This is a genomic window from Stenotrophomonas sp. B2, from assembly GCF_014947095.1.
Lineage (GTDB): Bacteria > Pseudomonadota > Gammaproteobacteria > Xanthomonadales > Xanthomonadaceae > Stenotrophomonas > Stenotrophomonas maltophilia_P.
This window is the reverse complement of record NZ_JADCQA010000016.1, coordinates 56,798-105,679: the sequence shown is the minus strand read 5'-3', so window position 1 is coordinate 105,679 and position 48,882 is coordinate 56,798. Positions and strand designations below refer to the sequence as shown.

Sequence of the window (48,882 nt, the reverse complement as noted above, 5' to 3'; positions counted from 1 at the left end):
TCGGGGGGCGTGCGGGTGGGAAGGACGGGGGTGTCCGCGGCATGGATGCCGCGGCCAAGCCTACAAGGACGTATTCACGGCTTCCCCCGGCATTCCCATCCGCACGCCCCAATCCATGATCGGCTCTGGCGATCAGCCGCGAGGGGGCTCAGCCCGGTGGCCGGGACCTTAATACCCCGCCGCCTGCCCATCCTTCCGACTCTCCGACGCGCCGTAGTACACGCCCGTGTCCGGATCCCGCATGATCGCCTGATACCCGCCGTACGGACCGTCGGCGAACACGATGCGATGCCCCTTGCGCATCAGCGCGCGCACCGTTTCGTACGGGAAGCCCGTCTCCAGGTTCACCTCCCCCCCATCGGTCATCGCCGTGGCCTGACCGGTCGGCTCCGTGGAACCTTCATGCTGGATACGCGGCGCATCTCCGGCCTCCTGCAGGTTCATGCCGAAGTCCACCAGGTTCATCACGATCTGCGCGTGGCCCTGCGGCTGCATCGCACCGCCCATCACGCCGAAACTGGCATAGGGCTTTCCATCCTTGGTGATGAACGCCGGAATGATGGTCTGGAACGGGCGCTTGCCCGGTGCGTAGCCATTCGGATGGTTCTTCTGCAGCACGAACATCTCGCCGCGGTCCTGCAGGATGAAGCCGAGCCCTGGTGGCGCCATGCCGCTGCCCATCCCGCGGTAGTTCGACTGGATCAGCGACACCATCATGCCGTCAGCATCGGCCACGGTCATGTAGATCGTATCGCCCTCCTCCAGCTGCTTCGGCGTGCCCGGCTGCACTTCCTTCAACGCCTTGTCCATGGAAATCAGTGCACGCCGCTGCGCGGCATACTCCTTGGAAATCAGCTTCTGGACCGGTGCAGGCTGGAAGGCCATGTCGGCGTAGAAGCGCGCACGATCGGCGAAGGCCAGCTTCTTGGCCTCCACGAATAGATGCACGTGCTCGGGAGAGCCGAATGGAATCTTCGAGAAGTCGTAGCCTTCAAGTACGTTGAGAATCTGCAGCGCGGCGATGCCCTGGCTGTTCGGCGGCAACTCCCATACGTCGTAACCGCGATAGTTGCTGCTGACCGGCTCGACCCACTCGCCGTGGTGGTCGGCCATGTCCTGGTAGCTCAGGTAGCCACCATTGGCCTTGAAGTAATCGCCGATGGTGTGGGCGATCTCGCCCTTGTAGAAGGCATCCCGGCCGCCGTCGGCCACCTTCTGCAACGTATCGGCCAGGTTCGGGTTCTTCCACATCTCGCCCTTGCGCGGGGCATGCCCGTTGACCGTGAACTGTTCCTTGAAGCCGGGATACTGCGACAGCCGTGGCACGGAACGATCCCAGTAATAGGCGATCACCTCGGCCACCGGGTGGCCTTCGCGCGCGTAGCGGATGGCGGGCGCAAGATTGTCGGCCATGGGCTTGCGGCCAAAGCGGCCATGCAGGGCGAACCAGCCATCGACGGCACCCGGCACGGAGACCGGCAACGGCCCGGTCGCCGGGATCTCCTTCAGGCCGCGGCGCTGGAACTCGGCCAGGGTCAGCGACTTCGGCGAGCGGCCGGACCCGTTGTAGCCGTACAGCTTCTGTGTCTTCGGGTCCCAGACGATGGCGAACAGATCGCCACCGATGCCATTGCCGGTCGGCTCCATCAGGCCCAGCGCAGCATTGGCGGCGATGGCGGCATCGACCGCCGAGCCGCCGGATTTCATCACGTCCAGTGCGATCTGGGTGGCCAGTGGCTGCGAAGTGGCCGCCATGGCGTGAGGCGCGATGACTTCCGAGCGGGTGGCGAAGGTGTGGCCGGTGATGCGGTCGGCAGCGAGGGAAAGCGCGGGCATGGCCGCCAGGACGGCGGCAGCCAGCAGGGAACGGGCAAGGCGTCGGGACACAGTCGGGTTCCGATAGAAGGGTGGTAGCACCGATCATCGCCGCTGCGGCCTTCACGCGGTATCGGGCAGAGGTCATGGGGCGAGGCGGCCGCGGCGACCGCTGCCGGCACCGGGTCATGCCCGGCGGGCAGAACCCCCAAAATCCGCGCAAAAACCTTGGTGAAAGGAGTGAATTCGGGTTCACCGAAACACTTTCAGCGGCAACCATCCTTGCGCCACAAGCGATTCCGCTGGACGCAGCGGAAAGTGCCTGGAATCACCCCGACAAGGGTTGACATCGTCAAAACAGCTGTGTTTCTCTCGATCACATGCTGCAACACAACACACCACCGCGAACCCACATCGAAGCCGCCGACATCGGCGCCGCGTCGCTGCGTTCGATTCTTGTGCTCGTACTTATTACCCAACCAACAGGTGCGGGACGAGCCAGCGTGTAAGCAGATAGAACACACCGGAACTCGATCAAAAACCCGCACCCGCCCAGGTGCGGGTTTTTTCATTTCAAGACCTGGTTTCAGACGCAACCACCATGACCACCGCCTTCTGCAAAACCCGGACCTGCTGCACCACGATGCCTCGTGGCGGCCGTTCCTGTGCGATGCGCGGCCCCTCCTCCACCGCTTTCCCCTGACCGGCCGGTACGTCGCTTCGACGACCGGCCGTTCTTTTTTCTTCCCACCGCAAGGAACCTCCTCCATGAGCACCAACGACCTGCCCCAGACCAAGATCGCCGTCATCGGCTACGGCAGCCAGGGCCGCGCCCACGCACTGAACCTGCGCGAATCCGGCTTCGATGTGGTGGTAGGCCTGCGGCCGGGCGGCCCGACCGAAGCCAAGGCCCAGGCCGATGGCTTCACCGTCGTGGCTCCCGCCGATGCGGTGAAGGATGCCGACCTGGTCGCCGTGCTGACTCCGGACATGGTGCAGAAGAAGCTCTACAACGACGTGCTGGCGCCCAACATGAAGCAGGGCGCGTGCCTGCTGTTCGCCCACGGCCTCAATGTCCACTACGGCATGATCGAGCCGCGCGCCGACCTGGACGTGGTGCTGGTCGCACCGAAGGGCCCGGGCGCGCTGGTGCGTCGCGAGTACGAGATCGGCCGTGGCGTTCCGTGCATCTGGGCGGTCTACCAGGACACCAGCGGCCAGGCCGCGCAGCATGCGCAGGCCTATGCGACCGGTCTCGGTGGCGCCCGCGCCAATCTGATCCAGACCACCTTCAAGGAAGAAACCGAGACCGACCTGTTCGGTGAGCAGGCGGTGCTGTGCGGTGGCGCCTCGGCGCTGGTACAGGCCGGTTTCGAGACCCTGGTGGAAGCCGGCTACCAGCCCGAGATCGCCTATTACGAAGTGCTGCACGAACTGAAGCTGATCGTGGACCTGTTCTACGAAGGCGGCATCTCGCGCATGCTGGAATTCATCTCCGAAACCGCGCAGTACGGCGACTACGTCAGCGGTCCGCGGGTGATCGATGCCGGCACCAAGGAGCGCATGAAGGAAGTACTGAAGGACATCCAGGACGGCACCTTCACCAAGAACTGGGTGGCCGAGTACGAAGCGGGCCTGCCGAACTACAACCGGTTCAAGCAGGCCGACCTGGAGCATCCGATCGAGAAGGTAGGCAAGGAACTGCGCGCCAAGATGGTCTGGTTGCAAGGACAGGCCGCGTAACCACGCGGCCCTCCCCCACCCGCTTGCAAGGTCCCCCATGAACTCTTCCACACACCGCAGCGCGCCACCCAACGGGGCGCGCTGGCTGACCCAGGCACTGGAGGCCGAAGGCGTCCGCACGCTGTTCGGCTATCCCGGCGGCACCATCATGCCGTTCTACGACGCGCTGGTGGATTCGTCGTTGAAGCACATCCTGGTGCGGCACGAGCAGGGCGCGGCGCTGGCCGCCAACGGTTTCGCACGCGCCAGCGGCCAAGTGGGCGTCTGCGTGGCCACCTCCGGCCCCGGCGCATCGAACCTGGTCACCGGTATCGCCGATGCGATGCTGGACTCGGTGCCGATGGTCTGCATCACCGGCCAGGTCGGTACGCCCCTGCTGGGTACCGACGCCTTCCAGGAGCTGGATGTGTTCGGCCTGACCATGCCGATCGTCAAGCACAGCTGGCTGGTACGCAGCGTCGATGACCTGCCCCGCGTGGTCGCCGATGCCTTCCGCATTGCCCGCGAAGGACGTCCCGGCCCGGTGCTGATCGACCTGCCCAAGGACGTGCAGGTGGCCGATGCCAGTCACCTGCCGGTGCATGTGCCGAGCAGCGTCGAACCACCGCCGGCAGCCACCGACGACGCCATTGCCGCCGCCATCGCAGCGCTGGCGGCGGCGGAGAAGCCGGTGGTGTATGCCGGCGGTGGCATCGCACTGGGCGATGCAGTGCAGGACCTGCGCGATTTCGTCGAGGCCAGTGGCATTCCCACGGTGATGACCCTGCGTGGACTGGGTGCTCTGCCGGCGCACCATCCGCAGTCGCTGGGCATGCTGGGCATGCACGGCACCCGCGCTGCCAACATGGCGGTGCAGGAAAGCGATCTGCTGCTGGTGCTGGGCGCACGCTTCGATGATCGCGCCACCGGCAAGCTGGCGGAGTTCGCTCCGTTCGCGCGCGTGGTCCATATCGATGCCGATGCGTACGAGATCTCCAAGCTGCGCAGCGCCGACGTCGCCGTGCCCGGCAATGTCGGCCACGCCATCCGTGCCCTGCATGCGGCCTTCCCCTCCCCCAGGGCCCATCAGGACGCATGGCGCAGCCGCTGTGCGCAGCATCGCGACCGCTTCGCCGCCCGCTACGACGCGCCAGGGCAGCACATCTACGCACCGGCGCTGCTGAAGCGCCTGAGCGAACTGGCACCCGCCGACACGGTGATTGCCTGCGACGTCGGCCAGCACCAGATGTGGGTGGCCCAGCATTGTCGTTTCAATCATCCGCGCAACCATCTGACCAGCGGCGCGCTGGGCACGATGGGCTTCGGCCTGCCGGCGGCGATGGGCGCGCAGTTTGCCTGCCCGGAGCGCACCGTGGTGCTGGTGTCCGGCGATGGCAGCTTCATGATGAACGTGCAGGAGCTGGCGACCATCGCCCGGTGCCGCCTGCCGGTGAAGATCGTGCTGCTGGACAACAGCTCGCTGGGCATGGTTCGGCAGTGGCAGGAGCTGTTCTTCGCCGAGCGCTACAGCGAGATCGATCTGTCCGACAACCCGGATTTCGTCGCCCTGGCCCAGGTGTTCGGCATCGCCGCCAGCCGCATCGATTCGCGCGATGACGTCGAAGGCGGCCTGGCCGCGCTGCTGGCCGAGCCGGGCCCGGCGCTGCTGCACGTGGCCATCGACGCGCGCGCCAACGTGTGGCCGCTGGTGCCGCCGAACACCGCCAACAGCACCATGCTGGAAAGCAATCCAGCCCATGCCCGCCAGGAGACTCCCAATGCAATACCGGCTTGACCTGGTGCTGCAGCCGGCCGAAGGCGCGCTGCTGCGCGTGATCGGCATGGCCGAGCGCCGTGGCTTCGCGCCGCGTTCGATCAGCGGTGCTCCGGACGCCGCCGATGACGGACGCTGGCACCTGCAGCTGGTCGTGGACGGCCAGCGACCGGCGGAGACGCTGTGCCGGCAGATCGAAAAGATCTACGACTGCGTATCGGTTGAGCTGACGCCGGTAGACAGCAGCATCGAAGGAGTATCGCAATGAACACCCGTACCGTTGTGACCACGGTGCCGGTACGGAGGCGTCTTCTTCGCCGCCCGTACCCGCATGCGGTGGTCGCGCACACCGCGCCGGTGGCCCATGCCGGCCGCTGATACCAGCAAGGAAAGTGATGTCGGCGACGTAAGCGTCGCCGATGTCCTGGCCGCGCAGGCGCGCCTGCGCCGCTTCCTGCCGCCCACCCCACTGCATCATGCCGAACGCTTCGGCACCTGGCTGAAGCTGGAGAATCTGCAGCGGACCGGCTCCTACAAGGTGCGCGGAGCGTTGAACGCCCTGCTGGCCGGCCGCGAGCGCGGTGACAGCCGCCCGGTGATCTGCGCCTCGGCAGGCAATCACGCCCAGGGCGTTGCCTGGGCCGCCTACCGGCTGGATGTCCCCGCGATCACCGTGATGCCGCACGGTGCACCGGCAACCAAGATCGCCGGTGTCGCCCATTGGGGTGCCACCGTACGCCAGCACGGCAACAGTTATGACGAGGCCTGCGCCTTCGCCTTCGAACTGGCGCAGCGTCATGGCTATCGCTTCCTGTCCGCCTTTGACGACGCCGACGTGATCGCCGGCCAGGGGACGGTCGGCATCGAGCTGGCCGCGCACGCGCCGGACGTGGTGATCGTACCGATCGGCGGTGGCGGCCTGGCCGCCGGCGTCGCCCTGGCGCTCAAGTCGCAGGGCGTGCGCGTGATTGGTGCGCAGGTGGAAGGCGTGGACTCGATGGCCCGTGCGATCCACGGCGATGTCCGCGAGATCGCCCCGGTGGCATCGCTGGCCGATGGCGTGCGGGTGAAGATCCCCGGCTTCCTGACCCGTCGCCTGTGCAGTTCTCTGCTGGACGACGTGGTGATCGTGCGCGAGGCCGAACTGCGTGAAACGCTGGTGCGGCTGGCACTGGAAGAACACATCATCGCCGAAGGCGCGGGCGCGCTGGCACTGGCTGCCGGTCGACGCATCGCCGGGCGCCGCAAGTGCGCCGTGGTCTCCGGCGGCAACATCGATGCCGGCGTGCTGGCCGGCCTGCTGACCGACATCCGCCCACGCCCGCCGCGCAAGCCGCGCCGGCGTCGCGCCGAGACGCCCCGCCCGCCGGCACGGACCGGCGTCACGCCCACCACCGCTGCCCCCCCTTCCCCCCTGCACGCCGTTGCACCTGTTGTCGAGGAGATCTCCCTGTGACCACCATCGAACGAATTACCACCCCGCGCATCCGCATCTTCGACACCACCCTGCGTGACGGCGAGCAGTCCCCCGGCTGCAGCATGAGCCCACCGCAGAAGCTGGTGATGGCGCGTGCGCTGGACGAACTGGGCGTGGACATCATCGAGACCGGCTTCCCGGCCAGCTCGCAGTCCGACCGCGAAGCGATGGCCCTGATCGGCCGCGAACTGCGCCGTCCGGGCCTGAGCCTGGCCGTGCTGTCGCGCTGCCTGCAGACCGATATCGAGACCTCGGCACGTGCCCTGGAAGCCGCGGCCAACCCGCGCCTGCACGTGTTCCTGTCGACCAGCCCGCTGCACCGCGAGCACAAGCTGCGGATGACCCGCGAGCAGGTGCTGGAGTCGGTACGCAAGCATGTATCGCTGGCCCGTTCCTACATCGACGATGTCGAATTCTCGGCCGAAGATGCCACCCGCACCGAGCTGGACTACCTGATCGAGGTCTCGCGCGTGGCCATCGCCGCCGGCGCCACCACCATCAACCTACCCGACACCGTCGGCTTCACCACGCCGGAGGAAATCCGCGCGATGTTCCAGCAGGTCATTGCCGGCGTGGCCGACGTGCCCAATGCCGCCAACGTGATCTTCAGCGCGCACTGCCACAACGACCTGGGACTGGCTGTGGCCAACTCCCTGGCCGCCATCGAGGGCGGCGCCCGCCAGGTCGAGTGCACCGTCAACGGCATCGGTGAACGCGCCGGCAACTGCTCACTGGAAGAAATCGCGATGGCGCTGAAGGTGCGCCAGGCCTTCTACGAGCAGGACACCGCGATCAACACCCCGCGCATCGTCGGCACCTCGCAGCTGCTGCAGCGCCTGGTCGGCATGCCGGTGCAGCGCAACAAGGCCATCGTCGGCGCCAATGCCTTCGCCCATGAATCGGGCATCCACCAGCATGGCATGCTGCGCCATCGCGGCACCTACGAAATCATGCGCCCGGAAGACGTGGGCTGGGAGGATTCGCAGATGGTGCTGGGCCGCCACAGTGGCCGCGCCGCCGTCGAAGCGCGCCTGCGTGCACTGGGCTTCTGGCTGGACGAAGAAGAGCTGAAGCTGGTGTTCGAACAGTTCAAGGGCCTGTGCGAGCAGCAGCGGGTGGTCACCGATGCCGACCTGCAGACCTTGATGCAGGGCGGCGCCAATGCACAGGGCTATCGCCTGGCCTCGATGACCATCAGCGATGTCGGCAGTCGCGCCAATGCACTGGTCGAGCTGTCCGACCCGGACGGCAACCGCGTGGCCGAGACCGCGCAGGGCGATGGCCCGGTGGATGCGCTGTTCGGCGCGTTGTCGGCCGCCACCGGCGTGCAGCTGATGCTCGACAGCTATCACGTGCACAGCGTCGGCATCGGTGCCGATGCACGCGGCGAGGCCAACCTGAGCGTGCGCCACGACGGCATCGAATACGACGGCACCGGCACCAGCAAGGACATCATCGAAGCCTCTGCGCTGGCCTGGCTGGACGTTGCCAACCGGTTGCTGCGCCAACGCCAGGCTGCTGCCAGCAGCGTCAGCGAAACCGCCACCCCTGCCACCGCCTGAGAAACCTGACATGAGCGCCTTCGACACGACCACGTCCGCTACGGCGGGCCAGCAGTGGAACGCCCAGGACTATGCGATCGATGCCGGCTTCGTGCCGCTGCTCGGCGGCGCGGTGTCGCGCCTGCTCGACCCGCGCGCCGGTGAGCACATCCTCGATCTGGGCTGTGGCGATGGGGTGCTCAGCAGTGAACTGGCGTTGAGCGGTGCACGCATCCACGGCGTGGACGCGTCGCCGGAACTGGTGATCGCCGCGCGCGCGCGCGGCGTCGATGCGCAGGTGATGGACGGCCATGCCCTGTCCTTCGACAGCGCGTTCGACGCGGTGTTCAGCAACGCCGCGCTGCATTGGATGCGCCACCCCGACGCCGTGCTCGAAGGCGTGCGCCGTGCACTGCGTCCCGGCGGCCGCTTCGTGGCCGAGTTCGGTGGCCATGGCAACGTGGCGACCATCATCGCCGCGGTGCAGGCCGCACGTGCTGCGCATGGCCATGGCGCCAGCGGTTTCCAGTGGTATTTCCCGACCGCCGACGCCTATGCCGACCGCCTGCGCCAGCACGGCTTCCAGGTGCAGCTGATCGAATGCCTGCCGCGCCCCACCGCACTGCCGACCGGCGTGGCAGGATGGCTGCGGGTGTTCGCCGCACCGCTGCTGGACGACCTGCCGGTCGAGGCCCGTGCCACCGTTCGCGAGGCCGCCGCGGCCCTGCTGGCCGACCTGCCCCGCAACGCGGCGGGCCAGCCGCTGGCTGACTACGTGCGCCTGCGCGTACTCGCGCGCCGCCGTTGACTTGACCCTTTCCCGTTATTTCCCGATGTTCGTTCAATCGTACTTCTGCCAGGCAACCGCATGACCTCCGCACCCCGCACCCTGTACGACAAACTGTGGGACGCCCACGTGGTCGTTCCCGAATCCGACAGCGCCCCTGCGGTGCTGTACATCGACCTGCACCTGATCCACGAGGTGACCTCGCCGCAGGCGTTCACCGAGCTGCGCGAACGCGGTCTCCGCCCACGCCGGCCGGACCGCACCAAGGCGACGATGGATCATTCCACGCCGACCCTGCCGGCCACCGCCGACGGCCGGCTGCCGTACGCCAGCGCCGCCTCCGAGGCGCAGGTCGCCACGCTTGCGCGCAACTGCAGCGAGCACGGCATCGAACTGTTCGACATGAGCTCGGACAACCGGGGCATCGTCCATGTCATCGCGCCCGAGCAGGGTTTCACCCAGCCCGGCATGACCATCGTCTGCGGCGACAGCCATACCTCCACCCATGGTGCGTTCGGCTCGCTGGCCTTCGGCATCGGCACCAGCGAAGTGGGTCATGTGCTGGCAACACAGTGTCTGCTGCAGCGGAAGGCGAAGACGCTGGCAATCACGGTCGACGGCCCCCTGGCGCCGGGCGTCGGCGCGAAGGACGTGGTCCTGCACATCATCGGTGTGATCGGCGTCAACGGCGGCACAGGCCATGTGATCGAGTTCCGTGGCAGCACCATCGAAGCGATGGACATGGAGCAGCGCATGACCCTGTGCAACATGTCCATCGAGGCCGGCGCGCGCGCGGGCATGGTGGCACCGGACCAGGTCACCTTCGATTTCGTCGCCAACACGCCACGCGGCCCCAAGGGCGCCGATTTCGAGGCGGCCGTGGCCCGTTGGCAGGAACTGCGCAGCGATGAAGGCGCGCGCTTCGACAGCGAAGTCCACATCGATGCAGCCGACATCCGTCCGACCTTGACCTGGGGCACGCATCCCGGCACCGCCATCGCGGTCGATGTGCCGATTCCTGCGGCCAACGACGCCGCCGCGCAGAAGGGCCTGGACTACATGCACTTCCAGGCCGGCCAGGCACTGGCCGGCACGCCGGTCGATGTCGTGTTCGTCGGTTCGTGCACCAACGGCCGCCTCAGCGACATGCGCGAAGTGGCACAGGTGCTGCGCGGCCGCCGCGTCGCCGAGCGCGTGCGCATGCTGGTGGTACCGGGCTCGGAGATCGTCAAGCGCCAGGCCGAAGCGGAGGGCATCGATGAGATCGTGCGTGCAGCCGGTGCCGAATGGCGCGAGCCGGGCTGCTCGATGTGCATCGCCATGAATGGTGATCTGGTCGCCCCCGGCCAACTGGCAGTGAGTACCAGCAACCGCAATTTCGAGGGCCGCCAGGGGCCGGGCTCGCGCACACTGCTGGCCTCGCCGATGAGCGCCGCCTGGGCGGCGGTGAAGGGCCACGTGGCCGATACCCGCGAACTGTTCGCGCAGGAGGTGGCGTAATGGCCGGTTTCCGCACCTTGACCTCGTCCAGCGTCGTGCTGCGCCAGACCAACATCGACACCGACCAGATCATTCCGGCCCGGTTCCTGTCCACCACCGAGCGTGCCGGACTGGGCCGCAACGCGTTCAATGACTGGCGCTGGCAGTCCGACGGTTCGCCGGTGGCCGATTTCGCCTTCAACCAGCCGCACAACGCCGGCCGCAGCATCCTGCTGGCGGGCCGCAACTTCGGCTGTGGTTCCTCGCGCGAGCACGCACCGTGGGCGCTGACCGACCTGGGCCTGCGCGCCATCGTCAGCAGCGAGATCGCCGACATCTTCCGTGGCAACTCACTGAAGAACGGCCTGCTGCCGATCGTCCTGGACGAAGCCGACGTTCAGGCGCTGATGCAGCGCCCCGACGACGAACTGACCATCGACGTGGCGGCACGCGAGCTGCGTACGCCGGATGGCCGGGTCTACTCCTTCCCGCTGGATGGCTTCTCGCAGACCTGTCTGCTGGAAGGCGTCGATCAACTGGGTTATCTGCTGGGCCGCGTCCCTGACATCGAACGTTACGAGAGTGAGCATGCACGCTGAGATCGTTGTACTCCCCGGTGATGGCATCGGCCCGGAAGTGGCCGCCGCTGCGGTTGCGGTCCTGAAAGCCATCGGCGAACGCTTCAACCACACCTTCACGTTCAGCGAGCACGATATCGGTGGCATCGCCATCGATCGCCATGGCGAGCCCCTGCCCGCCGCCACCCTCGCCGCATGCCAGGCCGCGAATGCCGTGCTGCTGGGTGCAGTGGGTGGACCGAAGTGGTCCGACCCGAACGCCAAGGTGCGCCCCGAGCAGGGCCTGCTGGCGATCCGCAAGGCGCTGGGCCTGTACGCCAACCTGCGGCCGGTGCGTACCCATGATGCCGCCCTGGGGGCATCGCCGATCAAGGCCGAACTGCTCAAGGGCGTGGACTTCGTGGTGGTACGCGAACTGACCGGCGGCATCTACTTCGGCGACAAGACCCGCGATGCCGACAGCGCCAGCGACCTCTGCCGCTACACCGTGGCCGAAATCGAGCGCGTGCTGCGCAGCGCGTTCCGCCTGGCACAGCAGCGCCGAGGCAAGGTGACCTCGGTGGACAAGGCCAACGTGCTGGAGACGTCCCGCCTGTGGCGCGACGTCGCCGCCCGCATCGGCCGCGAGGAGTTCCCGGACGTCGCGCTGGAACACCAGCTGGTCGATTCGATGGCGATGCACCTGCTGGCCAAGCCACGCGAATACGACGTGATCGTGACCGAAAACATGTTCGGCGACATCCTCACCGACGAGGCCTCGATGCTGGCCGGTTCGCTGGGCCTGCTGCCGTCGGCATCACTGGGAGAACCGGGTGCGGTCGGCATCTACGAGCCGATCCACGGTTCGGCACCGGACATCGCCGGCAAGGGCATCGCCAACCCCTACGCGACGATCCTCAGCGCGGCCATGCTGCTGCGCCACTCGCTGGGCCTGGATGCCGAAGCGGCGGCGGTGGAGGCAGCCGTGCACGCGGTGCTGGATGATGGCGTGTTCACTGCTGATCTGGCTGCAAAGGGCCAGGCCGTGAGCACGGCGGCGGCGACCGACGCCGTGCTGGCGAAGCTGGCCTGACCCCTCCGGGTGCCGGGCGCACTGCCCGGCACCTTGCAGCGCGCACCCACCGCAGCGCGGACGATCCGGGCATCGCATGATGCGCCGTGCGGGTTGCCCCTACATGCGCCCGCCCCCTGCGCCACCGAAGACGGGATCTCCCAGCTCGGGCAGCGCCTCCCGGAAGTAGCATCCCTGCTCGGTCAGGCCATTACCGATATCTGCCAGCATCAGTCGCTTCTGCTCCAGCCAGCCATCTGCGGCCTGGCGCTGTGGTTGATCGATCGAGTACTCCGCATTGCCGTTGCGCACCCCGGTCTGCGCAGCACCGAGCCGGTTTGCGATCCGTGCAGCGCTGTCCTGGGCCAGTATCACGTGGAAGTTGCGATCCCGCCGATAGAGCCGCTGCACGCTCAAACCGCCGATGTCGACGGGGTGCGGCAGATCCCACCATTCCGTCCCCAGGCCGTCCTCGTCATGTCGCCACGCCAGTGGTTCCCAGCGACGATGGATCAGGACCGTCGCAAGCCAGTTGCGATCTTCAATGGTCCCCTCGCAGCTCATCAGCCGCGGCAGCAGCGCCAACGCAGCCCGTTCACGCTCCGCCGGTGCGCTCCCACTGAAGGCCTGCTCACTGACCCAATCCGGGCGCTGACGATGCATGTAATCGCAGCCGATGCTCAACAGGCCACTTCCACGCCGGTCCAGCACCAACCTCTGCTCTGCGGTGAGGCCATTGCCGTTGCTCGGAGTGCGTTGCTGGAGCCTGCGGTGCCATTCATCACGGTTGAATGCGGGCGGGATGGGCACCGCCTGCAACTGCTGTTCCGCAACGATTCTCTCACCTGCATCGCGTGGCAGAACGAGGCTCTTTCTCCACGTATCGAGCAGCAACGTCCTGGACCTGACTCCATGCACTTTGATCGGTTTCGGCAGTTCGATGAGCGTGCGTCCGTACTCATCACGAAGCACCCGCCACTTGCCGTACTTCCGCGGCAGTGGCGCGCGGTCCTGCCGCAGCACCTCGTCGATCAGAAGATGATGGCGGAGGGTTGTCCGTTCGTCAGCACGGCATTCGACAACGGCCGCCAGATCGGCCAGGGCCATCTTCCTTGAGTCCGTGCGCTCCAGTGTCCATCCGTCCGAGGGCGGCCGGGCCAACGCTGGCGCCCCAGCAACCAGCAGCATCCAGGTCAACACGACGGGACCAGCCAGGCGAATCCGTGAGGTCATCGGCAGCGGTATCGGCATGGATCACCTGACCGCTGTTGACGGGGACGTCGCGTCGACGCGCGTACCGCGCCTGGCGTTGAAGGAAGGGGACATTGACAAGCGCAGCACCTGCAGAACCGATTCATATTCATACCTGCGCACGATGCCTTGGCGCTCTGCCCCGATCCATGCAAGAAATTTCAAACACTCCGATCACAACGCCAGCCCGAGGCAGAACCTACGGATTCATTCACGGCACCGCCGGCAGGAGCGGTCACGATGCGGTACTGGCGAAGCTGGGCTGACCCGCCGGGCGGCACCTGTAGCGTCGAGCCATGCCCGATGGCTGTTGCATGAGCCGGGCATGGCCCGGCGCCACAGGTGCAGTGCGGTGGAGCCGCGCCCAGCGTGGCCCGGTTACTTGGTGGTGTAGCCACCGTTGACCAGCACCGTCTGCCCGGTCATCCACCAGCCGTCGGTAACCAGGAAACGGATCCACGGCACGATGTCGGCAATGTCGGTCAGACCGGTGCGGGTGAACGCGGACAGCGCCGCCGCGGTCTTGTGATACGCCTGCGCATCGGCACTCTCGGCAGGATAGAAGAACGGCGTGTCCATCGGCCCGGGACCGATCGCGGTCACCGAGATGCCCCGCTCGCCGAACTCCTTCGATGCCGCGCGGGTGAAGTGCTCCACCGGCGCCTTGGTACCTGCATAGCTGGAGTAGAACGGCGTGTAGGCGCCCAGCAGCGACGTCACCAGGGTGCAGATGCGGCCACCATCATTGACGTGACGGCCGGCCTCCTTGAGGAAGAAGAACGCCGCCTTGGCATTCACCGCGCTCATCTCGTCGTACTCCGCTTCGCTGATCTCCAGCAGCGGCTTCTTCAGGACCTTGCCGACGGTATTGATGGCGACATCGGGACGGCCGACGGCTGCGACAGCGTCGGCGAACAGGCGCTCCATGGCGGCAGCGGAGGTCAGGTCACCCTGCAGGGCCACGGCCTTGCTGCCCGCGGCCTGGACCGCCGCGACGGTCGCCTCGGCGTCGGCCTGGCTGGCATCGCTGTTGTAATGGATGACGATGGCCCCGGCGCCGTGGGCGGCGAAATCGCGGGCGAGCAGGCCACCGAGGTTCTTGGCACCGCCTGCGATCAGCACGGTCTTGCCCTTGAGGGAGTGGTCGGTCATGGCTTCGGTCTCGGAGTGGGGCTGTCCGGGATGGCAACCCTGCCCCGATGACGATATCGTGCGGAAAATGCGGATAAAGCCCGCAACATTGACTTAACTTTCCAGATCGAGCGAACAATGGATCGGATCGACCGCTTCCGCATCTTCAGCCGGGTGGTGGAGTGCGCCAGCTTCACCCGCGCCGCCGATCAGCTCGGACTGCCCCGTTCCACGGTATCGGCGGCGGTCGCCGAACTGGAGCAGCGGCTGGGTACGCGCCTGTTGCAACGCTCGACGCGACGCGTCTCCACCACCCACGATGGCGATGTGTTCCACGCCCGCTGCCTGCGCCTGATCGCCGAGGTCGAAGATGCCGAATCGCTGTTCCGCCAGGAGGACGCGCAGCCGGTCGGCCTGCTGAGGATCGACGTACCCAGCCGCATCGGCAGGCGCATCGTGGCACCGGCGCTGCCTGACTTCTTCGCCCGTTACCCACAGGTGGAGGTGGATCTGGGCATGACCGACCGCGCAGTGAACCTGATCGAGGAAGGCTGCGATGCGGTGTTGAGGGTCGGCCAGCTGGGCGATTCCAGCCTGGTTTCGCGCACGCTGGGCACGCTGGACTTCGTCAACGTGGCCGCGCCGTCCTACCTGCGCGCGTACGGCGTCCCGCAGCAACCGACGGACCTGCAGCAGCACCGGGCGGTGAACTACGCCTCGCCGACGACCGCGCGGGTGGAACCGTGGGAATGGCAGGACGGAACCCAGCTGCGCACGCTGCCCATGCAGGGTTGGGTGCGGGTGAACAGCGCCGAAGCCTCGATCGCCTGCTGCGTGGCCGGACTGGGACTGCTGCAGATTCCGCGCTATGACGTGCAGGACGAGCTGCAGTCCGGCACGTTGGTGGAAGTGATGCCACGGCACGTCGCACAACCGTTGCCGGTGACCCTGCTGCAGCCGCATCGGCAGCATCGGGCACAGCGCGTGCACGTATTCCTGGAGTGGCTGGTGCCACTGCTGCGGAGCGGCCTGCAACTGCAGTAGATCCACGCCATGCGTGGATGCTTCTGTAGAGTCGAGCCATGCTCGACTCATCCCATCATTGCTCGAAGAGCAGCCGAGCATGGCTCGGCTCTACAGAAAGCAGATCCCGCGAGCAGAGCCGTGCCAACCAGGGTTGGCACCTGCCAGAGGCGGCGGCCCTGGAACCCGGGGCATTACGCCCCGGATTCATCCGGCTTCACCCGGAACCACGCCGCATACAGCGCCGGCAGGAACACCAGGGTCAGCACGGTACCCACGATCAACCCGCCCATGATCGAGATCGCCATCGAGCCATAGAACGCGCTGCGCGACAGCGGAATCATCGCCAGCACCGCCGCCAGGGCGGTCAGCACGATCGGGCGGAAACGCCGTACCGTCGCGTCGATGATCGCATGCCAGCGATCATGCCCGGCATCGATGTCCTGCTGGATCTGGTCGATCAGGATCACCGAGTTGCGCATGATCATGCCGGCCAGCGCGATCGTGCCCAGCAGCGCCACGAACCCGAACGGTGCACGGAACAGCAGCAGGAACAAGGTCGCGCCGATGATGCCCAGCGGTGCCGTCACCAGCACCATCGCCGCACGCGAGAAGCTGCGCAGCTGCAGCATCAGCAGCGTTGCGACCACGATCAGGAACAGCGGCATGCCTGCCTTGATCGAGTCCTGGCCACGTGCCGAATCCTCCACCGTTCCGCCGGTTTCCAGCAGGTAACCGCTCGGCAGGGCAGCGCGGATGCCATCCAGCGTCGGCAGGATCTGCTGCACCACGTCCAGCGCCTGGCTGCCGTCGCTGATATCGGCACGCACGGTCACGGTCGGCAGGCGGTTGCGATGCCAGATGATGCCGTCCTCGAACACGTACTCCAGGCGCGCCACCTGCGAGAGCGTTACCGACGTGCCACTGGCGGTGGGAATGGCCAGGCTGCCCAGCATGCCCAGCTGCACGCGCTCGTTCTCCGGCCCCCGCAGCAGCATCTCGATCAGGCGATTGCCCTCGCGATAGGTGCTCACGCTCATGCCCGACAGCGAAGTGCCCAGCAGCTGGCTCACCTGCGCACTGCTCACGCCCAGCGCGCGCGCACGGTCCTGGTCCAGCACCAGCCGCACGACCTTGCTCGGCTCGCTCCAGTCCAGGTTCACGTTCATCACATGCGGGTTCTCCCGCACCTTGTCCTGTACCTGGCGTGCGATCGCCTGCACCTGCTCGATGTGCTCGCCGGAGATCCGCAGCTGCACCGGGTAGCCCACCGGCGGACCGTTCTCCAGCCGCGTCACGCGCATCTGCACATCCGGGAACTGCGGGATCACGTCCTTCAGCAGCCAATCGCGCGTGGCCTCGCGCGCCTTGGCGTCTTCGGTGAGCACCACGAACTGCGAGAAGTTGGTCGCCGGCAGCTGCTGGTCCAGCGGCAGGTAGAAGCGCGGCGAACCGGTACCCACATAGGCCACATAGTTGGCGATGCCCTCACGGCCCTTCAGCAGCTTTTCCAGCTTGCTGGCCTGCGCCTGCGTGGCCTGCAGCGACGCGCCTTCAGCCAGTTCGATATCCACCATCAGTTCCGGGCGGGTCGAATCCGGGAAGAACTGCTGCGGCACGAAGCGGAACATCAGCAGCGAGAACACGAACAGGGCCACCGTTGCTGCGATTACCCACCAGCGGTGGCGCAGGCACATGTCCAGGAAACGGCGGAAACGCGTGTAGAACGGCCGCTGGTACGGATCGTGGTCGTGTGCATGCTCCTTCGGTGCGATCCAGCGCAGCAGCGCCGGATGGCGATCGGCCCAGGCCAGGCGCTTCGCACGCCAGCGACCGGCCAGGCTGTCCGGCTTGGGCAGCTGCGGATTGAACAGATCCGGCAGCATCTTGTCACCCAGGTATGGAATGAACAGCACCGCCGCAATCCATGACACCACCAGTGCGATGGTCACCACCTGGAACAGCGAGCGGGTGTACTCACCGGTGCTTGACGCCGCCGTGGCGATCGGCAGGAAACCTGCCGCCGTGATCAGCGTACCGGTGAGCATCGGGAACGCCGTGGATTCCCAGGCGAAGCTGGCCGCGCGCAGGCGGTCGTAGCCCTGTTCCATCTTGGTGGCCATCATCTCCACCGCGATGATCGCATCGTCCACCAGCAGGCCCAGCGCCAGCACCAGCGCGCCCAGCGAGATCTTGTGCAGGCCGATATCGAAATAGTGCATGACGAAGAAGGTCATCGCCAGCACCAGCGGAATGGTCACGCCCACCACCAGGCCCGTGCGCAGGCCCAGCGAGAAGAAGCTCACCAGCAGCACGATCACCACCGCTTCGGTCAGCACCTGCACGAACTCACCCACCGACTCTTCCACCGCATGCGGCTGGTCGGAGACCTTGCGCAGGTGCATGCCCGCCGGCAGCGTCTTCTGCAGGCGCTCGAACTCGGCATCCAGCGTGGAGCCCAGCTTCAGGATGTCGCCACCGTCCTTCATCGCGACCGCAATGCCGATCGCATCCTCACCCATGAAGCGCATCTTCGGCGACGCCGGATCGGCGAAGCCGCGCTTGATCTCGGCGATATCGCCCAGGTGCACGGTGCGGTCGCCGGCCTGGATCGGGAAGCGCCGGATGTCATCGATGCTCTGGAACTGGCCGGTCACGCGCAGCTGCACGCGATCGGTCGGAGTCTCGAAGAAGCTGGTGGCGCTGATCGCGTTCTGGTCGGCCAGCGCCTGCTGCACCTGCTGCAGCGACACGCCCAGCGTGGCCAGCTTGGTGTTGGACAGCTCGATCCAGACCTTCTCATCCTGCAGGCCCTGCAGCTCGATCTTGCCCACGTCCGGCACCCGCTGCAGTTCCAGCTGGATGCGATCGGCGTAGTCACGCATCACGGCGTAGTCGAAGCCCTGCCCGGTCAGCGCGTAGATGTTGCCGAAGGTGTCGCCGAACTCATCGTTGAAGAACGGACCGACGATTTCGCGCGGCAGGTTCGGCTTGATGTCGCCCACGCGTTTGCGCACCTGGTACCACAGGTCCGGAATGGCCTTGGAGCGCAGGCTGTCCTTGGCCGCGAAGATCACCTGCGACTCGCCCGGGCGCGAATACGAGCGGATGAACTCGTACTGCCCGGTGTTGAGCAGCGCCTTCTCGATCGGCTCGGTCACCTGGCGCGAGACCTGCTCGGCGGTCGCGCCCGGCCACATCGTGCGTACCACCATCACCTTGAAGGTGAACGGCGGATCCTCGGACTGGCCCAGATGCTTGTACGACCAGGCGCCGATGAGGGCGAAGGCGAGCATGGCGAACAGCACCAGCGCGCGGTTGCCCAGCGCCCATTCGGATAGATTGAAACGGCGCACAGGCTTACTCCTTCGCCTTCGGTGCGGCAGCCGGCGCTGCGGGCTTCAGCACCGGGCGATTCTGCCGGTCCACCGCGACGACCTGCTGGCCGGATCGCAGCAGATGGCCGCCCGCAGCCACCACCCAGTCGTCGGCGTCCACGCCGGACAGCACCGGCACGGCGTCGATGCCATAGGCGCCCGTGCTGACGGTGACCGATTTCAACGTGCTGCTGGCCGGGTCCACCACCCACACACTGGTTGCGCCACCTGCACCGCGCTGGAGAGCGGCCATCGGCAGCTGCAGGGTGCCGTGGCGGCCGGCGCTGCTGAAGACGCGCGCGCTCTGCCCCAGCTCGACATCGGCCAGTGCATCGGCGGGCAGGCTGACCCGGGTTGCGTAGGTCCGCGCCTGCGGATCGGCGGCGGCGGCGATCTCGCGGATCGTGCCGGGCAGGCGCTGCCCCGGGCGGTTCCACAACTCCACTTCCACCGGCTGGCCTACCGCGTAGTCGCGGATGGTGGCTTCCGGCAGGTCGATCAGCACTTCGCGGCCACCGTCTGCGGCCAGGTTGAAGATGGTCTGGCCCGCGGCCACCACCTGCCCGGCTTCCGCCTCACGGCTGGCGATCACACCATCGGCCGGCGCACGCAGCTGGGCGTAGCCGGCCTGGTTGCGCAGCACGTCCAGGTTGGCCCGGGCCGCGTTGGCCTGGCCCTGCGCGGCCTTGAACGCGGCAGACTGCTGATCCAGCTGCGAGCGGCTGACCAGCTGCTGGTCGGCCAGCACCTGGTAGCGCTTGAGATCGTCGCGGGCGCGTACCAGATCGGCTTCGGCCGCGGCCAGCTGCGCCTGCGAGGCGCGCGCCTGCAGGGCGAAGTCGGCGACATCCAGCTCGGCCAGCACCTCCCCCTTCTTCACCCGTTGGCCGGCGTCCACATGGCGCTTGACCAGGTTGCCGCCGACGCGGAACGACAGCGGGCTCTCCTGGCGTGCCCGGACCGTACCGGGAAACGCCGCCGGCGCCTGCCCGACCTGCTCGCCGGGATGCACCACCAGCACCGGCACGGCCGCCGGTGGCGCCTGCTCCTGTCCCGAACAGGCTGCCAGCGCAGCCACCCACACGATACCGCCCATCCAGCGCACGATCTTCATCGGTCAACGTCCTGACAACACTGAGTTCAGCAGGGGAGCCGCAACGTCCGGCCCAATTTAGTAAACTGGCCGGTATAGTATAAATATCGAACCGCTTGGTCTAGTATTACCGCAATGAGTTCTTCCACTTCCCGCAAGCCGTCGGCCAAGCCTGCTGCCAAGGCCGCCGGACCCGGGCGTCCCAAGGATCTTGGCAAGCGCGCGGCGATCCTCGAGGCGGCCAAGACCCTGTTCATCGAACAGGGCTATACCGGTGTGAGCATGGACAGCATCGCTGCCCAGGCGGGCGTGTCGAAGCTGACGGTGTACAGCCATTTCGGCGACAAGGAGACCCTGTTCTCCGAGGCCGTGCAGTCCAAATGCATCGAGATGCTGCCGGATGCGCTGTTCGTGGCCGACGCCGAAGGGCCACTGCGAGACCAGCTGATCGGGATCGGCCTGGCCTTCTTCAAGCTGATCACCTCCGACGCGGCGATCTCGATCCAACGGGTGATGATGGCCCCGGAGACCGACGAACGCCTGCGTGAGCTGTTCTGGCAGGCCGGGCCCGAGCGCACCTGCGAGGCGCTGGCCGACTTCCTGCGCTCGCGCAGCGAGCGGGGCGAGCTGCAGATTCCCGACCATCACCTGGCCGGGCAGCAGTTCCTGACCCTGGTCAAGGGTGAAGTGCACATGCATATGATGTGCGGCATGCCACTGTCATCGGTGGAGATCGATCCTGTCACCCACGTGGCGGCCAGCGTCGACTTCTTCCTGCGCGCCTATGCGCCCGGAGGAGCCGGAACCGGCTGAAACGGCAAAGCTGAACGAACCGGTGGTCGCGATGACTTCCGGCACTGCGACCCCGGCCCCCCGGCAGCGGATGCTCTGGGCGCGCCGCCGGCCTCCGGCACCGGTAAAATGGCCGGCCCACTGCGCTGGATTTGAACCTCATGACGATTGATTACGCCCACGCCCGCGAACTGATGGTGGAACAGCAGATCCGTCCCTGGGACGTGCTGGACATCAAGGTGCTCGACGTCCTGGCCCGCCTGCCGCGCGAGGCCTTTGTCGCCGACGCGCACCGGGCACTGGCCTACGCCGATGTTGAACTGCCGATCGGCAATGGCCAGAAGATGATGAAGCCCGTCATCGAGGGCCGTACCCTGCAGGCGCTGGACCTGCAACCGGGTGACGAAGTGCTGGAGATCGGCACGGGCAGCGGCTTCCTGGCCGCCTGCATCGGCGCGCTGGCGCGCGACGTGCTGAGCCTGGAGATCGACCCGGAACTGGCGACCGCCGCGCGCGCGCGGCTGGATGCCTCCGGCCTTGGTACCAACGTCCGGGTGGAAGTGGCTGATGCGCTGGCGTGGCAGACCGAACGTCGCTTTGACGTGATCTGTGTCACTGGTGCCGTCAACGTGGTGCCGTCACAGTTCGCCTCGTGGCTGCGTCCGGGTGGTCGCCTGTTCGTGATCCAGGGCCGTTCGCCGGCGATGGAAGCGCTTCTGATCAAGGCCGATGGCAGCACCGAATCCCTGTTCGAGACCGATATCGATTACCTGCGCGGTGCCGCCCCGGCACCCCAGTTCCACCTCTGAGTCCAAGGAAGCCGCAATGATCCGCCGATCCCTCGCTGTTGCGCTGGCCACTGCCCTGCTGCCGTTGTCTGCCCATGCCGCTGACCTGTTGCAGGTCTACGAGATGGCGCGCAACGGCGATCCGCAGCTGTCGGCCGCCGAATCCACCCGGCTGTACGACAAGGAAGGCGCCGTGCAGGCGCGCGCTGCCCTGCTTCCGCAGATCAACGGCCAGGCCACGCTGAACCGCACACGCAGCGAAGCCAACGCCGATGCCAATACCGGCACGGTCAGCAGCAAGCGCCGCAACTACACGATCGACGGTTCGCAGACCCTGTTCAACTGGACGCAGATCAACAACCTGCGCTCGCAGCGCGAACTGAGCAAGGCGGCTGACTTCACCCTGGATTCGGCCAACGACAGCCTGATCGTCCGCACCTCGGCGGCCTACTTCAACGTGCTGGTGGCGATCGAATCGCTGAATGCCGCACAGACCAACGAAGCGGCCGCGAAGAAGCAGTTCGACTTCGCCGACAAGCGCCTGGAAGTGGGCCTGGCGCCGATCACCGACGTGCACGAAGCGCGCGCGCAGTATGACCAGGCGCGCGCCAACACCATCGTCGCGCAGAACACCCTGGCCGATAACTACCAGGCGCTGACCGAACTCACCGGCCAGCCGGTGCTGAACCTCAAGGGGCTGCCGGCCGACTTCCGTCCCGAAGTGCCGGCCAACCGCGGCAACATCGATGAACTGGTGCAGCAGGCGACCAGCCAGAACCCCTCGCTGAAGGCGCAGGAGCTGAAGGTCAGCGCGGCCGAGGCCGGCGTGCAGGCCGCCCGTGGCGCCCACTACCCGACGCTGTCGCTGGGCGGCAGCTGGGGCAAGACCGCGACCTGGGGCGACAGCACCGGTTCGGGTTCGCTGTCCCCGGATGCGCGCACCAACAGCATCGGCCTGACCCTCAGCGTGCCGATCTTCGCCGGCGGCGCCACCCAGTCCGGCGTGCGCCAGGCGCTGGCCCAGCGTGACATCGCCCAGGATGGCTACGAACAGCAGAAGCGCGCGCTGGATCGCAACACCCGCAATGCCTACCAGACCCTGGTGCAGGGCATCAGCGAGGTGGAAGCACGCCGCCTGGCCGTCGTCTCGGCACAGAGCGCGTACGACGCCTCGCAGGTCGGCCTGGAAGTGGGTACCCGCACGGTGCTGGACGTGATCCAGAACCAGCGCATCCTGTTCTCGGCACAGCTGGACTACGCGCAGGCCCGCTACACCTTCCTGCAGAACCGCCTGCTGCTGAGCCAGTCGCTGGGCGCGTTGGACGTGGCCGAACTGCAGGACATCAATCGCCTGCTGACCCAGGACGCGGGCAATCCCGCCACGACCACGCAGTAAGTCGTCACCCGCGTTGACGGAAAGCCACCCGGCCGGGTGGCTTTTCTGTTTGTGCCGCGGCGATGAGATCTAGCGCAGGAGCGGCAGCAGGCACAACGCCGCTGCCGCCATGCCCAGCACGGCGTCGGCAGGCGAGCGCGTCACCTCGCTGCGCCGCTGGAGTCCCCCCAGGCACAACGCGGCCACCACCAGCAGTCCCACCGGCCCCGGCATCGTCGGCAAGACGCCGGCCGGCAGCCACAGCGCCAGCAGGGTCGCCAACAGGATGATCGCCACGGTCGCCACGCACGCCGCCGGTGGGTCGCCCTCGTTTCCAAGCGGCCACAGCGGCAGCGCCAGCCGCGTCGCCAGCATCAGCAGCACCAGTTGCAGCGCCGCCAACCCTGCATAGCCTGCCAGCGGCAGCCACGGCAACATCCAGGACAACTGGGGATGGCTTCGCAGCGCAACCGTCAAGGGCCGGCTGCTGGCCAGCGCTGGATAGTCGACCAGGCCCGCCTGCAGTGCGGCCAGTGCGATCAGCATCAGCGTCGCCGCGACGAGCACCATGAGCATCGTCATTGGGCGTCGCGCCAGCCCGCCAACAGGCAACCCGGGAACGCCCAGTGCCAGGCCGGCGCTGGCAAAGATGCCCAGCAGCGGCACAGCCGCAGCGAGCACGCCTCCCAGGCCGAAGCGATACGGTGCAGTGGCGGGGGGAACCCATGGGATCCAGTGCGCGTAGTGCACATACCGGGCCGCCAGCGCCAGCAGCAGCACGCCGATGCCGATCTTCACGGTCAACAGCCCGCACACCAGCAGCACCGTCCGCGCCGGTCGCATCAGCGCGGTGGCTCCCAACAGCAGCAGGCCTGCAGCGGCCGTCACCTGCACCGGCAGCGTACCGGCGCTGGATGCGCCCGCCGCCGCCAGTGCCGCATGCAGATGGCCAGCCCCGGACTGCGCCGCACCCGCCAGCGTCGCCGTGCACTCCAGCAACAACGCCAGGCACAGTACGCGGGCAATCGACCGCCCCCAGCCGGCCACCAGCAGGCCATGCAGGCCATGCAGGCCATCGGCCATATCCGCTTGCGTCACCACCCTGTACAGGCGTGCCAGCACCAGCGCCGCACCGAGGGCTGCGAGCAGCAGACTGAGAACGACGGCCGGCCCCGCCTGCGCCGCCGTGTACTGACCGACCCGTGCGATGACACTGCCACCGAGCAGCAACGTCATCAGGATCACGCCCAGATGATCCATTCCAAGCCGATGGCCATCGCTGCCGCTCATCTCAAGCTCCCTTGATGCCGTCCAAGCACGGTCGACATCAGGCTGGCAGCCTGTGTTGGCAATCGATAGTCAATTTGCATCTGCATGCCGCGAGGTGTGATCCGAGGCACGTTGCGGCGTCGGCAATCGGTCCTGCGGCGACAGAACGATGGCCGTCAAGCAGGCTTAATCCAGTTGATCGCGACAGTACGGCGGCGAGCGCGCCGCGTGCGGCTCAGCCGCGGGGCGGTGGCAGGTGCGGGGCCACCAGCGCCAGCGTCCGCTGCAGCGCGCCGCGCCCATTGCTGACCAGCGTGCATCCAGCGTGCGCCATGTCCTCGCGGGCCTGCGGATCCTCCAGCAGGTGCTGCAGCAGACCGCCGACCGCCTGCACGTCTTCGCCGATCAACAGCGCACCGGCCTCGCGCATGCGCCGCGAGATCTCCGAGAAATTGTGCAGGTGCGGACCGGTCACCGCGGCAGTGCCCATCGCCGCCGGCTCCAGCAGGTTGTGGCCACCGATCGGCTGCAGGCTGCCGCCGACGAAGGCGACCTGCGCACAGCCATAGAACGGCATCAGTTCACCGAGGGTGTCGATGATGAAGGCGTCGGTATCGGCGGACGGCCACTGCTGCGCACGGCGGGTCGCCACGTTCCAGCCCTGCTCGCGCGCCAGCGCCTCCACCTTCGGGAAGCGCTCGGGATGCCGGGGTGCCCACAGCAGCAGCAGGTCCGGATGGTGCTGGCGCAGGCGCCGGTGCAGTTCGATCACCGCCTGCTCTTCGCCATCATGGGTACTGGCCGCGATCCAGACCGGTCGCGTGTCCGGCACCCGTGCGTGGAACTGTTCGATGAAGGCCTGCACGTCCGGCGTGGCGATGTCGAATTTGAGGTTGCCCAGTGCCTGCACCTGGTCAGGCGCCGCCCCCAGCTGCACGAAGCGCTCTGCGTCGTCCTGCGACTGGGCTGCCACGCACGTCACCGTGCGCAGCGCGCGGCGGATCAGCGCGGCCAGCAGCCGGTAGCCACGCAGCGAACGGGCCGACAGGCGGGCATTGAGGATGTAGACCGGAATGTCGCGGTCACGGCAGCCGAACAGCATGTTCGGCCACAGCTCGGTTTCCAGGATCAGCGCCAGGCTGGGCTGGAAGTGGCCGAGGAAACGGTTGACGCTGCCGGGCACGTCATACGGCAGGTAGACGTGGTCCAGCGCATCGCCCCACAGCGCGCGCACGCGCTCGGAGCCGGTGGGGGTGATGGTGGTGATGACCCAGCGGATATCCGGGCGCTGCTGGCGCAGGGCGTTGACCAGCGGCGCGGCGGCGTTGACCTCGCCCACCGAGACCGCATGCAGCCAGACCCGTGGCTGGCCGCTGGGCTGGGGATAGGAGGCGTAGCGCTCGTCCCAGCGGCGGAAATACTCACGGACCCGGAAGCCGCGCCAGACCAGGTGGTACACGGTGATCGGCAGCAGGATGTAGAGCACGACCGAATACAGGCCGCGCAGGATCCATTCGACAGGGTCTTTGCGCATGCGGCAAGGATACGGGACACCCCCGGGAAAGACACGCAGCCGGATTGCTAGAATGGCGCCATGTCCGATGCCTCCACTGCCGTCCGCCCGTCACTGCGCGATCCCCGCAACTGGCCGATGTTCGCCGCCATGTACGGCGCTTTCGCCATCGCCCGCCTGCCGTGGATGCTGCAGCGCGCCCTCGGTCGCGGGGTGGGATCGATCGCCTGGCGCCTGGCCGGCAGCCGTCGCCGTGCAGCCGAGGTCAATCTCGCGCTGTGTTTCCCGGAAAAGGACGATGCCTGGCGCCAGCGGTTGGTTCGCGACAGCTTCGATGCCCTGGGCGTGGGCGTGTTCGAGTGCATCCGTGCCTGGTGGGGCAGCATCGACAGCATCCGCCCGCAGGTGCAGATCGAAGGGCTGGAGCACCTGCGGCAGATGCAGGCCGAGGGTCGCGGCGTGCTGCTGGTGTCCGGGCACTTCATGACCCTGGAAATGTGCGGCCGCCTGCTGTGCGACTACGTCGACCTGTCCGGCATGTACCGCAAACACAAGAATCCGGTGTACGAGTGGGCGGTGAAGTTCGGCCGCCTGCGCTATGCCAAGGCGATGTTCGCCAACGAGGACATCCGCGCCACCGTGCGCCACCTGAAGAAGGGCGGCTTCCTCTGGTATGCCCCCGACCAGGACATGCGTGGCAAGGACACCGTGTTCGTTCCGTTCTTCGGCCACACCGCCGCCACCATCACCGCCACCCACCAGCTGGCGCGGATGACCGGTTGCGCGGTCATTCCGTACTTCCACCGCCGCGAAGGCGGGAAGTACTTCCTGAAGATCGGCGCGCCGCTGGAGAACTTCCCGAGCGAGGATGTGGAAGCCGATACCGCGCGCGTCAACCAGGCGATCGAAGAGATGGTGCGCGAAGCCCCTGACCAGTACCTGTGGATCCATCGCCGCTTCAAGCGCCAGCCCGGCGGGCGCAGCGACTTCTACAAATAACCGTGGAACAGAATGGCGACCCGAGACAGCACAGGAACTTTATCAGCGCTGCCCGGGATAGCCAGACGACCGATGGAGTCGCACGTCATCCACAATCACCTTGATCAGTGAAAGAAGGATCGTGAAGGACGACGCCGAGAAGATCATGTTTACGACATTGCCCTGATCCAGGGCTGCCTTGAACACGATGATGGAGAGTATGGCGATATAGAGTGCTGCAGCAGTCGCCACATAAGCGATCTTCATCTCAAGACTCCTGTTCTGTGCCCCCCGCCCAACTGCTGGGAGGGGTGAAGATTGGCATTAGACGCCTGCACTCGGTACTACAACAAGGGCAGCAACTTCAGGGGTCGTCGCAGCGACGTTTGCACCTTGAACTGAAACAGTCAAACGGTCATGGATCTGCGATCAGCCGACGCGTGGTGAGTCATCCGTGTCACGCGCCAGCAGGCTGCCGGCGAACAGCGCCGCCAGCAGCACGGTCAGCCCACCCCAGAACGCAGAGTAGAACGCCAGGTGGGTGTTGAGCGGGAACACGGTGACCGCCAGCGCCAGCATCGCCGGCCGCGCCCGCTCGCGGGCCGCGGTCGGTGCGAAGCGCCACGCCCGCCAGGCCTGTGCCACGGCGGCCAGCCACAACAGCAGGCCCAGGACGCCGGTCTCGGCCAGGATCTCCAGCACGATCTGGTGCGCGTGCAGGGCCGGTTCCGCGCCCCACACCGCGGTTCCCTCCCCTGCGACGCAGGCGGGATACGCATCGCGGAAGCCACGCGCGCCGACACCGTTGATCGGATGTGCTTCGATCATGCACGCCGCTGCGCTCCAGATCCGCGCACGCCCGGACAACGCCTGGTCGACGCCCGTCTCGTCCCCCTCCCAGGCCATCGTCGTGCGCAGCACGCGCTCACGCAGCTGCGGCACACTGGCAACCAGGACCCCGGCCCCCAGGACCCCGACCATCCCCAACAGCGCCAGCCGCTTCCAGCCGAACTGGCGCATGCCGCTGTAGGCCAGCACGAGCGCGAAGGTGATCCACGAGGCGCGTGAGCCGGCCAGCAGCAACACACTGCCGAGGGCCGCAGCGGCCAGCAGCCAGCCGGCAGCACCGAAGCGGCGCGCCAGCGGCAGCAGCAGGAACGGCGACAGGCTGGCCAGCACCTGGCCGAATTTCAGGTTGCACGGGCCCAATACGCCACTGAGCCGGTCGGCCAACGCCGCTTCATCGGCCGGGCACAGCGCACGCCCGCTGATTGCCAGTTTGAGCTGCTCCAGCGACCAGAACCATGGGCTGGTGCCGGCCACCGCCTGTACCAGCGCATCCAGCGTCCAGGCGCCGGTGATCACCGCCAGTCCACCCAGGGTGAGTCTGCGCCGCTCCGGCGTGGCCACTGCGATCGCTACCAGCCACATGAAGGGCAGGTAGCGCAGGCCTGCTGCCGCCTTGGTCCACGAGGCCGACGGGTCGATCGCATCGAATGCGGAAAATGCCTGCGGCAACCAGTAGCCGAGGAACAGGATCGAGGTCAGCGCCCAGGCCGCCGGGCTCAGCAGATGCGGCCGGCGCTGCAGGCGGCGGATGACCATGCGCACCGCGGCATAGATTGCACCCAGGCCCAGGACGGTCTCGGCGATGCCTGGCAGCGGCCACAACGCCACGTAGGCAAGCACCCACCAGGGCGCCCAGCGCCCGGCGCGTTCATCGCGCAGGACCGCTGCGGTGTCAGCCTGCGAGGTCGGCATAGAGACGGAGGGTATCGCGCTGCATGGCCTGCAGGGTAAACGGGATACGGCCCGGCAACGATGGCGGCTGCGCCAGAAGGGCCAGCGCACGTTCACCCAGTGCCTGCGCATCTCCCACCGTCACCGCACCGGTGGGCTGGAGCTGCTGCAGCAGTTCGCCCACCCCACCGTGGTTCCAGCCGAGCACCGGTCGGCCCACCGACAGTGCTTCCACCACGGTACGGCCGAAGGCTTCGGGCTTGTCGGACAGCTGCAGCACCAGATCGCTGGCGGCATAGGCCTGGGCAATGCGGGCGGTCGGCGTGCTGATGTGGACCGCGTCTGCGATGCCGAGCGTGGCGGCCTGGCGGCGCAGGTCGGCCACATAGGCTTCGCGCCCCGGCTCGTCGGTGCCCAGCATCCACAGCTGCGCCGGCACGCCGGCAGCGCGGACGTCGGCCAGCAGCTGCAGCGCGTGCGTGTGCCCCTTCAGGCGCGTGCCACGGCCCGGCAGCAGCAGCAGCGGCCCGTCCACCCCGGCCAGCCACGGGTAGTCCGCCACCAGCGAAAGGCGCGGCCGGCGATCACCGCGCGCCACCCGCGGGAACTGACTGACATCGACACCACGCGGGATCACCCGCAGGTGGTCCTCCGGCACGGTCGGATAGTGGCGCTGCACGTATTCGCGCACGCTGTTGGAGACACAGATCACGCGCTCGCCGCTGGTCATCACCGCGCTGTAGCGGCTGGGCGAGTTCAGCCCGTGCACGGTGGTTACCCAGTGCGGCCGCTGCGCCTGCGGCATCGCCCGGATCGCATACAGCCCCAGCCACGCGGGCAGGCGCGAGCGGGCGTGCACGATATCGGCGCCGACCTCGGCGAACAGGCGACGCAGGGTCGGCAGATGACGCAGGGTCAGCAGCGACTTGCGGCCGATATCGAGGGTGAGATGCTCGGCACCGCTGGCCAGCAGCGGTTCAACGAGGCGGCCACCGGCAGACACCACCAGCGCGCGATGGCCGGCTGCCACCAGTGCCGACGCGATTTCCAGGGTCGAGCGCTCGACGCCGCCGGAGTGCAGCGCCGGCAGCAACTGCACCACGGTCAGTCGACGCATCGGTGAAGGCCGTTCAGTCAGCCAGTACGAACACGGAACCGCAGTACGGGCACTGCGCTTCACCGTTGGGTTCGTCTTCGATCGCCAGGTAGACCCGCGGATGCGAGTTCCACAGCGCCATCTCCGGGGTCGGGCAGCTCAGCGGCAGGTCGCTGCGGTGCACGGTGTAGCGCTTCTCGGCGTTGGCGGGCGCGGTGGCGGTATGGCTCATGGCGGATGTCGATGAACGGATTGCGAGGCCTGCGATTCTAGCACCTGGGGCGGCGACCCGGCCGCCCCTGTCCTTTCCTGGCCCCCGCCCCCTGACAGCCGGGACCTGCCAGCGCCCGGCCTACTGGAAGTCCAGCGACAGCTCCAGGAAGGCCGAGCGGCCATAGGCGTTGTAGATGCCCTGATCGTAGTACGGCCAGTTGCCGTTGCTGCGGTCGATCGGCGGCATCTCGTCGGTCAGGTTGTTGACCGTCAGCAGCAGGCTGGCCAGGTCATTGATGCGGTAGCCGACCGTGGCGTTCCAGGTGGTCCACGGCCCGATGTTGCGCTGCTCGCCACGGCTGTCCCAGGTGGGCGCGTTGCGCACGCCGAACGCACTGGCGCTGAACGGCCCGCGCTTCCAGTTCACGCCCAGCGTGGCCCGGTACTGCAGTTCATTGGAATTGCCGCAGCACAACTGGTCGTAGACCGGATCGCCTTCCTTGTCCTGGGTGGTGTGCTTGAGCGGGCGGTAGTAGCCCGCGTTGACCGTGAAATCTCCCACCGAGGAGGTACCCCAGCGATAGTCCAGCGCTGCCTGCACACCGGTCTGGCGTTGGCTGGCGATGTTGATCGGGTAGGAGAACACCTTGTCCACACCGTTGGGGTTGAGCGGATCGGTGGCCGGCTTGCGCTGCACCTGGCCCAGGACCTGCTGGCAGGTGGGCGAGGTGATGTCGAAGCGGGTCTGCCCGTTCTCCGATACGCCCAGCCGGCAGTTGGCCTCGGTGTCGAGGATGCTGTCGGTACCGAGGATGCGTACTTCGTTCTCGATCACCACCGAGTTGTAGTCCACCGACAACGTCAGCGCGTTGTCCAGTGTCGACCACACCGCACCATAGGTGAACGTGCGTGCAGTGATGTCCTTCAGATCGCGGTTGCCGGTACTGGAAGACAACACCGCCAATCCGGACTGCTCGCAGTCATCGAAGTTGTCGGAGGTGTAACCGGCCTGGCGGCACTGGTAGAGGTCGGTGTTGGTGGTATAGCCGCTGCTCTCGCGGGAGAACAGATAGAACATGTCCGGCGAACGGAACGCAGTGGCGTAGCTGCCACGCAGCAGCAGCGATTCGATCGGCCGGTATTCCAGGCCAAGCTTCCAGGTGGCCTTGCCGTTGCCGCCACCGCCCTGCAGGGCGTACTTGTCGTAGCGGCCGGACAGATTGGCGCTGAAGGTATCGATGATCGGCACCTGCAGTTCCGCACCCAGCGCGTACAGATCCCGCTGGCCCTGCGCCGAGGTGCCGGCGGTCTGCCCGCGGAACAGCACACCGGCATCGGGATCGGCCGACTGGTTGAAGAACTTCTCGCGCTGGCCCTGGGCGATCAGCGCGAAACCGACGTCGCCGGCCGGCAGGGTGAACAGCGAACGATGGGTCAGCAGTGCCGTCACTGCTGTGCGCGACGCGCTGGATGCAGCACGGTTGAGGCCGCTGAAGCTGTCGTACTGGTCGCGGGTGATCGGCTGGTACAGGCGCGACAGGTCCGGGGCGTAGACCTCGTAGCCATCCTGCATGCCCAGCATCGGCCCCAGGTAGTAATCGTCCACGCCGTTCCGGGCGAGGAAGTCGGTGGATTTGCGGGTGACATCGGTGCTGGAACGGTTGACGTAGACGTCGTAGTCGAAGCTGCCCAGCACGCCACGCACGCCGGCGGTGACGTTCAGCGATCGCGTGTAGACGCGCTGGTCCTTGGCATCCAGGCCGACTTCCTCGGGCGCGTAGATGCGCTGCCACTGCTCGTACTGGCCGCTGGTGCGGTTGTAGAAGGTCTTGTTCCAGAACGGGCTGCCACCGCTGTAGGTCGGCCGGCTGAAGCCGAACAGGATGTCCGAGTACAACTCGGTATCCGGGCTGAGGTGATAGCGCAGGAAGGTGGTCGCGTTGACGTCCTGGCTGGCGTTGTACAGCGACGCGGTGCCGACGTTGTCGGGGGTGCCGCAGTAGTAGCCACCGCCGGAAATGTCGCGGTGCGCGTACACGGTGCTGCCACCGAACAGATTCGACAGCGGCGCGCAGGTGGCCGCGCCCGGGTCGATGTAGGCGTTGGGCCCCTGGCGCATGCGCAGGAAGCTGCGCGATGGATCCTGCGGCCCGGTCGGGCTGTCGTTGACGCTGTCGATGCGGCTGCGGTCGAAGGCGTAGATCGCCTTCTGGTTGGTGTATTCCAGCCCGTAGCTGATATCGAGGTTGCCGAAGGTCTGTCCACTGCTGGCGCTGAAGCGCTGGCTGGAACCACCGCCCTGGCTGTAACCACCGACGCGGTAGCGCAGATGGGTGCCTTCCACGCGGTCTTTCAGCACGATGTTGACTACGCCGGCCACGGCCGAGGAGCCATACACCGAGGACTGGCCACCGGTGAGCACATCGATGCGTTCGACCATGCCCAGCGGGATGTTGGCAATGTCGGCGATGCTGGTGTTGCCGTTGTAGGCCAGCGGATAGCTGTTGATCGGCCGCCCGTTGATGAGGGTAAGGGTGTAGCTGGGGTCCAGACCGAACAGGCTGATGGTCTTGGCGCCCGGAGTGTAGAAGCCGGTTCCCTGGGAATCCTGCACCGACCCATTGGAGACCGGCAGCGAGCGCAGCGCATCGAACACCGTGGTGAAACCCTGCGCCTGGATCTGCTCGGCGGTGATGGTCGTCACCGGTGAGGGGCCTTCCACCTGCGCGCGCGGAATGAGCGACCCGGTCACCGTGACCGCATCCAGGTCGCGCGTACGCGGCGGATCGGCGCCCTCCCCTGCGTTGGAGGACTGGGCCTGCACGGCCAGCGGCGACAGCAGCAGCGAAGACATCAACAACGACAGCAACCTCGGTTTCATCAAGCGCTCTCCAGAGACGGATGACGGTCCTGCCGGTGGGGGACGGACGGGAAGGTCGTGGATGGACGGTGGTGACGGGCAGCAGCAGCAAGCGCAGGCCGCCCGCCCGGATCAGGGCATGCAGGGTGTTCCGGGACAGATGGACGGGTTGGGATCGGGACGGGAAGGACGCCGCCTTCCCCGGGCCTGGACCCCGGCCACTTTTAAATCGATCCAATCCCCTCTGTCAATAATTTGAAATGAAACGTTTTTCCCGGATTTGGATCGAACTAATTGCACTTGTCAGGGGGCAACGCACTGAGGCAGGATCGGGACCACTCCGACGACCCGATCGCATGGCCCGCCCCCACCGGACCGGCATCGCTCCTTTCCACCGCCCCTGGGCGGCGGGCGCGATGCTGGCCGTGGTACGTGCCGATGCGGGTCCTGCCTGCCGCCTGCCCTTCCGGGAGACCCTGCATGACCCTGTCCGATCCGCGCCGCGCCCTGCTTCCGCTCGCCCTGGCCCTGGCCTGCGCCACGCCCGCCCTGCCCGCAGTGGCACAGGGCCTGCAGACCTCGTTCGAGGCAGGTGAGCCCGCACCGGCCAAGGCCGGCGGCGCGCTGCAGGTGCAGATCGGCACCGGTCCGGCGGCGCCGTATGCAGCCAAGCGCAACGCCGGCTACAGCGGCCTGCGCGCGCTGCACTACCAGGCCGACGGCGGCGCGGCGCGGCGCGACCTGTTCAGCACGGACCTGACCATCGACGCCGACACCACCCTGTCCTGGCTGGTGCTGCCGGAGATCGTCGACAAGGACACGGTGGCCTCCACCTACGTCTCGCTGGACCTGCGCCTGGACGATGGCAGCCGCGTATCGGCCAGCTCCGCGCGTGATCAGCACGGCATCGCCGTGGGCGCGCGTGCGCAGGGCGATTCGAAAACGCTGTACCCGCAGCAGTGGGCGCGCAAGGCCGTACGCCTGGGCGATGTGCCTGCGCTGCGCGGCCGCCGGGTGGTCGCCATCGAGCTGGAAGTGGCCAGCGCCGACGGTGCGCCGGTGTCCGGCTGGATCGATGACGTGCGCCTGGATGCACAGCCGCGGCAGGTGCCGCAGCGGGTCTCGGACTGGGTGCTGACCACCCGCGGTACGCAGGCCAACGGCACGTTCTCGCGCGGCAACAATTTCCCGGCCACGGCGGTGCCGCACGGCTTCAACTTCTGGACCCCGGTGACCGATGCCGGTGCACTGAACTGGCTGTACCGCTGGAACGAGCAGAACGATGCGAACAACCGCCCGCAGCTGCAGGCGCTCGCGCTGAGTCACCAGCCCAGTCCCTGGATGGGCGACCGCCAGACCTTCCAGGTGATGCCGTCGGCCAGCCGCGGTGTGCCCGAGGCCGACCGCAGCAAGCGGGCGCTGTCCTTCGACCGCGCGCACGAGAACGCGCGCCCCTACCGCTACGACGTGCGCTTCGACAACGGCATCGCCGCCTCCATCGCGCCGACCGACCACGCCGCGGTCTTCCGCTTCGATTTCCCTGCGGAAGGTGATGCCAACCTGCTGTTCGACAATGTGGATGCACGCGGCGGGCTGACCCTGGATGCGGCCACCCAGACACTGTCCGGCTACACCGACACGCGCAGCGGCCTGTCCAACGGTGCCGGCCGCATGTTCGTGGTGGCCCGCTTCGACCGGCCCTGGCGCAGCAGCGGACGCATCGACAGCGGCCGCCCGACCGGCTACATCAAGTTCGATGCCGGCAGCGATCGCCGCGTCACCATGCGCATTGCCACCTCGCTGATCTCGCTCGAACAGGCGCGGCACAACCTTGCTCTGGAGATTTCCGCCACGGATACGCTGGAAAGCGTGGCCGGCCGCGCCCAGGATGCCTGGGATGCGCGCCTGGCCCGCTTCGATATCGGCGATGCCACGGACGACCAGAAAACCACGCTGTACTCCAGCCTCTACCGGTTGTACCTGTATCCCAACTCCGGCCACGAAAACGTCGGCAGCGCTGCCGCCCCCGAGTGGCGTTACGCCAACCAGGCCAGCGCCAGCGAGAACAACACCGATGGCAGTGACAGTCGCACCTTCAGTGGCGTGCGCGATGGCCGGGTGTTCGTCAACAATGGCTTCTGGGATACGTTCCGCACGACGTGGCCGGCGTACGCACTGTTCACGCCGGAGGACGCCGGCCAGCTCGTACAGGGTTTCATCGAGCAGTACCGCGCGGGCGGCTGGATCGCCCGCTGGTCATCGCCGGGCTACGCGGACCTGATGGTCGGCACCAGTTCCGACGTGGCCTTCGCCGACGCATGGCTGAAGGGCGTCGGCGGTTTCGATCCCGCCGAGGCCTATGCCGCGGCGCTGAAGAACGCCACCGTGGTACCGCCCGATCGCCATGTAGGGCGCAAGGGCATGGATCGCTCGACGTTCCGCGGCTATGCCAGTGCCGACGTGCATGAAGGCATGTCATGGACGATGGAAGGCGCGCTGAACGACTTCGGCATCGCCAACATGGCCGAGGCACTGGCCAAGCGCGCGACCACCGCCGCGCAGCGCGAGCGCTACAGCACCGAAGCCGACTACTTCCGCTACCGCGCTGCCGGCTACGCGACCCTGTTCGACCCTGCCGCCGGCTTCTTCCAGGGCCGCAAGGCCGACGGCAGCTGGCGCGTGGACGCCAAGGACTACGATCCGCGCGTGTGGGGCCACGACTACACCGAATCCAACGGCTGGACGTTCGCCTTCACCGCCGCGCACGATGGCGAGGGCCTGGCCGCGCTGTACGGTGGCCGCGACAGGCTGGCCGCCAAGCTCGATGCCTTCTTTGCCACGCCGGAGACCGCCGATGCAGCGTTTGCAGGCTCCTACGGCGGCATCATCCATGAGATGACCGAAGCGCGCGACGTGCGCATGGGCATGTACGCGCACAGCAACCAGCCGGCGCACCATATCCCGTGGATGTATCTGTACGCCGGGCAGCCCTGGAAGACCCAGCAGCACGTGCGCGAGATCCTGTCGCGGCTGTACGTGGGCAGCGAGATCGGCCAAGGCTATCCGGGCGATGAGGACAATGGCGAGACCTCCGCATGGTACGTGCTGGCTTCGCTGGGCCTGTATCCACTGCGGATGGGCGCGCCGGAATACGTGATCGGCTCCCCGGCATTCAGGCACGCCCGGGTGGAACTGCAGGGTGGCGCGGTGCTGACCGTCAACGCGCCGCAGAACTCCGCGGAGAATGTCTACGTCCAGTCGCTGAAGATCAACGGCACGCCATGGACCCGGACCTGGGTACCGCACGAGGTGATCGCCAAGGGCGCGACGCTGGACTTCGAGATGGGCCCGCAGCCTTCGCGCTGGGGCACAGGCGCCGACGACGTGCCCCGTTCGCTGACCGCACCGGGCCAGCGACCGCAGATGCTGCACGATCTGCTGGGCAGCGGCACGCGCGCTGCGCTGGCCGATGGCCGCGCCGTGCCCGCGCTGTTGGACGACGATGCGACCACGGCCGTTCCGCTGGGCGCGGGTGCCACCCTCATGCTGAGCGCCGTGGGTGATGGCGCGCCGACGATGTATACGCTGACCAGCGGCGAAGGGCCGATCCGGGGGGCCGGATGGACGCTGGAAGCCCGTAACGGCGATGGCCGCTGGACCACGCTGGACCAGCGGCGTGGCGAAGACTTCAGTGCTGCGCGGCAGACCCGTCCGTTCCGCATCGCCTCGCCCTCACGCTATGCCGAGTACCGCCTGCGCGTAACTGCGCCGGGACGCCTGCAGCTGGCTGAGATCGAACTGTTGTCCCCCTCCACTGTACGGTGACCCCATGCGCATTCGCCTGCTGCCCCTTGCACTTGCTGCATTCACCCTGCCCGGCATTGCGCTGGCCCAGCCGTCGCAGAGCCGGGCCTTCGATGGCCAGTTCACCCGCGAAGGCATCACGTTGCACTACCAGGATGCGACCGGTGCGCTGGCCGCACCGGCACGCCAGCGCATCGTCGATACGTTCTATTCCGCCTACCTGCGCGAACGGGCGGACTTCCACCCGGCGGCACCGGCCGAGGTGCACATCGTGATCGATCCGGCCTACGACGGCGTCGCCTACGTCGGCGAGAAGGACAAGGCGAGCACCATCACCATCAACCCGGGCTGGCTGGTGAAGCACCCCGATGACATCGACCTGGTGACCCACGAGGCGATGCACATCGTGCAGGGCTACCCGAGCTACGGCGACACGCGGGTACCGGGCTGGCTGGTGGAAGGCATCGCCGACTACGCCCGCGACCGCTACGGCACGGACAATGCCGCAGCGGGCTGGGCGCTGCCGGACAAAGTGGGCAAGGGCCAGAGCGTGGAAAGCGGCTACCGGGTAACCGGGGCCTTCCTGAAATGGGCCGAAGCTGGACACCCCGGCCTGGTGCTGGCGCTGGACAAGGCCCTGCGCAACGGCCAGTACACCCTGGCGCTGTGGCGGCAGCACACCGGCAAGGGCCTGCCGGCGCTATGGGCCGAGTACGCCAAGCCGCGTTCGGATGCCCCGCCGCCGGCACCGGCACGAGGCGGCAAGCGCTGAGCGGTTGCGCCGGGCCATGCCCGGCGGAATGCCTGATTTGCCGCGCTGCGCGCTCGCCGGGCATGGCCCGGCGCTACCGATCGCGGTGACGAAGGATTACGCCTTCTTTTCCGCTTCCAGCTGCTTGCGGATCTGCGCATCGACCGCAGCGATGGCGGTCATGTTCAGGATGCGGCGCGAGGTCGCGCTGGTGGTCAGGATGTGCACCGGCTTGTTCACGCCCATCAGGATCGGGCCGATCGCCACGCCATCGGTGAACACACGCACCAGGTTGTAGGCGATGTTGGCCGCTTCCAGGTTGGGCAGCACGAACAGGTTGGCGCGACCCTGCAGGGTGGAACCCGGCAGCAGTTTCTGGCGCAGCGCCTCGTCCCAGGCGGTATCGCCCTGCATCTCGCCGTCCACGTTCAGGCGCGGATTGCGCTTGAGCAGCAGCTCGCGGACCTGGCGCATCTTCAGCGCGTCCTTGGAATCGTGGCTGCCGAAATTGGAGTGCGACAGCAGCGCCACCTTCGGTTCGATGCCGAACAGCTTCATGCGGTACGCGGCCTGCAGGGTCGCCTCGCAGATCTGCTCGGCGCTGGGATCTTCCTGCACGTGCGTGTCGACGAAAAAGAACACGCCCTGCTGGTTGATGACGCCGGTCATCGCCGAGGTCGAGGTGACCTTCGGCTCCAGCGGCAGCACGCTGCGGACATAACCCAGCTTCTTGTGGAAACGGCCGACGATGCCGGTCAGCATTGCATCGGCTTCGCCACGCGCGACCATCACCGCGGCAATCAGGGTCGGCCGCGAACGCATCAGGTTCTTCGCCGCCGCCACGGTGACGCCGCGACGACCGGTCAGCCCGTGGTAGTACTGCCAGTATTCGTTGAAGCGCGGATCGTCATTGATGTTGGTGATCTCGAAGTGCTCGCCGGCCTTCAGGCGCAGGCCCAGGCGCTCGATGCGCGCTTCGATCACGTCCGGCCGGCCGATCAGGATCGGATGTGCGAGCCCTTCATCGACCACGTTCTGCACCGCCTGCAGCACCACTTCCTCTTCGCCTTCGGCGTAGACCACGCGCTGCTTGTCGGTGCGTGCACGGTCGTACACCGGCTTCATCATCAGGCTGGTGCGGTAGACGAACTGCGCCAGCTTGTCACGGTAGGCGCCCATGTCGGCGATCGGCCGGGCGGCCACCCCCGAGTCCATCGCGGCCTGGGCCACGGCAGCGGACAGCTCCACCAGCAGGCGGCGGTCGAACGGGCGCGGGATCAGGTACTCGCGGCCGAAGCTCGGGGTTTCACCGCCGTAGGCCGAGCCCATGTCGGTCGCGGCGCGGCGTGCCAGTGCGGCGATGGCGCGCACGCAGGCGATCTTCATTTCCTCGTTGATCGCGGTGGCGCCCACGTCCAGCGCACCGCGGAACAGGTACGGGAAGCACAGCACGTTGTTGACCTGGTTCGGGTAATCCGAACGGCCGGTGCCGATGATCGCGTCCGGACGCGCCGCACGCGCCACTTCCGGCATGATTTCCGGGGTCGGATTGGCCAGTGCGAAGATCACCGGGTCCGGCGCCATGGTCTTGACCATTTCGGCGGTGAGGATGCCGGGCGCCGACAGGCCCAGGAAGATATCCGCGCCGTCGACGATCTCGGCCAGGGTGCGCTTGTCGGTGTCGCGTGCGTAACGCTGCTTTTCCGGGTCCAGATCGGTACGACCGGTGTGGATCACGCCCTCGCGGTCGAACGCCAGGATGTTCTCCGGCTTCAGGCCCAGCTGCACCAGCATGTTGACGCAGGAAACGCCCGCCGCGCCCATGCCCGTGGTCGCCAGCTTCACCTCCTCGATCTTCTTGCCGGTGATCGCCATGGCGTTCAGCACCGCCGCGCCGACGATGATCGCCGTACCGTGCTGGTCGTCATGGAACACCGGGATCTTCATGCGCTCGCGCAGCTTGCGCTCGACCACGAAGCATTCCGGCGCCTTGATGTCTTCCAGGTTGATGCCGCCGAAGGTCGGCTCCAGCGAGGCGATGATGTCGACCAGCTTGTCCGGATCGGTTTCGTCCACTTCGATGTCGAACACATCGATGCCGGCGAACTTCTGGAACAGCACGCCCTTGCCTTCCATCACCGGCTTGCCGGCCAGTGCGCCGATGTTGCCCAGGCCCAGCACCGCGGTGCCGTTGGAGATCACGGCCACCAGGTTACCGCGGGCGGTCAGCTCGCTGGCCTGCTGCGGGTCGGCCTTGATTGCTTCACAGGCGTACGCCACGCCCGGCGAGTACGCCAGCGACAGGTCGCGCTGGGTCAGCATCGGCTTGGTCGCGGAGACCTTGATCTTGCCCGGCGGGGACATCCGGTGGTAATCGAGGGCGGCCTGTTTGAAATCTTCGTTGGACATCGACGTTGGATACATGAATGGGCAAGAGGGACAGGGGATCATACCCCCGTTGGGGCGCCCGGACCTGTCGCTATCCTGTCGCAGGCATGCTGCGACCGCACAATTCCCTGGCGTATGCGACAACCTGGAGCCACCAGCTTCGGCGCTGCCCATGACAGCCATGGGACGCCTTGAAACGCCGCGGGGCCGCACCACTCACGTGACCGGCCCCGCGGTACCACACACCTGGATCAGCCCTTGGCGGGCAGTGCCTCCGGCACGGCATCGACCGGCGGCGGCAGTTCGCTTTCGCGACCATCCAGCGCCAGCTTCAGGCGGTCACGGTCCAGTGCGCCTTCCCAGCGCGAGACCACCACCGTGGCCACGGCATTGCCGATGAAGTTGGTCAGCGAGCGGCATTCGCTCATGAAGCGGTCCACGCCGAGGATCAGCGCCATGCCGGCCACGGGCACTTCCGGCACCACGGCCAGGGTGGCCGCCAGGGTGATGAAGCCGGCACCGGTGACGCCGGCCGCGCCCTTGGAGCTGAGCATGGCGACCAGCAGCAGCGCGATCTGGTGGCCCAGGGTCAGTTCGGTGTTGGTGGCCTGGGCGATGAACAGCGCCGCCAGGGTCATGTAGATGTTGGTGCCGTCCAGGTTGAACGAGTAGCCGGTGGGAACCACCAGGCCCACCACCGACTTGCTGCAGCCGGCGCGCTCCATCTTCTCCATCAGCGACGGCAGCGCCGACTCGGACGAAGAGGTACCCAGCACCAGCAGCAGTTCGGCCTTCAGGTAGCGGGCCAGCTTGAACACCGAGAACCCGCACAGGCGGCAGACCACGCCCAGGATCACCGCCACGAACAGGAAGGCGGTGATGTAGAACGAGCCGACCAGCCAGGCCAGGTTGATCAACGACCCCACGCCGTACTTGCCGATGGTGAAGGCGATCGCGCCGAAGGCGCCGATCGGAGCAGCCTTCATCAGCATGTGCACCAGTTTGAACACCGGGGCCACCAGCGCTTCGAGGAAGTTCTGGATCGGCTTGCCCTTCTCGCCGACCGACGCCAGCGCGATGCCGAACAGCACGGCCACGAACAGCACCTGCAGGATGTTGCCGTCCACGAAGGCGCTGATCAGCGTCTTCGGGATGACATCCATCAGGAAGCCGACCAGGGTCAGGTCATGCGACTTCTCGACGTAGCTGTGCACCGCGGTCTGGTCCAGCTCGGCCGGGTTGATGTTCATGCCCGCGCCAGGCTGCACCACGTGGGCCACGATCATGCCCACGACCAGCGCCAGCGTGGAGAAGAACAGGAAGTAGGCCATGGCCTTGGCGAACACGCGGCCGACCGTGCGCAGATGGGTCATGCCGGCAATGCCGGTGACGATGGTCAGGAAGATCACCGGCGCGATGATCATCTTCACCAGGTTGATGAAGGCATCGCCGAGCGGCTTCATCTTCTCGCCGATCAGGGGTTCGTAGTGGCCGAGGATGGCGCCCAGGACGATCGCCACGATCACCTGGAAGTACAGCTGGCGGTAGATCGGCAACGGCTTTGCAGGCGCCGGGGCAGCGGTCGGGATGTGCATGGCGGACTCCGGGGAAGGGCGTTTTCAGGCACGTACGGCCCCGGAACTGCATGGGAGCCGATACCGTGGAAGCTGGTCACCGCCCCCCTCGCTCCACGCGCAGGGTGGCGACCAATGGACGCCTTTGTACGCGCCGGGCACGCCAACGCAGATAACCTATTGGTACTAGCCCCCCGGTTCAGGTGGCCGGGATGCCTACACTGGCCCGGCATCGCACCGCGCCGGGAGGCCGGTGGCGCGGGCTGAACGGCCCGCGGCGTCCCTGCCCAAGTTCCGGCCCCGGCGGCCGTTGTTGTCCTGACCCTACGCAATCCGAGAGAGCCGCACCCAACATGCGCCCCATTCCCACCCTGCTGGCCCTGTCGCTGGCCGCCCTGCCCGCCTTCGCGTCCGCTGCCGATTTCGACAACTGGCCGACCAAGTACGCGTTCGGCGACGGCACCGAGCTGGCGGCCACCGCCAACATCGCCTACGACTACAACGATTTCTCCTCCGGCAGTGGCCTGGACGATGACGACGCCGTGCGCCGCAAGGAATTCGGCGCCACGCTGAAGAAGAAGGGCGTGTACGACGCGATGGTGTACTACGACTTCCAGGCCGACACCTGGCTGGACGTGTTCCTGCGCCTGGAGAGCAAGGCCTTCGTGGGCCGCGACATCGGCCGCTTCCGCTTCGGCTACATGAAGACGCCGGTCGGCCTGGATGCCAACACCTCCTCGCGCGCCGGTAGCTTCCTGGAGACCGCGCTGCCGGTGCAGGCGTTCTACGCCGGCCGCCGCACCGGTGTGGAATGGGTGCTGGAGCGCCCGCAGTACCTGCTGCAGGCCGGTGCCTACGGCGGCAAGGACCTGCAGGGCGACAACCCCGGCACCACGCAGGCGGTTCGTGCGGTGTGGACGCCGGTGAAGGCGCCTGGCGATGTGATCCACCTGGGCCTGGCCTACTCGCAGGAAAACCCGCGCGGCTACCGCGATGGCCGTGACGTCCATCACGAGGCCAGCGCACGGTTGCGCGCGCGCCCGGAAGCCGGCCTGACCGACATCCGCTACGTGGATTCCGGCGCGCTGGTGACCGCCGACCAGATCCGCCGCACCGGCCTGGAAGGCATCTGGATCCGTGGCCCCTTCTCGCTGCAGGCCGAAGCGCTGCAGGCCACTGTCACCCGCAACGACGGCAAGCCCGACTACACCGGCCACGGCCAGTACGCGATGGCCAGCTGGGTGCTGACCGGCGAGTCCCGTCCGTACAACGCCGGCGCCGTGGCCAACATCAAGCCCGCCCACGACTACGGCGCGGTCGAGCTGGTGGCACGCTACAGCCGCCTGGATCTGGACGACGGCAGCATCCTGGGGGGCCGTCAGCACGACCTGACCCTGGGCGCCAACTGGTACCTGACCAGCCATTTCAAGTTCCAGGCCAACTACGTCAAGGTCGATGCCAGCCGCCGCGGTGTGCACAGCACCCCGGAGATCTTCGAACTGCGCGCACAGATGCACTTCTGATCCGCACCACGGTACGGAATCCGGCGGGCATGTACGTCATGCCCGCCCTCACTGCGTAGACTGCCGCCATGTACTGGCTCGGCCGCCACCGGATGCTGCTGCTGACCCTCCTCGCGATGGCCGGAGGCACCGTGCTGTGCGCGATCGCGGCGGGCCACTACGCGTGGCGCAGCGCCCTGGCGGCCGAGAGCACGCAGGTCCAGCGCCAGCTGCAGCTGTACGGCCAGGGCCTGCAGCAGCGTATCGACCGCTTCGGCACCCTGCCGCAGGTGATGGCACTGGACCCGGACCTGCTGCGCGTACTGCGCACGCCGCCCTCGCCCGCCGAGCGCCAGCAGCTGAACCTGAAACTGCAGCGCGCCAACCAGGTCACCCGAACCTCCACCCTGACCCTGGTCGGCCGCGATGGCGTCGCGGTCGCGGCCAGCAACTGGGACCAGCCGACCACCAACGTCGGCGAGGACTACAGCTACCGGCCCTACTACCAGCAGGCCCTGGCCCACGGCCGCGGCCGCTTCTACGGTATCGGCATGACCACCGGCGTGCCCGGCTATTTCATGTCCGAGGCGATCGTCGACGACCGCGGCCAGCGCATCGGCGTGATCGTGATCAAGATCGAGCTGTCGGCGCTGGAACAGGAGTGGCTGAACAGCCCCGACGTGGTGCTGGCCAGCGACAACCATGACGTAGTGTTCCTGTCCAACCGCGATGCCTGGCGCTACCGCCTGCTGCGGCCGCTGGGCGCGGACGAGCGCCGCGAGATGCTTGATGCCCGCCAGTATGCCGACCGCTCGTTGCAGCCCCTGCGGGTGCGTACCGAGGATGTGCTGGCCGATGGTGGCCGCATGGTGCGCCTGCTCGACCCGGTGCTGCCGCAGGCGATGCTGTGGCAGAGCCTGGCGCTGCCCGACGAACACTGGAACCTGCATCTGCTGCACGATGCCAGTGCCGCCACCAGCGCCGGACGCGGTGCCGCCCTGGCCGGCGCCGCTGCGTGGCTGGCGCTGGGGTTCCTGCTGCTGTTCGTGCAGCAGCGCCGGCGCCTGGCCCGGCACCGCCAGCGCAGCCGCAGCGAACTGGAAACCCTGCTCAAGCAGCATGCACAGGAACTGCGCACCGCCCAGGACGGATTGCTGCAGGCTGCCACCGATGCCGACAGCGGCCTGAGCCGCAGCCTGGAGCACCTGCCGCAGGGCGTGGTGATCATTGATCGCGAACAGCGCCTGGTCGCCTGGAATTCGCGCTATCTGGAACTGTTCCGCTTCCCGCCGGGGCTGGTCCGTGTCGGCCGGCCCATCGAAGAGCTGTTCCGCTACAACGCACGCCGCGGCCTGCTCGGGCCGGGGCCGATCGACGAGGCCATCGAGCGTCGTCTGAACCACCTGCGCAGTGGCCGCCCGCACATGCGCGAGAGCGAAAAGGACGATGGCACCGTTCTGGAGATCCGTGGCAATCCGCTGCCTGATGGCGGCTTCGTCACCAGCTACGCCGACATCACCAGCTACAAGAACGCTGCACGCGAACTGCGGTCACTGGCCGATGCGCTGGAACACCGCGTGGCCGAGCGCACCCATGACCTCGACGAGGCCCGCCGCGAAGCCGAACAGGCCAACCGCTACAAGACCCGTTTCGTCGCATCAGCGGTGCACGACCTGCTGCAACCGTTGAACGCCGCGCGCATGTTCGTCTCCGTGCTGCGCGGCAAGCTGACCGACCCGGCGCAGCAGCAGACCACCGACCACATCGATGCCGCACTGGCCGCGCAGGATGCCATCCTCAACAGCCTGCTCGACATCGCGCGACTGGAGTCAGGCAGCCTGCCCACGCGCGTGCATGCGTTCCGGCTGGGCCCGCTGCTGCAGACGCTGGCACGCGAGTTCGGCATCGCCGCGCAGACACGCGGGCTGGTCGTGGACTGGGTGGATACCCGCGCGGTGGTGGTCAGCGACGAAGCACTGCTGCGCCGCATCCTGCAGAATTTCCTGTCCAACGCACTGCGCTACAGCGAGCGTGGCCGGGTGCTGCTCGGCTGCCGCCGGCGCGGAGACCAGTTGTGGATTGAAGTGCATGACCAGGGCCCCGGCATTCCTGATGCGCTGCAGGGTGAAATCTTCGAGGAATTCCGCCGCCTGCACGATGGTCACCAGCGCGGCGCCGGCCTGGGCCTGGCGATCGTCGACCGTATCGGCCGCCTGCTCGGCCATCCGATCCGCCTGCGCTCGCAGCTGGGGCGAGGCAGCGTGTTCGCAGTGGGCGTACCTCTTGGCGATGCCAGCGCGATTCCCGCTGTTGCGCAGGCACCGGCGCTGGCACAGGAACCGGCGGCGGACAATCCGCTGCGCGGCCGCCGCGTGTGGGTGATCGATGATGATCCGCATGTCTGCGCAGCCAGCCGTGCCCTGCTGGAGCGCTGGGGATGCGAGGTGGTCCTGGCCGATGGCCCCCAGGCCGCGCTGCAGCTGGCCGGCGTGGAATCCGTGCCGGAACTGGTGCTGCTGGACGTTCGCATGGGCGACCATCACGGGCCGGTGCTGTACGAAGTGCTGGCCGAGCACTGGCAAGCACGGCCGCCGGTGGTGCTGGTGACCGCCGAGCGCGACGCAGGACTGCGCGAAATGGCGGCCGAACGAGGCTGGGGCATGATGGCCAAGCCGGTGAAGCCGCCGGCGCTGCGGGCGCTGATGAGCCAGTTGCTGATCCGCCATCGCGGGTGATTCCAGCCAACGGCGCAGCCCCTCGCGGGTGACACGTAACGCAGTTCATGGTTGAGGTCGGACACGCTCCTTGTTCGTCCACCCACGGCGAAGAAAAGGAATATCAAAAGCGGGTCGCGACGCCGCGCGTGCTCGTGTAGAGCCGAGCCCATGCTTGGCTCCACAGAAGGCGGCCGGACAGGCTGCTTCTGCTTTTGATCTTTCCCCTTTTCCGTGGGTGGCAGGCCACCGAAATCTGTCAGAGATCGGCCGGGTTGGGTTCGCGGGGGCGTCCGCCGCATGGATGCGGCAGCCAAGCCTCCAGGGACGGATTCACGGCGCTCCCGCATCACCTTCCGGCTCAAGCGCCTTCACCAGCACCGCGGCCTGCGTGCGGCTGTGGCATTCGAGCTTCTTCAGGATCGCGGTGACATGCACCTTCACCGTGTTTTCGGCCAACCCCAGCGTGTAGGCAATCTGCTTGTTGAGCAGGCCATCGGCCAGGCACAGCAGCACCCGGAACTGCTGCGGTGTCAGCTGCGCCAGGCGGCTGGCCAGCAGTGCATCGGCCTCAGAACGCTCGGCCGCCATCGCCGGGAACCACAAGCCACCCTCCAGCACCGCCGTCACCGCCTCGCCAATGGTCTCGGCGGGCGCCGACTTCGGGATGAAACCAGCTGCGCCGAACTGCTGCGCGCGCCGGATCACCCGTGGATGATCGTTGGACGACAGGATCACCACCGGAATGTCCGGATGCGAGCCACGCACGTGCAGCAGCGCGGAGAAACCGTGGGCACCGGGCATGGTCAGGTCGAGCAGCACCAGGTCCACGTCAGGATGCGCATCCAGCGCCTCGGCGAGCGCTTCGGCACTGGCCACCTCGCGCACCTGGGCAAGCGGCAGGCTCTGCCGCAATGACTGCACCACCGCCGAACGCAGCAACGGGTGGTCATCGGCGATCAGGATGGTGTATTCGCTCATGCGGCCATTGTACGGGCAGCGCACTGCATCCGCCCGGCATGGCCCGGCGCTACCAGGGCATCAGCGCCCCGCCGGCTCCACGCTGCTGCGCCAGGCATCGAGGAACTGGCGCCGCTTGAGCGCGTCCAGGTAGACCAGCAGTCCCGGCCCGAGCTGGATCGGGCGCCGGCTGCGACCGGGCGCATCATCGCGCCGGGCATCGCTGCGCACGATCGGCATCAGCCGCGCCTCGCGCGACAGCACCTGCTGGCCACGCGGCGACAGCAGGTAATCGAGGAAACGCCGCGCCTCCTCCGGATGCGGACCGGTGCGCGGGATCACGGCCGTGCGCAGCACCACCAGCGTGTAGTCCTCCGGCTCAATGATGGCCAGTGGCGCGCCGGCATCGATGCGCGCCTGCGCGTACGAGCCGAGCACGTTGTAGACCAGCGACAGCTGGCCGCTGGCGACCTTGTCCAGCAGTACCCCGGTGCGCTCCTCGCGAACCACCTCGTTGTCGCCGAGCGCCCCGAGCAGCGCACCGGCAATGCTGCCACGCTGCGCATCCTGCGTGGCCAGCAGGTAACCCACGCTGCTGCGTTCGATGTCGTAGGTGCCCACCCGTCCGCGCAGGGGCGCGCCTTCCGCACGCAGCAGGTCCAGCAGCTGCCGGCGTGTATGCGGCACCTTGGCAGCAGGCAATGTGCGCGTGTTGTGGACCATCACCACCGGCTCGTAGCTGATCCCGAATGCCTCGCCCCGCCACTGTGCCCAGGCCGGCAGCGCCGCGGTCTGCGCCGAGCGGTGTGGCAGGGCATGACCGTCATTGACCAGCTTGGTCTGCAGGTCCATGCCGCTGGAGATCAGCAGATCCGGCGACGCCGGGCTGGCGCGGTCCTGCAGGTAACGCGCGTACAGATCCTGGGTGATGATGTCCTCGTACACCACTTCGGTGCCGGGATGCAGCCGCTGGTAGTCGGCGATCACCACCGCGAACACCTCGATGTCGGTGGTGCCGTGGATGCGCAGCTGGGCAGTGGCGGTCTCACGTGCGGGGAAACGGCGCACATCGCCGGGTGCAGCCTGCGCAGGCAGAGCCAGCAGCAGCGCGATGACGGCGGCAAACAGGCGGATCATGGGTTGCTCCGGGGCAGGCGGATGGTGGCGATCAGCCCCCCCTGCGGGCGGTTGCTGAGGTCGATATGGCCTGCATGGCTGTCGATCACGCGTTTGACGATGGCCAGCCCCAGGCCGGCGCCACCGGATGGCACGCCTTCGCCACGGGCGAATCGCTCGAACACCCGTTCGGCGTCGGCCGCGGCGATGCCCGGGCCGTGGTCGGCAATGGTCAGCACCGCCTGGCCGCCCTCGACCGTCAGTGCGATCTGCAGCGGACCATCGCCGCCATACTTCAACGCATTGTCGACCAGGTTCTTGATCGCCTCGCGCAGCAGCAGCGCATCGCCGTGCACATGCACCTGCTCGGAAGTGACGGCCAGCTGCACGCGCGGCGCGGGACCGGCCTGCGGCAACGCATCGTGCAATGCCTGGTGCACGGTTTCTGCCAGATCCACCGGCGCGAACCGCTGCAGATGCGAACGGTGGATCACGCTGGCATCGCTGAGCAGCTGGTTGAGCAGCCGGCTCATGTGCGTGGCATTGCGCTCAATGGCCTGCAGGCTGCGCCGCATGTCCTGCGGGTCGTCATCATCCAGCGCCAGCTGCGCCTGCGCGCGCAGGGCGGCCAGCGGGGTACGCATCTGGTGCGCGGCTTCGGCCATGAACGCGCGCAGGGTCTCGTTGCTGCTCGACAGCCGCTCCATGAAGCGGTTCAGCGCCGCCACCATCTGGTCCATCTCACGGGGCACACGTGCATCCAGCGGCTTCAGGTCCGACGGTTCACGGCGCGAGAGTTCGCGTTCCACCCTCACCAGTGGCCGGAATGCACGGTGTACACCGAAGGCGACCAGCGCCAGCAGCAGACCGGACAGCACACCGATCGCCAGCAGCGACCGGTTGACCATGTCCTGCGCCACCGCCTCGCGCGCGCGCCGGGTCTGGCCGACCTGCACCAGCACCTCGCCCTGCGCGGACGCAGCAGCGAAGCTGCGGCCCACCACCACGAAGCGCACGGTCTCACCGCTGTAGCGCGCATCGAAGAACTGCGGTTGGCTTCCCGGGCGCCGGGGTGGCACCGGCAGGTCGCCGTAGCCAGTGATCAGCGTGCCGCGACTGTCCGCGACGCGGTAGAACACCCGGTCCTCCGGCGCCATCGCCAGCAGGTCGAGCGCCGCGTACGGCAGGTCGACCTGCCATTGGCCATCGGCCAGCGCCACCGAATCGGCGATGGACAGTGCAGAGGACGCCAGCAGGTGATCGTAGGAGCGGTTGGCCGCACGCTGGCCGTAGTCGCGTGCGGCAAACAGCAGGGCGACTGCGAACACCGCCAGCAGCGCACCCAGATAC

General features: G+C 67.3%; 35 protein-coding genes (1 of these 35 running past the window's edge). 18 read left to right on the top strand and 17 right to left on the bottom strand.

The annotated features are described in order from the left end of the window. Positions 1 to 168: 168 nt before the first annotated feature. A complete protein-coding gene (ggt, locus tag IMX13_RS17160) occupies positions 169 to 1,887 on the bottom strand; it encodes a gamma-glutamyltransferase (protein ID WP_053520297.1) in 1,719 nt (572 codons plus the stop codon). Positions 1,888 to 2,583: 696 nt separating this feature from the next. Here ggt and ilvC point away from each other — a divergent pair. From ilvC to leuB, 9 genes are all read left to right on the top strand, one after another. Next, positions 2,584 to 3,558 (top strand): ketol-acid reductoisomerase, encoded by a 975-nt coding sequence (gene ilvC, locus IMX13_RS17155; protein ID WP_053520296.1) that lies wholly within the window; start codon positions 2,584 to 2,586, stop codon positions 3,556 to 3,558. A gap of 37 nt (positions 3,559 to 3,595) precedes the next feature. Continuing rightward, positions 3,596 to 5,332: an acetolactate synthase 2 catalytic subunit gene (gene ilvG, locus IMX13_RS17150; RefSeq protein ID WP_111186805.1), complete on the top strand. Its 1,737-nt coding sequence runs from the start codon at positions 3,596 to 3,598 to the stop codon at positions 5,330 to 5,332. Continuing rightward, on the top strand, positions 5,316 to 5,579 hold the full coding sequence (locus tag IMX13_RS17145) for an ACT domain-containing protein (protein WP_053520294.1): 264 nt from the start codon (positions 5,316 to 5,318) through the stop codon (positions 5,577 to 5,579). Before ilvG ends, IMX13_RS17145 begins: the two co-directional genes overlap by 17 nt. A 96-nt stretch (positions 5,580 to 5,675) precedes the next feature. Then, positions 5,676 to 6,767: a threonine dehydratase gene (locus IMX13_RS17140; RefSeq protein WP_193396802.1), complete on the top strand. Its 1,092-nt coding sequence runs from the start codon at positions 5,676 to 5,678 to the stop codon at positions 6,765 to 6,767. Next, positions 6,764 to 8,350, top strand: a complete 1,587-nt coding sequence (locus IMX13_RS17135) for a 2-isopropylmalate synthase (RefSeq protein ID WP_193396801.1) — start codon at positions 6,764 to 6,766, stop codon at positions 8,348 to 8,350. Before IMX13_RS17140 ends, IMX13_RS17135 begins: the two co-directional genes overlap by 4 nt. Before the next feature lie 10 nt (positions 8,351 to 8,360). Beyond that, positions 8,361 to 9,137 carry a class I SAM-dependent methyltransferase gene (locus IMX13_RS17130; protein WP_111186152.1) on the top strand — a complete coding sequence of 259 codons (777 nt, stop codon included), beginning with the start codon at positions 8,361 to 8,363 and terminating at the stop codon, positions 9,135 to 9,137. 60 nt (positions 9,138 to 9,197) lie between these two features. Then, the gene (gene leuC, locus IMX13_RS17125) at positions 9,198 to 10,616 is read left to right on the top strand and encodes a 3-isopropylmalate dehydratase large subunit (RefSeq protein ID WP_065181714.1); all 1,419 of its coding nucleotides are present in this window, start codon (positions 9,198 to 9,200) and stop codon (positions 10,614 to 10,616) included. Then, entirely contained in the window at positions 10,616 to 11,194 is a 579-nt protein-coding gene (gene leuD / locus IMX13_RS17120) for a 3-isopropylmalate dehydratase small subunit (protein WP_053520097.1), read from the top strand. Before leuC ends, leuD begins: the two co-directional genes overlap by 1 nt. Next, positions 11,184 to 12,245 (top strand): 3-isopropylmalate dehydrogenase, encoded by a 1,062-nt coding sequence (gene leuB, locus IMX13_RS17115; protein WP_193396800.1) that lies wholly within the window; start codon positions 11,184 to 11,186, stop codon positions 12,243 to 12,245. Before leuD ends, leuB begins: the two co-directional genes overlap by 11 nt. A 99-nt stretch (positions 12,246 to 12,344) precedes the next feature. Here leuB and IMX13_RS17110 read toward each other — a convergent pair whose 3' ends face one another. Together IMX13_RS17110 and IMX13_RS17105 are read right to left on the bottom strand one after the other, a co-directional pair. Beyond that, a complete protein-coding gene (locus IMX13_RS17110; protein WP_193396799.1) occupies positions 12,345 to 13,331 on the bottom strand; it encodes a hypothetical protein in 987 nt (328 codons plus the stop codon). A gap of 522 nt (positions 13,332 to 13,853) precedes the next feature. Further along, the gene (locus IMX13_RS17105) at positions 13,854 to 14,627 is read right to left on the bottom strand and encodes an SDR family oxidoreductase (protein WP_053520099.1); all 774 of its coding nucleotides are present in this window, start codon (positions 14,625 to 14,627) and stop codon (positions 13,854 to 13,856) included. A gap of 117 nt (positions 14,628 to 14,744) precedes the next feature. Here IMX13_RS17105 and IMX13_RS17100 point away from each other — a divergent pair, with 117 nt between their 5' ends. After that, positions 14,745 to 15,650: a LysR family transcriptional regulator gene (locus IMX13_RS17100; RefSeq protein WP_053520100.1), complete on the top strand. Its 906-nt coding sequence runs from the start codon at positions 14,745 to 14,747 to the stop codon at positions 15,648 to 15,650. Between the two features lie 173 nt (positions 15,651 to 15,823). Here IMX13_RS17100 and IMX13_RS17095 read toward each other — a convergent pair whose 3' ends face one another. Then, on the bottom strand, positions 15,824 to 18,985 hold the full coding sequence (locus tag IMX13_RS17095; RefSeq protein ID WP_111186155.1) for an efflux RND transporter permease subunit: 3,162 nt from the start codon (positions 18,983 to 18,985) through the stop codon (positions 15,824 to 15,826). A gap of 4 nt (positions 18,986 to 18,989) precedes the next feature. Continuing rightward, a complete protein-coding gene (locus IMX13_RS17090) occupies positions 18,990 to 20,120 on the bottom strand; it encodes an efflux RND transporter periplasmic adaptor subunit (protein ID WP_065181718.1) in 1,131 nt (376 codons plus the stop codon). Positions 20,121 to 20,234: 114 nt separating this feature from the next. Between IMX13_RS17090 and IMX13_RS17085 the strand changes: the two genes are divergently transcribed. From IMX13_RS17085 to IMX13_RS17075, 3 genes are all read left to right on the top strand, one after another. Beyond that, positions 20,235 to 20,912 (top strand): TetR/AcrR family transcriptional regulator, encoded by a 678-nt coding sequence (locus tag IMX13_RS17085; protein ID WP_065175109.1) that lies wholly within the window; start codon positions 20,235 to 20,237, stop codon positions 20,910 to 20,912. Between the two features lie 140 nt (positions 20,913 to 21,052). Next, a complete protein-coding gene (locus IMX13_RS17080) occupies positions 21,053 to 21,700 on the top strand; it encodes a protein-L-isoaspartate O-methyltransferase (RefSeq protein ID WP_053520104.1) in 648 nt (215 codons plus the stop codon). Positions 21,701 to 21,716: 16 nt separating this feature from the next. Further along, positions 21,717 to 23,075 carry a TolC family outer membrane protein gene (locus IMX13_RS17075; RefSeq protein WP_065175111.1) on the top strand — a complete coding sequence of 453 codons (1,359 nt, stop codon included), beginning with the start codon at positions 21,717 to 21,719 and terminating at the stop codon, positions 23,073 to 23,075. A 69-nt stretch (positions 23,076 to 23,144) separates the two neighbouring features. Here the strand turns inward: IMX13_RS17075 and IMX13_RS17070 are convergent, their stop codons facing one another. Then, positions 23,145 to 24,344: an amino acid transporter gene (locus tag IMX13_RS17070; RefSeq protein ID WP_227255492.1), complete on the bottom strand. Its 1,200-nt coding sequence runs from the start codon at positions 24,342 to 24,344 to the stop codon at positions 23,145 to 23,147. Between the two features lie 214 nt (positions 24,345 to 24,558). After that, positions 24,559 to 25,857 (bottom strand): lipid IV(A) 3-deoxy-D-manno-octulosonic acid transferase, encoded by a 1,299-nt coding sequence (gene waaA, locus IMX13_RS17065; protein ID WP_111186158.1) that lies wholly within the window; start codon positions 25,855 to 25,857, stop codon positions 24,559 to 24,561. A 60-nt stretch (positions 25,858 to 25,917) separates the two neighbouring features. On the opposite strand from waaA, the gene IMX13_RS17060 reads away from it, so the two are divergent. Beyond that, complete coding sequence (locus IMX13_RS17060) at positions 25,918 to 26,835, top strand: LpxL/LpxP family Kdo(2)-lipid IV(A) lauroyl/palmitoleoyl acyltransferase (protein ID WP_193396798.1); 918 nt, start codon at positions 25,918 to 25,920, stop codon at positions 26,833 to 26,835. 42 nt (positions 26,836 to 26,877) lie between these two features. Here IMX13_RS17060 and IMX13_RS17055 read toward each other — a convergent pair whose 3' ends face one another. The 5 genes from IMX13_RS17055 to IMX13_RS17035 form a co-directional block, all read right to left on the bottom strand. Then, positions 26,878 to 27,081: a hypothetical protein gene (locus IMX13_RS17055; RefSeq protein ID WP_193396797.1), complete on the bottom strand. Its 204-nt coding sequence runs from the start codon at positions 27,079 to 27,081 to the stop codon at positions 26,878 to 26,880. A gap of 162 nt (positions 27,082 to 27,243) precedes the next feature. Continuing rightward, complete coding sequence (locus IMX13_RS17050; RefSeq protein ID WP_193396796.1) at positions 27,244 to 28,575, bottom strand: O-antigen ligase family protein; 1,332 nt, start codon at positions 28,573 to 28,575, stop codon at positions 27,244 to 27,246. Beyond that, positions 28,556 to 29,671 carry a glycosyltransferase gene (locus IMX13_RS17045; protein ID WP_193396795.1) on the bottom strand — a complete coding sequence of 372 codons (1,116 nt, stop codon included), beginning with the start codon at positions 29,669 to 29,671 and terminating at the stop codon, positions 28,556 to 28,558. Before IMX13_RS17045 ends, IMX13_RS17050 begins: the two co-directional genes overlap by 20 nt. 13 nt (positions 29,672 to 29,684) lie before the next feature. Next, positions 29,685 to 29,882, bottom strand: a complete 198-nt coding sequence (locus IMX13_RS17040; RefSeq protein ID WP_053517405.1) for a zinc-finger domain-containing protein — start codon at positions 29,880 to 29,882, stop codon at positions 29,685 to 29,687. 120 nt (positions 29,883 to 30,002) lie between these two features. After that, entirely contained in the window at positions 30,003 to 32,744 is a 2,742-nt protein-coding gene (locus tag IMX13_RS17035) for a TonB-dependent receptor (RefSeq protein WP_193396794.1), read from the bottom strand. Positions 32,745 to 33,203: 459 nt separating this feature from the next. Here IMX13_RS17035 and IMX13_RS17030 point away from each other — a divergent pair, with 459 nt between their 5' ends. Next, complete coding sequence (locus IMX13_RS17030; RefSeq protein WP_193396793.1) at positions 33,204 to 36,548, top strand: GH92 family glycosyl hydrolase; 3,345 nt, start codon at positions 33,204 to 33,206, stop codon at positions 36,546 to 36,548. Positions 36,549 to 36,552: 4 nt separating this feature from the next. Continuing rightward, a complete protein-coding gene (locus tag IMX13_RS17025; protein ID WP_193396792.1) occupies positions 36,553 to 37,299 on the top strand; it encodes a basic secretory protein-like protein in 747 nt (248 codons plus the stop codon). Between the two features lie 96 nt (positions 37,300 to 37,395). Here the strand turns inward: IMX13_RS17025 and IMX13_RS17020 are convergent, their stop codons facing one another. Together IMX13_RS17020 and IMX13_RS17015 are read right to left on the bottom strand one after the other, a co-directional pair. Next, entirely contained in the window at positions 37,396 to 39,687 is a 2,292-nt protein-coding gene (locus IMX13_RS17020; protein WP_065175119.1) for an NADP-dependent malic enzyme, read from the bottom strand. A 230-nt stretch (positions 39,688 to 39,917) separates the two neighbouring features. After that, on the bottom strand, positions 39,918 to 41,261 hold the full coding sequence (locus IMX13_RS17015; RefSeq protein WP_053517411.1) for a dicarboxylate/amino acid:cation symporter: 1,344 nt from the start codon (positions 41,259 to 41,261) through the stop codon (positions 39,918 to 39,920). A 332-nt stretch (positions 41,262 to 41,593) separates the two neighbouring features. Here IMX13_RS17015 and IMX13_RS17010 point away from each other — a divergent pair, with 332 nt between their 5' ends. Both IMX13_RS17010 and IMX13_RS17005 read left to right on the top strand, forming a co-directional pair. Next, positions 41,594 to 42,763, top strand: coding sequence for a porin (locus tag IMX13_RS17010; protein WP_053517412.1), 1,170 nt, complete (start codon positions 41,594 to 41,596; stop codon positions 42,761 to 42,763). 68 nt (positions 42,764 to 42,831) lie between these two features. Further along, positions 42,832 to 45,477 carry a PAS-domain containing protein gene (locus tag IMX13_RS17005; protein WP_193396791.1) on the top strand — a complete coding sequence of 882 codons (2,646 nt, stop codon included), beginning with the start codon at positions 42,832 to 42,834 and terminating at the stop codon, positions 45,475 to 45,477. A 312-nt stretch (positions 45,478 to 45,789) separates the two neighbouring features. Here the strand turns inward: IMX13_RS17005 and IMX13_RS17000 are convergent, their stop codons facing one another. The 3 genes in view from IMX13_RS17000 to IMX13_RS16990 are tightly spaced (at most 60 nt apart) and all read right to left on the bottom strand, a layout consistent with a single transcriptional unit that may run on beyond the window. Beyond that, positions 45,790 to 46,437 (bottom strand): response regulator transcription factor, encoded by a 648-nt coding sequence (locus IMX13_RS17000; RefSeq protein ID WP_053517414.1) that lies wholly within the window; start codon positions 46,435 to 46,437, stop codon positions 45,790 to 45,792. Positions 46,438 to 46,497: 60 nt separating this feature from the next. After that, positions 46,498 to 47,553 (bottom strand): ABC transporter substrate-binding protein, encoded by a 1,056-nt coding sequence (locus IMX13_RS16995; RefSeq protein WP_193396790.1) that lies wholly within the window; start codon positions 47,551 to 47,553, stop codon positions 46,498 to 46,500. Next, positions 47,550 to 48,882: the 3' portion of a sensor histidine kinase gene (locus IMX13_RS16990; protein ID WP_065181726.1), read on the bottom strand. 59 nt of this gene lie beyond the right edge of the window; 1,333 of the gene's 1,392 nt are visible here — the last part of the coding sequence; the start codon falls outside the window, past its right edge; the stop codon is at positions 47,550 to 47,552. The genes IMX13_RS16995 and IMX13_RS16990 overlap by 4 nt, the downstream gene beginning before the upstream one ends.

Bases quoted from the DNA above. Each gene is read 5' to 3' on its own strand.
- ilvC (WP_053520296.1), top strand. From the start codon at position 2,584: ATGAGCACCAACGACCTGCCCCAGACCAAGATCGCCGTCATCGGCTAC.
- ilvG (WP_111186805.1), top strand. From the start codon at position 3,596: ATGAACTCTTCCACACACCGCAGCGCGCCACCCAACGGGGCGCGCTGG.
- IMX13_RS17145 (WP_053520294.1), top strand. From the start codon at position 5,316: ATGCAATACCGGCTTGACCTGGTGCTGCAGCCGGCCGAAGGCGCGCTG.
- IMX13_RS17140 (WP_193396802.1), top strand. From the start codon at position 5,676: ATGCCGGCCGCTGATACCAGCAAGGAAAGTGATGTCGGCGACGTAAGC.
- IMX13_RS17130 (WP_111186152.1), top strand. From the start codon at position 8,361: ATGAGCGCCTTCGACACGACCACGTCCGCTACGGCGGGCCAGCAGTGG.
- leuC (WP_065181714.1), top strand. From the start codon at position 9,198: ATGACCTCCGCACCCCGCACCCTGTACGACAAACTGTGGGACGCCCAC.
- leuD (WP_053520097.1), top strand. From the start codon at position 10,616: ATGGCCGGTTTCCGCACCTTGACCTCGTCCAGCGTCGTGCTGCGCCAG.
- leuB (WP_193396800.1), top strand. From the start codon at position 11,184: ATGCACGCTGAGATCGTTGTACTCCCCGGTGATGGCATCGGCCCGGAA.
- IMX13_RS17110 (WP_193396799.1), bottom strand. From the start codon at position 13,331: ATGGCCCTGGCCGATCTGGCGGCCGTTGTCGAATGCCGTGCTGACGAA.
- IMX13_RS17105 (WP_053520099.1), bottom strand. From the start codon at position 14,627: ATGACCGACCACTCCCTCAAGGGCAAGACCGTGCTGATCGCAGGCGGT.
- IMX13_RS17100 (WP_053520100.1), top strand. From the start codon at position 14,745: ATGGATCGGATCGACCGCTTCCGCATCTTCAGCCGGGTGGTGGAGTGC.
- IMX13_RS17090 (WP_065181718.1), bottom strand. From the start codon at position 20,120: ATGAAGATCGTGCGCTGGATGGGCGGTATCGTGTGGGTGGCTGCGCTG.
- IMX13_RS17085 (WP_065175109.1), top strand. From the start codon at position 20,235: ATGAGTTCTTCCACTTCCCGCAAGCCGTCGGCCAAGCCTGCTGCCAAG.
- IMX13_RS17080 (WP_053520104.1), top strand. From the start codon at position 21,053: ATGACGATTGATTACGCCCACGCCCGCGAACTGATGGTGGAACAGCAG.
- IMX13_RS17075 (WP_065175111.1), top strand. From the start codon at position 21,717: ATGATCCGCCGATCCCTCGCTGTTGCGCTGGCCACTGCCCTGCTGCCG.
- IMX13_RS17070 (WP_227255492.1), bottom strand. From the start codon at position 24,344: ATGAGCGGCAGCGATGGCCATCGGCTTGGAATGGATCATCTGGGCGTG.
- waaA (WP_111186158.1), bottom strand. From the start codon at position 25,857: ATGCGCAAAGACCCTGTCGAATGGATCCTGCGCGGCCTGTATTCGGTC.
- IMX13_RS17060 (WP_193396798.1), top strand. From the start codon at position 25,918: ATGTCCGATGCCTCCACTGCCGTCCGCCCGTCACTGCGCGATCCCCGC.
- IMX13_RS17055 (WP_193396797.1), bottom strand. From the start codon at position 27,081: ATGAAGATCGCTTATGTGGCGACTGCTGCAGCACTCTATATCGCCATA.
- IMX13_RS17050 (WP_193396796.1), bottom strand. From the start codon at position 28,575: ATGCCGACCTCGCAGGCTGACACCGCAGCGGTCCTGCGCGATGAACGC.
- IMX13_RS17045 (WP_193396795.1), bottom strand. From the start codon at position 29,671: ATGCGTCGACTGACCGTGGTGCAGTTGCTGCCGGCGCTGCACTCCGGC.
- IMX13_RS17040 (WP_053517405.1), bottom strand. From the start codon at position 29,882: ATGAGCCATACCGCCACCGCGCCCGCCAACGCCGAGAAGCGCTACACC.
- IMX13_RS17035 (WP_193396794.1), bottom strand. From the start codon at position 32,744: ATGAAACCGAGGTTGCTGTCGTTGTTGATGTCTTCGCTGCTGCTGTCG.
- IMX13_RS17030 (WP_193396793.1), top strand. From the start codon at position 33,204: ATGACCCTGTCCGATCCGCGCCGCGCCCTGCTTCCGCTCGCCCTGGCC.
- IMX13_RS17025 (WP_193396792.1), top strand. From the start codon at position 36,553: ATGCGCATTCGCCTGCTGCCCCTTGCACTTGCTGCATTCACCCTGCCC.
- IMX13_RS17020 (WP_065175119.1), bottom strand. From the start codon at position 39,687: ATGTCCAACGAAGATTTCAAACAGGCCGCCCTCGATTACCACCGGATG.
- IMX13_RS17015 (WP_053517411.1), bottom strand. From the start codon at position 41,261: ATGCACATCCCGACCGCTGCCCCGGCGCCTGCAAAGCCGTTGCCGATC.
- IMX13_RS17010 (WP_053517412.1), top strand. From the start codon at position 41,594: ATGCGCCCCATTCCCACCCTGCTGGCCCTGTCGCTGGCCGCCCTGCCC.
- IMX13_RS17005 (WP_193396791.1), top strand. From the start codon at position 42,832: ATGTACTGGCTCGGCCGCCACCGGATGCTGCTGCTGACCCTCCTCGCG.
- IMX13_RS17000 (WP_053517414.1), bottom strand. From the start codon at position 46,437: ATGAGCGAATACACCATCCTGATCGCCGATGACCACCCGTTGCTGCGT.
- IMX13_RS16995 (WP_193396790.1), bottom strand. From the start codon at position 47,553: ATGATCCGCCTGTTTGCCGCCGTCATCGCGCTGCTGCTGGCTCTGCCT.